Below are 57671 nucleotides of genomic sequence, written 5' to 3' on the forward strand. Positions count from 1 at the left end.
CTAGCTCGAAAAAGTTGGACGCGCCTATTAGGGCTGACGGACCGGCAACACAGTGGGCTACACCCAACTTCTTGTTCAACAGGTAGGCGAGGCCAGAGTTAAAAAGTACCTGAATGAGAATGGGTACAGCCAGGATGGCGATCACGACCGGCTGCTGCGTGATGGCCTCGCCCTGGAATGCGAACAGCAGAACGAGCGTTAGCAACAACGCAGAGATCGAATAGGGACCCAGGGCTGCAACTGCACGCTCGAGGCGTCTTGGACCCTTCGCCAGCAGCATCTTGCGTATGACTTGTGCCAGGATCACAGGGATGACGATGTAGAGCACAACGGACGTGATCAGCGTATCCCATGGCACCGTAATGGCGGACAGGCCAAGCAGGAGTGCCACCAGCGGCGCGAACGCCACGATCATGATGGAATCGTTCAGTGCAACCTGCGAAAGCGTGAAGTACGGGTCGCCCTTGCATAGCTGGCTCCAGACAAACACCATCGCCGTGCAGGGCGCGGCAGCCAGCAAGATCAGTCCAGCGATATAGCTGTCGAGCTGATCGGCCGGTAAGTAATCGACGAATACATGGCGGATGAACAGCCAGCCCAGGAGCGCCATTGAAAACGGTTTGACAGCCCAGTTGATGAATAGGGTGACGCCTATGCCGCGCCACTGGCTGCGCACTTGCGTCAATGCCCCGAAGTCGATCTTGATAAGCATCGGAATAATCATGATCCAGATCAGGATGCCGACCGGGATGTTGACCTGGGCCACCTCAAGCCGCGCCAAAGCCTGAAATGCAGCAGGGAATGCGCGTCCCAGCAGGATGCCGACGACAATGCAAAGGGCTACCCAGATGGTCAGATAGCGTTCAAAAAAGCCGATGGCCGGCGCAGCGCCGCCAGCTACTGCCGTGGTGTGAGTGGTGGTCATTTTGGTCTACAAAACGGAGCAGCCGCTACCGTGGTGAACCAGGCAGCGGCCAACTATCGAGGTTAGGCGGAGGTAACCGGCGTGTCGCCAATCTTTTTGATTTCTTGCTGTACTGCATGCTTTTCCAGCAAGTGCACCGGCAGGCTTACGAACGTGTTCATCCGGGCCAGGATTTGCTTGAAAATCTTCTCGAAGGCCACCCGCTTTTGGTCGTCGGTGCCCTCAATCGCAGCCGGGTCTTCGAATCCCCAGTGCGCGGTCGCTGGATGACCTGGCCAGTAGGGACAAGTCTCACCTGCAGCGTTGTCGCAGACAGTGATGATGAAATCCATGTGTGGCGCACCAGGTGCTGCGAACTCGTCCCAGCTTTTGCTGCGCAGGTTGTCGACCGGGTAGCCGGTTTTCTTGACCTGTTCGATAGCAAATGGATTGACCGTGCCGCCGGGCTTGCTACCGGCGCTGAATCCCTGGAAGCGGCCCTTGCTCATCGTGGTGACAAGTGCTTCAGCCATGATGGAGCGAGCCGAGTTGCCAGTGCAGAGGAACAGGACGTTATACGTTTTTTCAGTCATTTGAGGCTCTCCGTCAGGAGCAGGTTGGAGGAAGTAGAAGCGCTTACAGGCGTGCAAGGGTTCCCGCCACAACAGTTTTCAGTCAGAAACGCAATTAATCTGTTCATGGTTTCAAACCGGGCGGAATAGAAAATTTGGCGGCCTACGTGCCGTGGCTGAATCAACTCTGCGCGCACCAGGTCCTTCAGATGGAAGGAAAGCGCGGAGGGCTTGACCTCTAGCCCACTAGAAATTGCGCCGGCAGTAAGCCCCTCCGGGCCTGCCTGCACCAACATGCGGAAAACTTTAAGCCGATGCTCATGTGCAAGCGCATCAAGGGCGGTAACGATAGCGATATGGTCCATAAGCAGGACTATACAACATTTGCCGTTTAATTCAATAAATATTGAACATTGGCGTTAGACTACTATGATGGTTTGACGACAAGCTACCGGTACGTCACCAGATTTCCAGTGCAAAGAGCCATAAAAACGAGGTGTCCGGATGGAGCACAACAAGAAGAACTGGCACCTGATTGGGAGTTTAGGATTTACGCTGATAGCGTCATACGGCTCGTTGCTATATGCCTTTTCTCTTCTCGCTCCGGAGATCCACCGCACCCTCGGTTGGCGAATGGAATTGGTATTCGGCGCTTTTTCGTGGGGCCTGCTGATTGCTGGCCTATCCTCTACGCCGACCGGATTGCTGATTGACCGTTTCGGCGGCCGGTTTGTCATGGCGGCCGGTTCTCTGACCTGCGGAGTTGGGCTCATCGGGCTTAGCCAGGTGCAGGCCCTGTGGCAATACTATGCAGCCTGGACAGTCCTTGGCGTCGGCATGGCGCTCGTGTTTTACGAGGCAGCCTTCGCTACCATCAATCGCGCCTGGACAACGGATGCCCGTAGCGGTATTTCGACTGTGACATTGATTGCCGGCTTTGCCAGCACGGTGTTTTGGCCGCTTACTTTGAAGCTCAATACAATACTGGGATGGCGTGATACCTACTTGGTCTACGGTGTCCTGCAACTGGTAGTTTGCTTGCCCTTGCATTACCTGCTGTCTGCGCCGCCAGTGAGGGCGTCGCAGCCTTCACATCCGGCTACCTCCCGAAACTATAGCCTGCGCGAGGTAGTGCGAGAGCCGCGCTTTTGGAAGCTGGCCTGTGCCTTTGCAACGAACAGCTTCATTTTTTCTGGTCTTGCAGTGCATCTGATTCCGCTGTTGCAAAAGATGGGGCATTCGATTGCAACGGTCGTGTTTTTTGCCGCATTCATTGGCCCCATGCAGGTTGCCGGACGGGTTGGTGAAATGGTCTTTGCCAGGAGCGCGGCACCAGAAGTGGTTGGCAAACTGACTTTTGCAATGCTGCCTGCCGCTTTGGCCGTATTGCTGTTTCTAGGTATAGAACAATGGGTAGTGGCCGCATTTTGCGGCTTGTATGGGCTGAGCAATGGCATCTTGACCATCGTACGCGGCACAGTGCCGCAGAAGCTCTTTGGCCGGGAAAACTACGGCGCGATTGCTGGTGCGTTAGCGGGTCCGACGTTGATGGCTCAAGCCGCAGGTCCTCTGGTCATTGCGGCGCTGGTGGAAGCTGAGTTTTCGTCCAAGGCAGTGTTCACAACGCTGCTTACGATTTCTTTGGCTTCTGCAAGCTTTTATTTCGTTGCTATTCGCAGGCAGATAGCGATTGAAAGGCCGGAATAAAAATCTGTTCCAATGGCCTGTTTGCCTCCCATAGCCGACGTTCATGACGAAAATCTGCAGCGACTGCATTGGGTCGGACTGCGACATACTTAATCTGTCACGTTCTGTCAGATTAAGTTGGAACAACTACATTTATAGCTACATGCCAGCACTGGCACAAGTTGAGATTCCACTTTGTGCAAGGGCATTCATACAGGATCATGATTCATCCTATTGCAACACTCCCCTAGCTTATCGTACGGATGTTCCGACGCCTTTCCCCTAGCTGGCATACTGAAGCTTTACGCCTTTATGCCCCATGTCCATCGCCCTGATTCAAATGGCGAAAAGACCATCTCTTCATTTTTTATTAAAAATGCAAGACTATTTGATTCCAATTTGATAGTATCCCAGTAAACTTCTTGCAATCACAACCTGAAGAAAAATGACCAAGATTTCAGCCATAGCGTTTACTGCGGCAATACTTGCTACACCATCGTATGCGTCAGAATGGATAAACCTAAATCCAAATTCGACTCAATCCTTTTTTGTTGACCGTGAAAGTATAGTTAAATCAGGGAAAAACAAAAAGGTGTGGACAATATTCAATCTAGATACCAAGGAAACGGTTCCAGGACATCCATACTTCGGGTATCTTTCCACGAAAAGCCTCTGGTATATTACTTGCGATGAACGTATGTTTGCGACGACCTCTTTATCATTTTATCCCCAGCATAACGCGCAAGGTGACGTTCTTACTACTATCACCAGAGCGCTCCCTGAAACAACTTTTAAAGAGGTTGAACCGGATACTGCGGCGGAAGCAGTAATAAGATTCGTGTGTTCCTAATTTTTGATGCGGAGTGATCGATTAAAAATATTGCCTGCAAATGTTGATATGAGTCAAATAAGAACTATACTTTTCATTGTGTGTTTTTGGCCTTGCATAGTTAACGCTGGATACACTGGGCCGATGAGGTTTGTACAATTTTGGCCATGCAGTGGAAACGCGTCTTTTTGTGCAGTACGGGTATTAGCAGAAGGTGTTATAGGTCGTGATAGCGCCAGAGACCTGGAAAATTTTTTAATCAAAGAAAGATCGAAGGACCAGTTCTTTCCCTTAAAACCTACCATCTGTTTTGACAGTCCTGGAGGTGATCTGCGAGGCGCATTAGAACTCGGGAAAATTATCCGAAAGCTGGGATTTGATACCTGCTTAGCGCCCAACTTTAGTAGAGTCGGGGACCGCCTGATTGCAGAGGAAGTTTTTGTGAAAAATGCGATATGTGCTTCAGCATGCACATTTTCGATGTTGGGTGGAGTAAACAGATTAATTGAACCAGGATCGCGTCTTGGCGTGCATCAGTTTTATGGCGCAAACGGTAATGTAGGCGACGGTCTCGCACAGAAAACTATGGTTTTCTTAGCGGCTTATATAGAAGAGATGGGGGTGAAAAGATCTTTGCTCGATACCGCTGCTCTTGTTCCGTCATCTCAAATGTATTGGTTATCCCCTCAAGAATTAGTAGATCTTGGCATAGATAACATGGTGACATCTAAATCTAGCTGGAAGCTAGAAGCTCTGAACGATGGCTCAGTCGTAGCGCTAATTACCCAAATTAAGCCTGGAACAAGAGCTAAAGTTTCGCTGATATTAGCCAAAGCAAATAACTCTCCTTCACTTGCAATATTTATCTCGCATTTATATGAGAATGCGTCTGATATAGATGATGCTCTCACCGCCCTTAACGACAGTGATGTAGTGTTGCGTGTAGACGATAAAGTTATTTCCAAAACCGATGGCAAATGGGTCAAGACTAAAAGCGGCGGGTTGTTTATCTCATTACCACTTTCAAATTATGCATTGCAAAAGATAAATACTGGCCAATTGCTCTATTTATATACTAATGTCGGACATGCAGTGGAACAATACGATGCCTCTCTTGATTTTCCTTTAACTGGCATAAAACGTCTAATTCCTGCCGTCATTAAGTAATGGCTTTGAATAGAATTAGAACGCCGGCAATTCCGCCCGTGAAGAGCCACACATCGATCCTTGACTGTAAGTTAGAGAAATCTATGCAATATGGCTGCGCTGACCTGCCCGGTCATGTCTTTGTGGTTACGCTCATTACACCTGTACAGCTTGGCGTACATGATGAATTGGAAATATCAAAGTAAAACATGTCTTACCATGCTCATTACTTTCCACTTCAACACTACCACGATGAAGTTTCATTATTGCTTTTACAATTGACAGCCCTAACCCGCTCCCTCCGGCTTCCCTCGCCCGAGAAAATTCGGTTCGATAAAAACGATCAAAAAGTCGAGCACGATGCTCAGCCGGAATCTGTTCTCCGTGATTGCTTACGGAAAAACGTACCGCTGACTGGTCAGATGTGATCTCCAGGCCGATCACGCTACCTGGAGCGCCATACCGGATCGCGTTCGATACAAGATTTGTAATGGCTCGTTGTACCAAGGATGCATCGACGGTGACGGTGGCGTTCCCAGAAATTTGAAAGGACATGCCGCGTTCTTCCGCAGGTAGCTCCATGAAGTCCGCAATTTCTTTCGCCAAGGTGGCGAAGTTCATTGGCTTTGCTGCCAAGACAAAACTGGTACTGTCCGCATGAGCGAGGAAAAGCATATCGGTCACGAGGCGATTTAAACGCTCGATCTCCTCTACGTTTTCTTCTAACACTTGGAGTAGCTCTTCCTGGGTACGTTGTTGTGACAGCGCGACCTGCGTGCGCCCAAGGAGAATCCCAAGCGGTGTTCTCATCTCATGGGCAAGGTCCCCGGAGAACTGCGATAGCCGCCTTATACCATCATCAAGGCGATCAAGCATCCCGTTGAACGCTTTCCCCAACGGCAGCAATTCGGAAGGAAGATGTTCAGGATTGATTCGTGCAGAAATATTTTTGGTGGACACTGCAACTGCTGCGTCTCGAAAGCGGTTAAGGGGCTTCAAACCGATATGGACGATTGCTAACGCGCCTAAGGAAACCAGGGCAAGCACAAAAGGCCCAGCAGTAAGCGCCGTAAGTAGAAATTTTTTGAGAATTTCATCGTCGGCCCGACGATCAGCAGTCAAGACCATCACATAGCTGTCCCCGTTTTTGGTGTTTCCAGTTGCAGAGACGGAAAGCATCTTGGTCCCCGTCTCGCGAGAACGCCACTCCAAAAAGGCGTCAGGAGCCCAGATTGCAGTTTTAAGCTGGTGAAGGGACTCCTTTCCGACGTTGCTGAAGGCGACCAGCGTTTCACCCTTGTTCCCTCTTTCCACTACCACGTGCATGCCTTCATGCCGTCCGAGCACCTCAGCCAACTGGTAAGCAGCGCCGCTAATCGCCGCACTGCTTTCCTGCCGATCGACAACTTGTGATACCTCTTTGAGCGTGTCCTCAAGCGAATGTCTTCTTTGCTCATCAAGCGAACGGGACATCGTGTTGTAGGAGAAAGCTAACACTGCGACTGCCTGGAATAGTCCAAGCATACCCACCAGCAGCGCTAGCTTGAGGGCGAGGCTGCGTACCCTCATGTCCGTTCTTCGAGGACGTACCCGACTCCACGCACTGTATTGATGAGCTTTACCTCGAAAGGATCGTCCACTTTTGCACGCAGGCGTCTGATGGCAACGTCAACTACGTTTGTGTCTGAGTCAAAATTGATATTCCAAACCAGAGAAGCAATTTTGGTTCGTGATAAGACCTCGCCGCTATGGCGCATCAACAGTGCAAGCAGCGCGAATTCTTTAGCAGACAAGTCAATGGGTTTCCCCGATCGGACCGCACGGTGCCTCACCGGATCAACCTGCAAATCAGCCACTTGCAGGGTCGTGTCTGGTGCGATTTGCTTGGTCCGTTTTAGTAACGTTCGTACTCTTGCAAGCAGTTCAGGAAACTCAAATGGTTTTACCAGGTAATCGTCGGCACCAAGGTCAAACCCCTTCACTTTATCATTCGTATTTCCTTTGGCGGTAAGCATCAGTACGGGCGTGCTTTTTGTCGTTCTGAGGGCTGAAAGTACCGCAAATCCGTCAAACCCCGGCAGCATGACATCGAGGAGAATCAAGTCGTGATCGCCATTCATGGCGCTGTGCAAACCGTCCGCACCCGTCGCGGCAACCTCGACTTGGTATCCCTGCTCAGTTAGCCCTTGTCGAAGATAAGCGGCAGCGCGGGTTTCGTCTTCTACAACCAAGATCTTCATATTCTGTTCTCTACGTTAGTGGCAGCCTGCTGACATACGCTACCCTGGCCGCCTCAAGCGTTTTCCTTGGCGTGGTTAATGGAATATTTTGGAATCTCTACGACAAGGTCGTCTGCGCTAACAATAGCCTGACAAGACAGCCGAGACTGCGCTTGTAGCCCCCAAGCCATGTCGAGCATATCTTCTTCGTTTTCGTTTGGGGCATTCAGTGAATCGAATCCCTTCTTGATGATGACGTGGCAAGTAGTGCAAGCACCCACCTTGCCGCAAGCATGTTCAATGTCCACACCGTGATCGAGCAACGCGTCGCAGACAGACGCTGCGCTGTCGACCTGAAACGAAGCGCCGTCAGGTACATACTCTGGGTGTGGCAAGACGGTTACAGTAGGCATCCAGAATCCCTCATGAAATGGAGCAGCCAAAGTGACTGCTCCGACCTTTCAGGCAACGATGCTTGCAGTAACTGGGTAACCAGCTTCTGAAATCGCGGAAGTAACTGCTTCCAACGGGGCGGTTGTATCGATACGGACCTTCTTGGCTTTCAGGTCGACCTCAACTTTTGCTGCGCTATCCACTGTTTGCACCGAGCGTGTCACTCCCCGGACGCATCCGCCGCAGGTCATTCTCTCAACTTGCAATTCGTACATGGTAAAGCCTCCTTGTATGATCGAAGCATCACTTTAGACCTTCCAGCGGTTGGAAGGTCAAGACCTTTGCGCAAACAAAAGGAAAAAAGCTTTTCCCAAAAGTTCTTTTTCTTTTTAAATGTACAAGATGAAAACAGTGAAGTTAACTACGGGGTAAATTTTTTGCCGAAACCACGATCTGAGCAATCTTAGATGTAGGCTTTGGATTCTAATCTTGCATTCTTTTACTCTAAAATTGCAAGAATACCGCATTAAATTGCGGCTAATCCAAACAACGACGTTTAAGGAACAAGGGCAAATATGTTTAGTCTCAAAGTGGTTTTCTCTGTCCTACTGATCGCATCGGCTGCAGCCGTAAGCGGCTCCGCTTTCGCACATGCAGCCATCAAAGAATCATCGCCTCCGGCTAGGGCTACACTTGACACCCCTCCTAAAGAGGTTGTATTGGTATTTAATGAAAAACTAGAAGGCGCATTCAGTTCGATCAAGATACTTGACAAAGCCGGCAAGGAAGTCGTTACTTCGAAGGCACGGGTTGACGCGTCGGATCCGACCAAACTACATCTTGATGTTCCAACACTTGGATCTGGCATATATACGGTGCGTTGGACTGCAGTAGGACCGGATGGGCATCCGCGTAAGGGCGACTACACTTTTACGGTCAACTAAATGCCGCTTACGTCAGTGCTTCATTGGGCAGCGATCTCGTTACTGAACGGGAGCCTTGCGTGGCTCGTGGGAGCGCTTTTTGTTCGTATGTGGATCTCTGGGTCCGAAGGGACCTGGACAGACAGCGTTCTGCGCCGGCTCGATTTTAGCTTTTTTGTTGCGTGCATCATCTGTGGAGTTGGCAGCATTGCTAATCTTTGGATCGCTGCCGCTGCGATGGGTGACGTGCCGCTTTCCGATGCTTCGGAGGCCTTTCAGACAATGCTTACCTCGACCAGCTATGGTCGACTTGGGCTTTATGGGCTGGTCTTACTGACTGCCCTCGCATTGTTTTACGCTTTCTACAGCAACCCCAGGAATCGCCAAGCACAAACTTGGTTGATTGGGTTATTGCTCGGAGCATTCATGTTCACCCGAGCAGCCAGTAGCCATGCAGCCGAAGGTGGCGTTTTCCGCTTGGCGGTTGCCATTGACTGGCTTCACATCGCATTCATGGCATGCTGGGTCGGAATCGTGCTGGTTTCAGGATTCGTTGCCCTACCCCGTGCACAGCTTCGTCCTCTGCCTGATCGGCACGTTACGCAGCGTTTTTTGTTATCACTGTCGACAACTGCCACAGTTGCACTGATCGGCATTCTGGCCACCGGGGTTTATAACGCCTACCATGGACTTCGCAATTTGGAAGATCTTGTTTCGACCACATGGGGACAAGCTCTGACTATGAAGTTATGCCTGATTGCGGTTGCAGTTGCTCTTGGTGGTTACAACCGGTTTGCGGGTTTCCCCGCAGTCCTTGACGAAACGGATAAGGAGCAATTCCTAAAGGCCGGAATGGAGCGGTTAAAAACGGTGCTATACGTCGAGGCCGCCCTTCTCGTTGGGGCCGTAGTTGCCGCTGCTGTTCTCGCAAGCGAGGTAGCCCCTACAGTGTCGTAAATTAGCACCCCGCTGCCAAGTGACATTAGGTCTATTCCTCTTGCGGAGCGGCAGCAAAGCACACCGTACAAAGAAGGAGGCCTTTCGATCACCTCCTTTTTCTCTTAATCTCTGCATCGCTATAAACTTCCAATAGGATTTCCGCTATTATCCGCTGATGCTACCAATGCAAAAAGCGAAGCAATGCCTATATCGAGTACAAACAAACAGCATATTCAGTACCAAATTAGTCACCATGGTTGGGCACCCCTTGGCTCTTCGACGTAGATCAACCCAAGAATAAAACGGCAAAGATGCAGCACAACGCAATCAAGCTTTTGTCGAGTCACTTGCATCGCATCAAAGAGGACCACACAGGTAGGCTACTACTGGCCGGGAACAATGCGCTTACGTTATTTGACCCGTCACGAAAAAATACTTTCAAAACGTCCTTAATTGCTTGCATGGAGGCAATAACACAAGAACTGTCTGAATATTGTACACAGATCCTCGGCGAAGCTGTTTCCATAGTGGAACATCTTATGTTGCCACTGTCCGATGAAGCGAAAGCGCAAGTTTTGGAGTTGGCGAGTCATTTTTTAGACGACGCACTTTATTTAAAGCGTCTGGATATTCAAATCGAAGGGATGGTGCGTAAAGGCAATCGGTGCGGTATCAAAGTTGAAGAATGGGACATTCGCATCGACGTTGAACGTTCCTTATATCAAATCAATACAATGAATTTGATTCGCAGGCGACTGGTTCAGCTTTCAGATGACTTAGAACTTATGAGACTCCGATTTTGGCGTACATCTTCGGTGCCACTTTCAACTATAGGAGAAGTAAAAGTGCCCTTTTCTGAATTAATGAATGACACGATTGACATATTGAAATCTGACGGTACTGAAGTGGCAGGGCGTAAGGCAAGTGTACAGAAAAACAAGATATTTATGGAGGCCGATGGGTTATTAATTGAGCCTGGCGACTTGATCCTACGTCGAATGTCTAATGGAGCCAAAGAAACTTACCGAGTGATTGATCCTGGTTTCCATGAAGATTTTCACCAGATCAAGGCCCATTATCAGATGGACGTGCATAAGCTTGGCATGCCAGAAGCCAAAAGTGCAGTCCAGAATATTACATATAACGTTAGCGGCAATAACACTCGCATTAATCAAAACTCAATTGATAATTCCACCAATGTTGTCCATATCGACAATCGTGCCTTGCAACACATTGAAGCTCTAAGGCAAGAGTTAAAGCAAGTAGATTTACCGGAACCGGATAGAGCAGCAGCTTTTGAAATAGTTGATGAAGTTGAGGAAGCCTTTCGTAGTGGCAAACCAAAGAAAACAATCGTGTCAGCCCTACTTAGCTCATTACCAAATGTTGCCAATATTGCAACCATAGTATCGGCTATTGCAAGTTGTCTGTAGAACACAATAGCGCTAAAGGGGCAGTCACATAAATCTTCTATTAGCCACCAGAAATCTTAACCATGAAATTTCAACACCCAATCACGCCAGCCGACATAAGTGAGCCAATCCTGTCGCTCTGCCATGAGATTGTTCCGAACTCGACCCCAGAGTACGTTGACGTTCTGCCATTATTAGGCGCTCCCGCTAATGAATGTTTTGTGCTTGTGGAAGACCAGGCACGCAACGCAGGTGGCGAGTCAGTCATTGGCTGGGCTCTGTGGGAACTACCCGGCCTTTTCATAGAAGCTGAGTTTCATGCCGTGTGGCGAAATCCCGATGGTGAAATGGTCGATATATCGCCAAAAACAAGACAAACGCAACGCATCCTATTTCTTCCAGATCCGTCAGCCAGATATGACGGTCGCCAAGTCAACAACCTTCGACATGCGATTAGCCGGGATCCAGACGTTTCAGCTTATCTTCAGGCGTTCGATGACGAGTTTGAATTTTTGAACCGGGGCGAACGTGCGCTACAACATGGCGAACTCCGGCTAAATGACCGGGACGCTATAGAGTATGGAAATATAGAACGAAGGCTTGAAACACTACACATGCGCCTGTTACCACGATTTCCTTCTTTTGGTCCCTACACTGCCTGCTGGTGCGGTAGCGGTAAAAAATTAAAATGGTGTCACAAATCGGTTTGAGAAACAACGCGACTATATGTGTTAACCAATAACAGTGTCCAAACGGTTGGCAAGGCGCTTGAGTTAATTATTGCAAAAGAAGATGTTATTACATTTATTATCCCCGATACTATTCCCACGGCCTTCCAGCACAACGATTGTTTTAGGAGGAAAAGAAAATAGACCGTTCTTCCGTAGTATGAAGATTGTGAGTGGCGATGTGGGAGGGTTTAGACGGCACAAGTTCTGACCTCAAATTCCATGGCAAATCGTCAAAATTGATCTCAGCGATAACTGCAGAGAAATCTTTGGAGTAGCAGTCCTTTAACACTTTCATATTTGTTGAAGGAAAGCTGTCTTTGAATTCCTTATTATACCGTGGCTGGAAGTATCGGATTAGCGACGCTTCATACAACGCTACCCGTTCTTTTTCCGTTGTGCCAAATAACTTATCTATGCCTGCTCTGATCCGCTCATTGCCAGCTTTCTGGTTTTGTGCGAATGGATTCATTACAGTGACTAATCCTGTCGCAGGAAGTATCTCAAGCAGCAGAAGTGTCAAGGAACTTCCGTGTGAAATACCATTTAAAGCAATTTTCTGCAAAGTTTCGTGTTTCTTCAAACGATCAAGTGCGGATCTTTCTCCTGCGGAACCGAAAGCCTGACCGATATACAGTACATTGAAATGTACCGGGATCTTTCTCCTGACTGCCATAGCAATGTCCAAATCTTCAATGGCGAATTCTCGGCCTTCTGGACTCACAAAGCGGAATCTATCGTTCTCCTCCATTACGTTTGCGCCTTCAGGCAATTCGAAATTTAGCTCAACCATATCACTTCCGACGGTCACGTAAAACTTTGCAGAGCATCCATCTTGTTGCACATCCTTAAGTGCTATTGTTGGAGTTTCACCAATGACGTATATATGGCACTTCTTGGTGACTTCAGCGAATTCCTTTAGGCGTTCGGCGTCATAAATACCAACTGCCGGGAGGATAACAAAGCTATGTGCGTACATTAGCAACGCGTGCTCGACATCGAACAGCTTTTTCTTTGCATCAAGCATATTATTGGCATTTAGTGAATGACGAAGCGAGTGTATATCAATATGTTCAGTGAGTCGATCCACCGGGCAGTATTTAGAAAGTCCATCCAAACATTAGTGAGACCTTGCTATTGACGTCGCTATTCTATTTTCTTAAGACGTTGCATTGTAAAGGTTGCGTTTGTCGACTGCTCTGCTGCGATTTTAGACAACTTGGTCACTGATTTTCCTGGCCACTGCCTGCTAATTGGAATTGCTGGTTGCAGATTGGCTGAAGTTTTCGGATGTCTTGGCTATGCTTGCCGACAGCGTCGTGGATTACGGCTCAGCTACACATTTAAATATGCCTGAAGCTAGATTGAAAATAGTCCTTGACTTTGGAGTCCACTCCAAGGTTTACACTATGGTTTTAGCAGAGCAAGCGCGTATGTTGACCATTGGAAAACTTGCTGCCATCGCAGAAATTTCGACAGACTCTCTTCGGTATTACGAAAGAGAGGGATTGGTACGCCCTGCATCACTAACGCGAGCCGGCTATAGGCTATATGGAGAAGATTCAGCGCAACGTATTCAGTTCATCAAACATGCGCAAGCCTGCGGTTTTACGCTGGCCGAAATTCGTGAGCTGTTAGAACTACGTGAGCACACAACAGCCTGCTGTAGCGATGTGCGCCGACTAGCCGTTGAAAAAAAGCTTCAAATTGAGGCGCGCATCAAGGCGCTGAAAACCATGTCAAAAGCACTCGACATTATGATTAGCAACTGCGCTGGTGACGCTATCCCGGTGGGCGAGTGTGCCATTTTGGCCGCCCTCGAAGAAGCCAAAAGTGGAAAAAAACCATGATCGTTGAACTGTTTTTTACTGAGGGATGCCGCAAGTGCGCAGCGGCACGCGATGAGTTGAAAGCTGCCGCCGAACGCAGCGCACCGGGCGTCTCCTGGCGAGAAGTCAACGCCCTAAAGGAACTCGACTATGCTGTCGAGCTTGGGATTTTAACGTTGCCCGCATTGGCAATTGATAAAGAGGTCGTATTCGCTTCGTTGCCTACCCCGGCCCAACTGGCAAAAGCACTACAACAGCGGCTTGAGCACGAACCGTTTCATGGACATTGACTCGCTGCGTCAGAGTATTGAGCAAGCAGGATACGCTTCTGCCGGCATAGGCTTGCTGGCCGGATTAGCCTTCAGTATCAACCCGGTCGCCATCGCTGCAATTCCAGTGTCGCTTGCATATGTCACAAGAGCAAGGGAAAAACGGACTGCACTTCTTTTTGGCGGCATGTTCATTACTGGTTTGATCGTTACTCATATTGCCCTTGGCGTGATTGCCGGATATGGGGGACGCTGGGTAATAAATCTTCTTGGCCGCTACTGGGGCATAGTCTTGGGGCCGCTACTGATTTTCCTCGGACTGATCTGGGCTGGATGGGTACGCGTCCCCCTTCCCGCTGCGTCTTTCCGGGGAAAATCTGCAACAGGTCCTTGGGGAGCTTTCGTCTTGGGAATTCCCTTTGCAGTGGCAGTCTGCCCAGTGTGCACGCCTGTCCTGATTGTTATGCTTGGTATCGTCGCTGGTATTGGCTCTCCGCTGCTAGGTGCCATTCTTCTGCTCGGATTTGCAATTGGTCGCTCCATCCCAATCGCTTTAGGTGCCTGGGCCGTGCAACTGCTCGATAAATTTTTAATATTTTCTAAGTATCAACATGCGCTGGACGTTGCAGGTGGGCTGCTGTTAGTAGGGTCCGGGCTATACCTTTTAAATGCCGTGTTTTTTCTTGTGCCAGCTTTGGCGGCATAGCTTTATACCGTGAACCAACACTATGAAACGTACCGGTTATCCTGGTAAGACAGACACACGGACCTTGAACCAGGAGGTGTTAGAAGTATTCGACCATGCTTGCGATCAAGGTGATTTAGAGGTTGCGGAGCATTTGCTCCGAGCGCTTGAGATTTTTGCTCTCCGAAGCGGTGACGACGGCAATCTGGATGCCGTCTACATAGCACTGGCCCAGACCCTACTTGGAAAACACTGAGGCAAACAGATAATTTAAGGAACAGCATATGTTAGCGATGCAATACATATTTACCTATCCCGATGATTATGACATGACCACAATTCGAGCACGCGTTATGGAGCGAGGTGCTCAGTTTGACAAACTTGAAGGACTGTTTGAAAAAGCGTTTCTTATTTCGGAAAAGGGAAAAGGCGCAGTACAGCAGAACACTTACGCCCCTTTTTACATTTGGAACTATCCGCAGGCGATGACCGCATTTATCGCGAGTGATAAATTCTCAGCACTAACGCAGGCATTTGGGCGTCCGACGATCAAATCTTGGATACCCGTGTATTTTTCCACGGGTTTGGCTAAAACGGCCACTCCACTGCTTGCTACCAAGGAAACGGTAAGCGTGCCTGCAGATGCAGAATTTGCGGAAGTTCGTCGTATCGAGTATGCCCAGCACCGCCGGTGGACTGAACTTCCAAACCATCACTCTAGCTACATTGGACTTGATCCTGCAACATGGGAAATCATTCGGTTTGCACTATGGACGGCGCTACCAGATGCACTACCGGTGGATGCACAGATTTACCAAGTGTTGCATTTGTCTGCTCCGGCTCTCGATTTCTCGGCCTACAAGTCAATATGCTAGCTAATTGTGAAGTAGCGTCTGACTCTACTCCCTCTGCCGTCGACCAACTCAATAAAAGTTGTTTTTGTGGGGGCGTCGATCGTGATGCACTAATCCGAGAATTGAAAGATAATGCCTTCACGCCCGATGCATTGGAAAAGCTTCAGGAAGACCGGCCAGGCCTTTTTTCGGCCCACCCTGTTTTTGTAAATTCAAGCGATGTTAAAAAGATGACGGCCATCATCGGGGCTGTCGAGCATGTCGTCGGCGTGCCTGCATACCGCCAGCATGTACTCAGTGATGCGCCAGAAATTGCACACCATAAGGCGAAGGCCCAAGGTGTTTTCTTCGGCTACGACTTTCATCTGGCAGCGGATGGACCAAAACTTATCGAAATCAATACGAATGCGGGTGGAGCACTTTTAAATAGCGCTCTCATAAGAGCCCAGCGTGCATTGTGTACGCCAGTGCAAACGATGGTACCGCCGCTGCCTCAGCGCCGTTTTTCCGACCAAGCGTTCGTTGACATGTTCTTATGCGAGTGGGATCTCGCTTCTCGGAATTTTCCACTTCGAACGGTTGCCATCGTCGACAACAATCCAGTACAGCAGTATTTGTATCCTGAATTTCTGTTGTTTCAGGGTTTGCTGGAGAAGTATGGCATCAGCGTCGTAATTGCCGATTTAAAAGAACTAGAGTTCAAAAACGGAATAGTTGTCTGCCGAGGTAAACGGCTTGATCTCGTTTATAACCGCCTGACTGACTTTTACTTTGATGAGCCGGAGTGCACTGTCCTGCGCGACGCTTATTTTGCTGACGCCTTAGTGGTAACGCCGCACCCTCGTGCACATGCGCTGTACGCCAACAAACGCAATCTCGCAATTCTTTCCGACCCAGATTCTTTACGTTCGTTTGGTATCGCGGCTTCTTGGATCGATATTCTTGCAACGGGTATTCCGAAAACTGAAACTGTAACACCCGGTAATGCGAGCCGTCTCTGGCAGGCGCGTCGCAAACTATTTTTCAAACCGGTTTCAGGGTTCGCAGGCAAGGCCGTTTATCGCGGCGACAAACTTACCAAACGTGCTTGGAACGATATTTTGGCTGGCGATTACGTTGCTCAACATTTTGTTTCGCCGAGCGAGAGGCACATAAATTATGGCGACGCAAACGGTCCATTTAAAGTAGATATCCGCAATTATGTATATCAAGGACGCGTTCAGTTACTCGCTGCTCGCACGTATCAAGGCCAGACAACTAACTTCCGTACGTCGGGTGGGGGTTTTGCATCAGTGGTTTCAATACCGCAAAGCCAAAGCAAGGTAACAACGCCATGAATTTATGGGTAGAGTGCTAAACGAAATTGCTACCAACCTTCAGATGCCTACGAGCGTGGAAGACTCCCGAACTTCTTGGAGCGCCCTGACCAGTTCACCCACTGACCTGGTACATGTATACGCAGTCTCAGCCTGTGATACCAATCACAGCTCATAACGATCCAGAGGATAAGGAAAAGCTAGCCCAACTACGGTGTTCTTCGATTCGTTCAACCTTGGGATGGGTATGAGGCCAAAGGCCGACTCATACAGCTAAAATGGAAGGTTCTGATCGTCCCAGGACACTGGCGCGGCTGGATTGCCTGCCCGCTCCCTCCGATTACCGAAGCTGGCTGGTAAGAGTGACTTTTGTCATTTAGGCTAAGATTGTTCAGCCTGGTGAGGAACCAGAGAGTGAGAAAAATAAAGCTCTACCGCTTTTTCCAAGGAAAAATGATTGCCTTCGCCGATTCTAAAAAGAAAGTCTTCTTCCTGCTTGCTGAGTACAGGCACAGCACGCTGCGAACGACTCTGGCCATTCAAAGAACTGGGCTGCTTATTAATTTTCGAGAAGTAAAAGTAATTCATCGTTTCTGCTTTTAACTAAGAAATTATCATGGAAATCATTCAAGAACCATTTGTATGAAGCCCCAATACCGGGAAACCATTCCCAAGAGCAAACCTCGTTGAGCACTTCCTTTATAAGGCACATATGTACCTCCAAAAGTTACCATGCCCGCCTTGGGATTTAGCTACTGCTTTGCAAGCCCCTTTATAGTCAGCAAATGGCCATATCTAATTATGGCAGATAAGCAACCACTTTTCGGTAAAAACGATTTCCCCGGCGATTTATATAAAAATAACAGATGTTTCCCGTGCTCAGCCGAATTCTATTACGTTTCGTATCCGTTTGAATGGCACTAAATGGTTACTTTTGCGCCAACAACAACTCTAATAGTGGCGATGCTCGATAGCCAGGTCATCCAGAATTGGACAATCAGGTCGGTGGTCTCCCCGGCAATTGCTCGCCAGGTGCTCTAACTGGTCACGAATTGACTGGAGTTTCTGAATATCCTGATCAAGCTCCTCAATGTATTGCCGGGCCAGTTTTTTCACATCAGCGCTCTTACGACCTCGATCATCCCAGAGACCGAGCAAGGTCTTGATGCGCTCGATGGAGAAGCCGAGGTCTCTGGAGCGCTTGATGAAACGAAGTACCTGAATGTCCTTCTCTGTGTATTGGCGATACCCAGACGCTGTTCGGCTAGCTTCGGAAACAAGACCGATACTTTCGTAGTATCGGATCATTTTCGCGTTCATGCCAGAAACCTCAGCAGCCTGTCCAATGTTCATATCTTCCTCTCTGTATTCTCTGATGGCTTCCAGCGGCGCAAAAGCAGCGAATTTGATACAACACTCACACTGCTAAGGGCCATTGCCGCTCCAGCAACAATAGGGTTGAGATATCCCAGTGCTGCCAACGGTATGCCAACCACGTTGTAGATGAATGCCCATCCTAGATTCTGCTGAATTTTTCGATAGGTGCGTTTTGATATTTCGATCGCGTCCGCAACCAGAGTGGGGTCACCCCGCATAAGCGTAATCCCTGCCGTATGCATAGCCACGTCCGTTCCAGTCGACATAGCAATTCCGACATCAGCCGAAGCCAGCGCAGGGGCGTCGTTGATGCCGTCGCCAACCATCGCAACTGTTTTGCCTCCCTGTTTAAGCTCACCTACAACCTGTGCTTTATCAGCGGGAAGCACCTCAGATCTGAAATTTGTAATCCCAACCTGCGATGCAATGGCCTTGGCGCTACCTGCGTTGTCGCCGGTCAGCATGACCGATGAGACACCGATGTCATGTAGACGTTGAACAGCGGACTTTGCTGATGGTTTCAAAGTGTCACCAAACGCGATCAAGCCGGCCAATTCCAAGGACCCTGCCGATCTGACCGCCAGCCAAGAGACTGTGCGCCCTGCTTTTTCATGCTTTGCCGCGATGTCTTCCATCCCTCTCACCGTCAAGCCGATTTCGTCCAGCATTCTCTTATTACCGAGATAGATCGTTGCGCCATCGATGTTCGCTTGAACACCGCGCCCTGGGAGAGCTTTCGCGTCGGAGCCAGCTTTTAATACCACGCCTCGGCTAACAGCTTCGTTCTCGACGGCTTTTGCCAGCGGATGATCACTGTACTGCTGTACTGCTCTCGCCAATTCCAAAATGCGCTCTGTTGGCTGTGTAGCAGCTTCAATAGCCACCACAGCCGGCTTTCCTTCGGTGAGCGTGCCCGTCTTGTCAAATACAACGACGTTGATGGCATGTGCGCTTTCAAGCGCCTCAGCGTCCTTGATCAAAATGCCATATTTAGCGGCGACTCCCGTGCCTGCCATGATCGATGTCGGCGTAGCCAATCCAAGCGCACAAGGGCATGCGATGACCTGCACCGCAACAGCATTCAACAGTGCTTGCTGCCAATCGCCGGTTACCAAACCCCACCCTACCAGCGTGGCAAGAGATATAAGCAAGACCACCGGCACGAAAACAGCGCTCACAGCGTCCACCAGGCGCTGTATTGGCGCTTTGACCGCTTGGGCATCCTCGACCATCCGGATGATCTGCGAAAGCATTGTGGCGCTTCCTACAGCCGTTGCAGTCAGTATCAGAAGCCCATTTGCATTGACAGCACCACCGGTCACTGTGTCCCCTATTGTTTTCGCCACTGGCAGGCTCTCACCCGTCAGTAACGACTCATCAAGATGGCTGCTTCCTTCAGTGATAACGCCGTCCACCGGTACGCGCTCTCCAGGGCGTACTATCACAGTATCCCTGACGCGAACTTGTGCAATTTGCACTTCCACATCTTGACCATCCCGACGTACCACCGCCTTGGTAGGACGCAGCGACTCCAACGCTCGAAGTGCGGCTACTGTTTGATACTTCGCACGCGCCTCAAGCCACTTGCCGAGGAGGACAAGCGTGATAACGACTGCCGACGATTCAAAGTAGAGGTGACGCATCCCTCCCGTGCTGTGTGCAAACAATAAGTAAACGGACAAGCCATAAGCGGCGCTGGTACCAATAGCGACTAGCAGGTCCATATTCCCGGACCGCGCCATCAGCGCCTTCCAGCCAGCTTTATAAAATCTCGCTCCTAACCAGAACTGCACTGGAGTGGCCAGCACCCATTGAAGCCAACCTGGCAGTGCCCAGTCATAACCAAAGGGCATGCCAAGCATGGGTACAACGAGCGGAATGCTAAACAAGGCAGCAAGTGCAACTGGCCACCAGGTTGGTAGTATCGCCTTAGCTTCGCCGTCTTTCTGTGACACCCCTTCAATCGGTATGAAGGCGTCATATCCAGCCTTCTCGATTGCGCCAATTAAGACCTCAGGCGTAACACCAGCCGCTTTGATTTGCGCCTTTTCTGTGGCTAGGTTTACCGACGCGTCAATTACACCAGGCACCTTCTTGAGAGCCCTCTCAACCCTTGTCACGCACGATGCGCAAGTCATCCCCGAAATGGATAAAGAGATGTCATCAGTAGCTACGTCATAGCCAGCTTTCTCAACCGCCGACGACAACGTCTGGAAGTCAGTTCCGGATTCCGCACGTACAGTAGCCTTCTCCGTCGCAAGATTTACCGCTACGGCGTCGACACCCGGAACCGCTTTTAACGCTTTCTCAACGCGAGCCACGCAGGACGCGCATGTCATGCCTTCAATTTTGAAGCTTTGCTCTTTCAACTGGCTACTTGGTTTAACTGCAACATCCATAAAACCTCCAAAGTTTGTACCTTGAAGATAGACCTTCCAACGATTGGAATGTCAAGCAGTCTTACGACCAGAACCAAGAATTGTTCAATCTATGACTCTGCACTGGCTCATGCTTCGATATAAGCACTCGACAGTAGCTTCCTCTGCCCTGTTTTCCGCTGACAGGATCTTTTCCGGTATCGACCGGCACGTTGACACTGGCACACGTTACAGTCCGTCGAAGCATTCAACCTATGCAACATAGATTTTTAACTAGTAATCAGGTGAATGTCAGTAGCCACCTTTTTACTGCAAACCCAAAGCAGGTAATGCACGTGTTTGTACAGACATTGATGTCTCTTTGAAAAGGCCTTGATTTAGCATTGATTTAGCCTTGACTTACTTTGATAAACCTTGATGTCAGAAAGTTGATTTTCAAGACCCATTTCAAAATATTTCTTAAAATTATTTTAGTTAGATTTATCTTAAACTATTGGAAACATATGCAATGCATACCAGCACTCACGGGAAATGTTACATAAGGAAAGGTCGCTGCTTGTGCATCTCATGACAACCCGACGTAACCTTGTTGGCATCCTCCATGACGCAACTTCACCGATGAACTGTATCAGCTAACTTTCCTAAAACCGTTAGATTAAGAAGCCAAAACCTTGTTAATTTGCTCTACCCCGTTCGTTATTTTTTCATGAAGGTCGGCCCACCAGGCCTTCGTAAGTTGAGTATGTGGGCGATGGAATAACCGGTAAATGCCATAAAGCTGTGCTTTTTCTTGGTGCCTATACACAGGGACTAGATAATCAAAATCAGAATTTATTAATTTCCAATCTGGCAGAACTGCCTCAGCCGCTTGGTCTGCGAGACGCTTGATCTCTGCCTCGCTTTTTTCAGGACCATCCACCGGGAACAAAATTTCAGCATCTTTGCCGTTTGACTCGAACAGACAAGCTGACAGTTCTAGTAAACCAAGACTGCGGAGGGTATCCATCCTCGGAAAAAAGGCGTCAGCCGGATTCCCGCCTTCCTCGGCTACACCACTCAATACGTCAGCATCGTGAAGAAAATCCAATTCGCTTTTCCAGGCAGTGTAGTGTGCCGTCCGACTAAACCCCAAAAAAACAAATTCGCCATAAGAAGCATGTTTGGTCTTGTTAAATTCTAAATAAAATACAGACCGCGAGAGCCCACCATTGGCAGCAAGATGCTGCGAATAATAAAGCTCTACGTACAGGCGTAGCAGTTGAACATCTTGCGCTTCACGGATCGCTTTAACTGCTGACTTCTTCCGTTCACCTACTCGCTGATCCACCAACCCTTTCACTATGCTGTTTGGCAGCCAGATAACATCTTCTGACATCGTAAGCGTATAGTGGGGCCGTGAATTGTTTCCATCACTTTTAACAAGACCCGCATCTACAAGCATTGCAATTGCTACTGTGGCACGTTGGCTTTTTATTCCTCCATACGTCTCGACAGAGTTAGCAGACCAGTTGGTTTCACGATTACTTCCATCAGTCCCGCAAGCCAAGACCAAGAATGCCACGGCTGGGTTTAGCCCAAGTGCACAGGCTTCGCGCCACTCTTTAAGTCCAATCGAAAAGAACCCTTCAGTTTTTTTACTCATTTTTTTACTGTAAATTGACGAATATTTTTGCATGCTGAGATACTTATCCCCAGTCGAGGCAAGAATACTTTGTGTGCTTTTAGTTTTATCGTCGGCAGGGCTTCAGACGTATGATGCGTCTGAAGCTGATGCAAATATGATGCAACTGTGATGCAAAGTTGGAATGTTTATTCAATAGAATCAAATAGTTATTCAGAATGAATTTACATTTTTTTGTGTTTTTTTGTACATTGTAGGTTTGGGACTGCTTACCGATTTAGAGCGCAATAGTTCGACACATGATTCGAGGCGACACAAAAAAGTGCGGGGTAAGAAGATCTTTCGTTCCGAAGGATTTTTTCTAATCGCGTGTTTAGGCTTTCTCTATGAAAGCAGAAAAATGCCCTGCCTTCTGAAAGAATCTCAGTTTTATAATATTAAAAATTTAATAAACATATTAACGAGTGCGCCGCACAGGACGTCTGTGCCGGTAGTGCACCACCTTTTCTCCTACGCGGTTGCTCTGCCTAACTTGGGGTAGAGTAAAAAACAGAGCAGCGCTCGATCGGATGAGGCAACCTCTATTATCTTACACTGCCCACAACAACTTATAGCCAAGCCGGTTTGAGAATCAGGGCTGTAACGTTCCAGATGATCGCTTACCTCCGCGCAGTGTCGCCCAGTGGTTTTTACCAAGTCTAAAATCGCAGAACAGGGCTGATCAAAATCCTTATTGTTGTGGCAGCTTGTTGGAAACTAGCCAGAAATGATTGCTAAAACCCGCAAAATCCAAGGTGAGAACTTATGTGAACTGCTTTTTCATATTTTTATTGGTAATAACTTTGACTTCATCTGACAGCAGGTGTCAAATTTGATCGAAATTTCACCCTGCTTGATCTTGTGCGATCTGCCAGGAGCCGACTGTGAGCGCGAAAGCCGAACTTTACTTTTGCACTACCACTGACCGACGACTCCTACCGCATGGCAGAAACAATCGAGGCGGTCGACTCATGGACCGCAAATCCAACTCTGCTTGTGAGTTACAACGGGGGCCGTTTCTACCGTTTTCGACTTCGAGTGGATGTCAATAACGCCGTTGAAACGATGTACTACTGCCCTTGTACTAGAGAATGGATTATTGGGCAGTCCCCCTCCCGGTTTCCGGCTTCACACTGGTTCACTAATCCTGACAGCACTTCCCGCATCTTCAGCAGGTCCGCAATCTTGCCTTCGATGATAGCCAATTTATGCACGGCCAAATCGTGCGTCTTCTTGCAGCAGACCGCTTGGTCCAGTCGTAACAGGTTCTCGATTTCCTCCAACGTAAAGCCAAGCACTTGGGCGCGCTTGATGAACTGTAGCCGGCTCACATCTTCATCCGAATACCGCCGATGCCCACCAATGGGCTTTACTGGTTCGGGCAATAGCCCACGGCGTTGGTAATAGCGGATTGTCTCAACATTCACGTTGGCTTGTTTGGCTACCTGCCCAATTGTCAGCATTGCAATGTTCCCATCTGTGTTTTTATTCAAAAATCGCTTGATTCCGTACCTAAGTACGGGACATATACTATCCTCAACGTGCGCAATCGGAGTCCGGGATGGAAAATTTAAACTCAAAGGGACCGCTTCTAGCGGGAGTGTTGGCGGCAATTGGCGCGTCGGTCTGCTGTGTCGGGCCGCTGGTGTTGCTGGCGCTGGGCATTGGCGGGGCATGGGTCAGCAATCTGACTGCCCTGGAGCCGTATCGCCCTATCTTCATCGGTGTCGCGCTTCTGGCCTTTGGCTTGGCCTATCGCCGGCTGTACCAGGTCCGAGCGGCATGTGCGCCCGGTGCCGCGTGCGCTACGCCAGTCATAGCGCAGCGTCAGCGCATCATCTTCTGGGGCGTAGTTGTACTGGCGCTTTGCCTCCTGCTGGTGCCCACAGTCGCCCCATTGTTCTTGTAAAGGAAGCTCCATGCGCTTTATCACCAAACTTATCGCCGTAGGACTCTTACCCGTCACCAACGCCTTTGCGGCAACAGCCACCACAGCGCTTGAGTTGCAGAACATGACCTGCTCACTGTGCAGCGTTACGGTCAAGAAGGCGCTGGGCAATGTGCCGGGCGTCAAAGATGCCGAGGTTGATTACGGCACTAAGGTAGCAACTGTGACCTATGACACCGACAAGACCACCATTGCCGATCTGATCAAGGCAACGACCAATGCCGGGTTCCCCTCTGCTCCTCGGAAGTGACTGGTATGACAATCGCTACACTTGAATCAACACTGACCTGTCCCCACTGCGGCTTTGCCAAGCCGGAGATCATGCCAACGGATTCCTGCCAGTTCTACTACGAATGCAGCAACTGCAAGACCCTCTTGCGCCCGAAAGCCGGGGATTGCTGCGTGTATTGCTCCTATGGCTCGGTCAAGTGCCCGCCCATTCAGGAGCAGCGCGGTTGCTGCGGGTGACAAAGCCCAAAGCTGCCGGCGCGGGTACTCGATAAACCATCGAACGGAAAGGAAATGGAGCATACCCAAGCAATATGATCTTATCGCGATTAAAGCCGGGACAGCAGCCTTGGTGGCGTGCATGCGGGTTCATGCTGCCGTTGCGATCATATCCCTCTGTCTGATGGGTTTCCAAGCTTTTTTATCCTTCAAAGGTGAGTTATGCCGGTATGTTGCTTCACCACGCTGGCGTAGAAGATGAACTGCGGATAGAGATAAGACAGTAAGAAAAATTTCCTACGAGAAGAATTGATTTCACATTCTGAAAAACAGCCGACTACAAAGTCGGCTGTTTTAAGCGCTCAACAATAAATGTTCACATTATCGGAAAATGTGTTCTAGGCATTCCGATCAAAAGCTCATAAAACCCAACATTCACTTTGCATAGCATGCTGAAACTTTTTATTTTTCCCCAGGTTAATAACGTATAGATTTATATATTCCTTACCCTTCCAATATCGGTCGGCAACTGCCAATTCAATATATGAGCAACGCGTTTAATAATCCAAATAACTTGCTCATCTGTTCCCCATCCTGATTGAGCCAACTTGGCAAATTGGAATCGAAGGATCTCACCTTCGCTCAATAGCGGGGTACGGACCCACTTCTGATCAAAACATTCCTTTGACAAGTCAAAAGCCAAGTCCACACATATCTGCCATGTTTCAAAAAGGTCGATTGGTGAGCATGGAAAGTAGTTTCCTTCCGCAAAAACAGGGGGATTATCCGGGGCTTCAGGACGCGGGAAGTCATTCGGGACCGCCGAGTAAATAGTTTGACTATCCAGCTTCCACAGATTCATGATTCAACCCAAAGTAGAACAGTATGCATACTGTATAAACATACAGCCAAAGAATCAAGGGTTTCATTTTGTTAACTGCATGAGGCTCGGACCACACCAATTCTAATCTGCAACCGATGCATTGCCGCTAGTAACAAAATCTTTAGAACAATGTGGCCGTGTCACTATGGCTAATGGCAACCACCACTGTGTATACCAAGGTTTCTCGGAATTACTTCTTCCATGTCTGTTAGCTTTTTAAGAATTTTGCAGTCTTTACTTGCCTGATTCGTGTTGCAAAGGCTACGTAATTCTTTCAATTGCTTCTGAAGCGCTTTTAAGTCACCAATCCGTTCGGCTACATGAGTGATGTGCTTATCTAAAACTTGATTAACCTCGCCGCAATCGCTTTCAGGAGCATCTCGGAACGTCAGCAAAGAACGTATTTCGTCCAATGTCATATCAAGCGAACGACAATGGCGAATGAACAAAAGTCTTTCAACATGAACCTCGTTATAAAGCCGGTAGTTAGCCGAAGTTCTTGTTGCAGCAGGAAGTAACCCTTCTCTCTCATAAAAACGGACTGTTTCCACCAAGCAACCAGTGCGGGTGGCTAACTCACCAATTTTCATATTGATTTTCATAAATTTTCCTTTCAACTGATAAACGCTCTTGACCCTGTACCCACTACAGGGTCTCTAATAGACAATATACGCTTCTCAAGGAAAATTATGACTTCCAGACCAACCAATTCTTGCTGTTCTTGCTCGCCAACGGCGGCAGCAAACGAACCTGTTGATGCCTTACCGTCATCCCAGCAACTTGTCATGCGCATTGAGAAAATGGACTGCCCAACAGAGGAAGGTCTGATTCGTAAAAAGCTTGCAAGTATGCCTAGTATCGATCGCCTTGACTTCAACCTGATGCAGCGTCGGCTTACCGTGCATCACCGTTCTCCGGATCCGGAAGCGATCGTTGGCGCTGTGGCGTCTCTGGGTATGGATGCGATCGTTGAGAGCAAGGCGTCAGGTGCGGGAGAGATGCAGGCGGTATTTTCAATTCAAAACATGGATTGTCCAACTGAGGAAGCCCTCATCCGGAATAAGTTGTCTCCGATCAAGGGCATCACCAGTCTCGATTTCAACCTGATGCAACGGAAACTGACTGTCAACCACACGCTGGACCGCCCAGCAACCATTCAATCGGCATTGGAATCTATTGGGATGCAGGCTGTGCTTGAAACTGATGACTTGCCAGCAGATAAGGCTGCAACGCAGGAGCCTTTACCAATTATCTCGCGTAAAAAGTGGTGGATGGTTTCCGTCGGCGGCGTTGCGGCGCTAATAGCCGAGGTTATCGCATGGACTACAGGGAACGAAAATTCCTGGCCCGTGATTGCATTGGCGCTGTTTGCAATCGTAATCAGTGGCACCGAAACGTATAAAAAGGGCTGGGTTGCGTTGAGCAATCGCAGTCTCAATATCAATGCACTCATGACAATTGCCGTCACAGGCGCGATTCTCATTCAACAGTGGCCAGAAGCCGCGATGGTCATGGTGTTATTCACCATCGCTGAAATGATTGAAGCGCTGTCGCTCGACCGTGCACGCAACGCGATTCGCGGACTGATGGCTTTGACACCGGACGTCGCGAGCATCCTCCAGGCGGATGGATCGTGGCAGGAAATGCGAGCGTCGTCGGTAAAGGTAGGAATGACTGTGAGGATCGCTCCTGGAGAGCGTATCCCTCTTGACGGCCAGTTAACAAGTGGACAATCATCGGTCAATCAAGCGCCAATTACAGGCGAAAGCATGCCTGTTTTAAAATCCGTAGGCGACAAAGTATTTGCTGGCACAATCAATGAAACTGGCTCCTTCGATTATCGTGTTTCGGCTGCACAAACCGATTCCACCCTGTCGCGCATTATCCGTGCGGTAGAGGAAGCCCAAGGAAGCAAGGCACCGACGCAACGATTTGTCGATCGGTTCGCCTCCCTCTATACGCCGATTGTCTTTTTCGCGGCGTTGGCTGTTGCTGTCGTCCCTGCCCTGGCATTTGGCTTGCCTTGGATGGACTGGATCTACAAGGCGCTTGTATTGTTGGTTATCGCGTGTCCTTGTGCCTTGGTGATCGCAACACCAGTCACTGTCGTCAGTGGTCTTGCCGCCGCAGCAAAGGCAGGGATTTTGATCAAGGGGGGTGTATATCTGGAGCAGGGACATAAGCTCAAGGTCTTGGCGTTGGATAAAACTGGCACTATCACCTTGGGTCGGCCGACCGTAACAGACATTTTCCCTTTGTCCGCTGAATCAAATTCTGGGCTACGCTTGGCAGCAACACTGGCGTCTCGATCAGATCATCCCGTTTCTACGGCTGTAGTAACGTATTGGAAAGCAAATAATCGCCCCCCCGATCTTGCCGAGGTAACCGACTTCGAAGCCATCACTGGGCGGGGTGTCAAAGGCCGTATCGCCGACCAATGGTACTATCTGGGAAACCACCGGCTAGTCGAGGAACTCGGAATTTGCAATACAGAAACAGAGGCTGCTTTGCATAACTTCGAGGCAGACGGAAAAACGGCTGTCGTTATTTGTAATGAACATACGCCACTGGCCATCATCGCCGTCGCCGATACTGTTCGGGAGACCAGCCGACAAGCAATCGCTGAATTGCACGCTCTTGGTGTACGCACCCTGATGCTTACAGGAGACAATGCGCTTACAGCACGAGCAATTGCAGATAATGTTGGCATTGATGACGCACGCGGGAACCTGCTTCCTGAAGACAAGCTTGCCGTCGTCAGTGACGCAATAGAACAGCATGGAACGGTCGGCATGGTGGGTGATGGAATCAACGATGCTCCGGCGCTGGCGAAGGCAAGCATCGGTTTTGCAATGGGAGCGGCGGGTACCGACACTGCTCTGGAAACAGCAGACGTAGCGCTGATGGATGACGATTTAGGAAAAATTCCACACTTCATCCAGTTAAGCGCCAAGGCTGCCCGGATTCTTCGACAAAATATCGTCATTGCTCTGAGCATCAAAGCAGTGTTTCTTGCGTTGGCGCTTCTGGGCGCTGCCACCCTCTGGATGGCCGTATTTGCTGATATGGGTGCGAGCCTTATTGTCGTGTTTAACGGGCTGCGTCTTCTTCGAGGAAATGTTTCTGTCGCAGACGTTAATAAATTACCACGTAGGTCATCCGGCATCCCAGTTAAAACATAACAAGGCTAAGCCAATTCCTGTACTGCACTGTCGTTTCTGACAAGGCACTTAACGAAAATTCGCCTTTCTACTTCCCGTGAAGCACGAGCGGCTTGCTCTTCCCTTGACGTGCAGCCAGTGAGAAAAATAATGATCGAAATGGCTATAGGCGATGATCTCGTTAGAGTCTCCTGACGACGGCTATGCTGGATAATCAGGCAAAAAGTGATGGCAAGATTTCTGCTGCCACCACTTTTTGCTAACTGAACTCTATGCCTTCGTTAGATTATGATTTGTTGAGCGAAAGACCACTGGTGTCGCCTCATAAATCCCGCTCGCTTGCGTGTTGATCACAAGCCGTTGCGCATGCTTCGCACGCTTCTTGGCACCTTTTGCAGTGAGCATGCTTATCAGCATGTGCTGCGCAAGCTTGGGCACAAACACGGCAAAGATGAGCACATACCGCACAAAAGTCCCCGTGGTGTTCTGAGCCACGTGCGAGCGCTTTTAGCGTGGCTTCACACATATCGGCGCAATCCAAGTTAATGAGTGCACACTGTGCGTCACCGCCTTCCCGTATGTCCGCCGCCGCACATTCCTGACACGCGTGCAAAGCTTCCTCGCATGCTTCAATACATGCTTGTAGACCTACTTGTTTTTCAGTCGTAGCCATCATTATTCCTTTCAATAGGATTGATTAAATTGCAACTACATCGATTGCACTACTAATACGGCAGCAGGTCGATGCAGCCTGCCGCCCCATTTTTTTTGAATCGTGGAAACCGAGCGGATACACAGCAAATGGAGGCGGAATGTTCTCCATCTGCCCTCCACCGCTGTTGAACAGTGGGCTCATGATTTAGTGAGAATGGTGACTGTGCTCACCATGTGTGTCTGATGTTGGGCCAAAAGCATGGGTATTGCTATCTTGTTCGCAGGGAGTTTCTTCCAATTGAACCGTCGTGTGGTGCATCTTGAATTCGTCCGCGAGCATTTTTCGAATAGATGCTAAAAGCGTCGGCCAGTCGTGGGCAGCATCACTGAGCACGACATGAACAGTCAGGCTGGACTTTCCGCTTGTAATGGACCAGACATGAAGGTCGTGGATGCTGGCTACGCCAGGCAGAGTCAGGATAGCGGCCCTCACTTCAGCAACGTCAACATCCTCTGGGACACCTTCCAACAGCACATGCATGCTGGCCTTTAACAGGGTCCATGTGCGGGGCAAAACCCATAAGCCAATGCCGACTGCCACAGCAGAATCAACCCATGCCCACCCGGTATATCGAATGATTAATGCCCCAAGGATGACGCCGACAGATCCCAGCATATCGCTCCAGACTTCAAGGTAAGCGCCTTTGACATTGAGGCTGGAGTCTTTGCCTGCGCTAAGCAGGCGCATGCTGATCAAGTTGATTACAAGGCCGAGCGCCGCAATGATCAACATGACACCGGACTGAATTTCTGGCGGATTTTTGAGCCGCTGATAGGCCTCAAACAAGATGTACAGCGCAACAAGGAAAAGAAGGACTGCGTTGAACGCTGCCGCCAGAATCTCGAAGCGGTAATAGCCGAAAGTACGTTGGCTATCTGCATCTCTACGGCCAATGCGGATAGCTGTCAACGAAATTGCCAGTGCAGCAGTATCGGTAAACATGTGAGCGGCATCCGAGATGAGCGCAAGGCTGTTAGTCAATATTCCGCCAACAAGTTCAGCGATCAGAAAAGCCGTTGTCATAAACAACGCTATCCAAAGTGGCCGCTCGTTCTGCCCTGCTGATACCCCATGTGAATGTGAATGTCCTGCGCCCATCAGTTTCTCCTTATCGATAACGTCTAGACCTCTTCGCACAGCAAGGACAGTAAGTCGCTTTGAGAGGAATAATCCAATATGGTCTGGCAGTCGTAGGCCGCGCCAGCACGGCCTACGACTGCTCATGCCGTTTATTTCAGGCTAACTTCTTCTTCCAAAAAGGTACGGCCTCCTTACCTTCATTTGGCACTGATACCCCTTCAACCACATCCTCCGGATCACGACCGTGAGCCATCTGATAAAGCAAAGGCAGAACCAACAGCGTCAGAAACGTGGAGGAGAGAATGCCGCCAATAACTACCGTAGCGAGTGGGCGCTGTACTTCCGCACCGGTACCAGTGGCGAGTGCCATCGGCACAAATCCGAGTGATGCAACAAGCGCCGTCATCAATACCGGCCGCAAGCGTGTCAGTGCCCCTTCATGAACGGCCTCATTTACCGACTGACCCTGTTCCCGTAGGCCACGGATAAAGGAGATCATGACCAAGCCGTTGAGCACCGCAACACCCGACAATGCAATAAAGCCCACCGCCGCCGATATTGACAACGGTATGCCGCGCAACCAGAGCGCGACAATGCCGCCGGTCAGCGCAAAGGGAATGCCGGTAAAGACCAGTAAGCCATCCTTGATGTTATTAAACATCGCAAACAGCAGCACGAAGACCAGAAGCAGGGAAACTGGGACGACGATCTTCAATCGATTGGTTGCGGACTGAAGGTTCTCGTACTGCCCTCCCCACACCGTCCAGTATCCTGCCGGAACTTTGACCTGTTCGTTAATACGCTGTTCGGCTTCTGCCACAAAGGAGCCAAGATCTCTCCCTCGTACATTGGCGCTAACCACAATACGACGCTTGCCATTTTCACGACTAATCTGGTTTGGTCCAGGAGCCAGTTCCAGACTCGCGACTTCACCCAGAGGAATGTAATTGGTGCGTGTAGTAACGTCTGACGTCGATGGCAGCGGTAACGGCAGCCGCTTCAAAGCTTCCAGATCAGTACGCAAGTTTTCCGGCAGACGCACGACAATGTCGAACCGACGATCGCCCTGAAAGAGCGTTCCCGCTTCCCGACCACCAGTTGCCGTTGCGACGACTTCCTGCACGTCGTTGACGTTGAACCCATAGCGAGCCGTCTTTTCCCGGTCGATATTGATGGTCAGCATAGGCAGGCCAGTAGTTTGTTCAGTTTTAACTTCCGTCGCACCCGGCACTTTTTGCAGCACAGCCGAGATCTTTGCCGCCGTGTCGTTTAGTACATCAGTGTCATCACCAAATACCTTCACTGCAACGTCACTACGAACGCCCGAAATTAGTTCATTAAAGCGTAACTGAATTGGCTGGCTGAACTCATAATTGTTGCCGGGGATTTTCGCTACCTCGCCTTGTATTGCGCTTATGAGTTCACCATGCGTCTTCTTTGGCTCGGGCCACGTATCTTCGGGCTTAATCATAATGTAGCCGTCCGAAATATTCGGCGGCATCGGATCGGAGGCGACTTCAGCAGTGCCGGTGCGTGCGAAAACACGGTCAATTTCAGGAAATTTGGCCTTTAGCCTCCGCTCAATTTGTTGCTGCATGGCGACCGATTGCGTCAAGCTGGTTCCTGGAATACGCAATGCCTGGATCGCCAGATCGCCTTCATTCAAGCTAGGAACGAACTCACTACCAAGTCGTGTGCCGATCAAAACAGAAAGCACAATCATCACTACGGCAAAGGTCATGACGACCGGCTTGTTGACCATTGCACGTGTCAGCAATGAGTCATAACGACGCTTCGCAAAGAGCATCATCCTGTTCTCTTTTTCGGCGACTTTTTTACCGATAAAGAGAGCCACGGCTGCGGGTATGAAGGTGACTGACAAAATCATTGCACCGAGAAGTGCGATGACTACGGTGAATGCCATTGGATGAAACATCTTGCCCTCCACCCCCGTCAGCGCAAAGATCGGCAGGTAGACAATCATGATGATTAATTGGCCAAACAACAGAGGGCGGCGTGCCTCCTGTGAGGCAGCAAACACTTCATGAAAGCGCTCAGTAAGCGTTAGTGGCCGCTGATGATGGGCTTGGGCATGCGCAAGTCGTCTGACACAGTTTTCTACGATGACGACTGCACCATCGATAATAATTCCAAAGTCCAATGCGCCGAGGCTGAGCAGGTTGGCACTGACGTGATTTGCCACCATTCCGGTGAACGTGAATAGCATTGCGAGAGGAATCACGGCTGCTGTAATCAGAGCGGCTCGAATGTTGCCGAGGAAGAGAAACAAAACGACAATGACCAGCACCGCACCTTCAGCCAAATTCTTTTTAACCGTATGAATCGCTTTGTCAACCAGGACAGTCCGGTCATACACGGTTATGGCTTCAATACCTTCAGGTAGAGACCTATTAATCTCCGCCATTTTTTTGTCAACCGCTTGAGATACCTTACGGCTGTTCTCTCCGAGCAGCATAAAAACGGTCCCGAGCACAACCTCCCGACCATTCTCGGTTGCGGCACCGGTTCGCAACTCTCTACCAATATCCACGTCAGCAACATCCCGGATTCGTACCGGTACACCTTTGAAATTGCTAAGGACAATATTCCGGATGTCTTCCAGAGAGCGTACCTGCCCCGGTGCACGGATCAAATATTGCTCACCTCGACGCTCGATGTAACCGGCTCCGACGTTGCCATTGTTTTTGTCCAAAGCAGTGACGATGCTTTGTAAAGACAACCCAAAAGAGGCCAGCTTTTGTGGAGATGGAGCGACCAAAAATTCTTTGGAATAGCCACCGATCGAATTGATTTCGGTGACCCCCGATACATTACGTAATTGAGGCTTGATAATCCAATCCTGCACCTCCCGTAGGTCGGTTGGTGTATAAGGCAAACCGTCTGGTTTTTTTGCTCCTTCCTTTGCCTCGACCGTCCATAGGTAAATTTCACCTAGGCCAGTGGAGATAGGTCCCATTGACGGTGAGATACCTGCCGGTAGCCTGCTTCGTGCCTCCTGTAGCCGTTCGTTGACCAGTTGGCGGGCAAAGTAGGTGTCTGTGCCGTCTTTGAAAATGACCGTAATTTGCGACAAGCCATAACGGGACAGCGACCGGGTCTGCTCCAGATTTGGAAGACCGGACATGACTGTTTCAAGCGGATAGGTGACGCGCTGCTCGGTTTCTAGTGGCGAATAACCTGGAGCCGACGTATTTATCTGTACCTGAACGTTGGTGATGTCTGGCACAGCGTCAATGGGGAGCTTTTGGTAGCTATAGACACCGTAGCCGGCCATACCAAGGACGGCCAGGAGTACCAGCCAGCGGTGTTCAATTGCAAAACGTATGATGCGTTCAAACATAGTTTTCTCTTCTCCGCATCAGTGTGCGTGCTCGGCACTGCCCTTGCCGAGTTCTGCTTTGATAACGAAACTACCGGCTGCGGCATAAGGAGCACCGGGCTTTAGTCCCTTGACAATTTCAACCTGCTTGCCGTCACTACGGCCAATTGTCACTGGCTGGGCCACGAATCCACCCGGAACGCGCATGAATACGACAGGCTTGTCATTGATTGATTGAATAGCCTCTGCCAAGACGGCGACAGGAACGTCGCCTTGCTCAGCTACCAGTTCTACGTTTACATACAAACCAGGACGCCATGCCATTTGTGGGTTCTGAATTACAACTCGCGCATTTGCAGAACGTGTTTGTTCGCCGATCAAAGAACCGACATACGACACTTTTCCCGTCGCCTTGGATTCTGAAGACGCCGCAGTGACCAGAGCCGTAAGACCGACGCGAACCTTCTCGATATCTTTGGCAGGAACTACAACGTTTGCCCACACGGTTGAAAGGTCGGAGAGAACGAAAATGTTAGTGTCCTCTTTTACTGTTTCGCCAAGCGTGACGTGCTTTTCAACGATTGCGCCATCAAACGGTGCCCGCACCTCGTATCGGCTCAAAGGGCCGATCCCAGTGGTAGTGGCCCCCAGCGCGGCAAGTTTTTGTCGGGCATTTTGTGCAGCTATTTCCGCTTCACGCAATTGCTGCTGAGCTTCGAGATAGTCCTGTTGTGCAGAGATTTTTTCTTCCCAAAGCTTCTTTTCACGGGCATAGGTAGTGCGGGCGAATTCAAGCCTTTTCTGTGCAGCGAGCGATTCACTCCGCTGTTCGGATAAGGATGTGCTCGAAATAACAGCCAACACCGTCCCTTTCTTAACAATCTGTCCAAGACTTGCAGAGACAGCTTCCACTACACCGCTTACACGCGGCACAACATGTGCGGTACGGTCCTCGTTGAAGCCGATTTCTCCCGGCAGTTGGATCGCACTTTGAATACGGGCAGCACCAGCCTGCTGCAAAGTCACGCCACTTGCATTTATTTGCACATCTGTCAGTTCAACTTTCCCTTCTTCTTTCGAAAATGGGAAAACGAATGATTCACCGCCTGCTTGTGCAGTGATCTTGGCATCGAAAACGTGTGGTTCTGCAATGACCGTAGTGCTCTTGAGTGCCCCCTGTTCCGGTGCAAAAGCGATCTCCTGCGACTCTCCATCAGGACGACTGAGCGTGGCAGATATTTTTGCGGAGTTCGGCGGTAAAGGCTTGCCTTGCCTGCTTAGATAAATGACGAATCGTGCCTCGCCAGCATCTTCAACTAGGCTGATTTCGAGATCAAAATCACCCTTAGTGTACAACTGGCCGCCATGCAATCCTTTTTTTGCAACTTCTTGTTTATGTTCCGTGGCTGCACTGCCTTTCTCATCTTCATGGCTGCTTTCAGAATTCGCACCTACCTCCCCTTCAACAGGCTTGTTATTACCTGTAAAGACCACAAAGGCACCAAATGATGCGCCGACGATAATGATGGCAATAATTGCCATTAACTGTTTCTTGTTCATTGTTGCTCCTGATGCACGGTGCCCATGTTGGGTCTCTCAAATGGGATACCGACAATGCGGTCTATTTCAGCGGCGCTTCGATGAGTCTCAGCGAGCGCACGCAAATACTGGGATCGAGCTTGGAAGAACGTACGTTGTGCATCAAGCACATCCAGGAAATTGAACTTCCCGAGTTCATAGCCTTTCGTTGTCGCGTCATACGCACTTTGCGCACCAGGCAATATTTCTTGTCTCAGCAACCCAACTTCCAGGCGACTAGCATTCAACCTGTCATAGGCTTGGCCAAGTTCGCTATTCAAACGTACCTCGGTCGCTGTCAATTCATCCCGTGCTTTGTCGGTGCGGCGCATTGCCTCCAGCACATTGCCCTGGTTGCGATTAAACAGTGGCAGCGGGATCGACACCCCAACAATGGCCTGATTGCGTCCTAACTGCTCATCGCGCTTAACACCAAGACTGATCGTAAGATCTGGTACGCGGCGGGTAAGCTCTACCCGCGCTAACGCCTGCCGGCGATCGACTTCCATGCGTGCACGCCGAAGACTCGGAGCTTGGTGCAGCCCCTGTTTTAGTTCGTCGACGCCCGGAAGCGAAGGGAGCGTTTCAAATTGGTTCACCGCAAAGTCAAAGTAAGGATCTGCACTGCCCCACATAGCCCCTAAGCGCTTGCGCGATGCCTGCAATTCGCTAGCCGCCTGCGCTAGTTCGACTCGCACGCCGGACTCTGCTACCCGAGCCTTAGTTTCTTCAACGGGTGAGACCTTACCGGCGAGAACGCGCTTGGAGGCGATTTCGGTTGCACGTTTCGCAAGTTCAGTGGTCGCCTGAGCCAGACGAAATCTCTCCTGCGCTGTCACAACGTCATAGAAAGCCGAAACAACAGCAGCACGTACTTCCGCCTGCTTTCCTTGCAGTTCAAGCATGGCAGTGTCGTATCCACGCTGCGCAGCCGTTACACGTGCTGCGCGCTTTCCACCAAGCTCAAGGGGCTGGCTCAGTTGAAACGTAGTGGTTCTAGTTTCTTGCTTGGTGTCCTCAATAGAGGTTGCAACCTCCGGATTCGGGATGGTCTGCGCTTGCAGAATTGCGCCCTCCATGGCCTGGACCTCTCGGCGTGCAACAGCAATATCTGGATTAGCGCTATACGCCAAATCCAGCGCAGCTTCTAGAGAAAGCGCCTCCATTGGCTCAACTAGCCGAACCCTGGCGACATCTGACTTGGTGCTTTCTGCTTTAACAGCGTTCTCAGCATATGCCGAAGGTAAAACGAGTACCGCTAACACGAGCGGCAACAACAACTTTTGCATCGAATCTCCTTGTGCAACGAACAAAGGGATCCGGCAAGACGCTGAGTGTGTTAAATCAAATGAATGTGAAGATAGAACAAGCGACGTGCCGGATTACAAAGCGGCAGGTGCCCATTTGGGACGTTCGGGTCGATCAGGACGAACCGATGCAAGATGAGGGGTTACAGCGAATACTTCGTCAGTGTTTCCAACTTCAACAGCAAGTGAATAAGAAGGCACGGACACAATGCCCACGCCACCAAGGTGACAAACTGTACAGTCGTCGTCTGAGAGCAGCTTGGATCCTACAGTCTTGTCCGACTTGGAATCGCCCCCTGTAACTACATGCTTATGGACATGATGCCCAAAATGGGAGGCAACTGGGCTGCTTTCATGTTGACAATAGGTAGCCGCAGCCGCCCAGCTTAGCTGGAACGGCAGCACAACCATCATCAAAATAATCAGCAGACGTCGCATACGTTGTTAGTGTTCTTTAATTAATAACTCAGAGTTTCCATGCAGCAAAACGATGAACAGCTAATTATAAGCCAAGCGCTTTCATTGAGATTCCAGAAAAATACGGAAGTTCGTACTTTTTTACACAAATCTCGCAACTTCTTGCTCGGAAGTTAACATCTTTCGTAGGCGATTGTCTGGCGGCCTATACTTACAGGCCTCAAAATCTATTGCCGTCCTTTGCTTATCGCCTCCCTAGCATGGCAACGCGGCCGACAGCCAAAATCCCGAAATTTTTTTCGATCGCTATAAATACGCCTCATCGACTTCGATCATGCGTGGTACGCCAATCGGTCGGAAATTAGGTGATCTGTTTCACTTCTTTGTGTTGGCCTCTTACCAATGCTGACCGAGCCATTTTAATCCCATCCTGGTGATGCTGGCTCAGCATCGTCAGATACATCGAATCAAACGCATCACATTGGCTCGCACGTAGTTTGGCCATCTTGCTTTCCATACCCTTCATTGACTCTTTCATGCCAAGTATCTGCATATTGATAGCATCGCCTTACCCCCGTACCTTTGTTGTTTGAGCTTCTGCATGTGTGCAATATTTTTTTCTTGATCTTCATGCATCATCTTGGCGAGGCCCTTGATTTCACCGTGAGACGACTTGGACTCAGCCATTTGCGCAATCTCCATCCCGATGTGATGATGGGCAGACATCGTATCGAGGAATTGATGATCGAATGGAGCTTTACTGGCTCCAGGGCTAGTATGCATTCCAGCATGCCACTTCATACTGCCTTCAGAACCGGCATGCATCGGGCCATGCATGCCCTTTCATCCCTGCGCCGTAAGCATCACCATGCGAGTGCCGCTCTGGAAAGAATTAATAGAAGCGATTTCCTATTCATGTTGCTTACATCCAAAAGTGGACCTGTCAATTGAAGTTGCACTTACTGCATTTGTTTAAGAAATTAGTAGGTCAACTGGATTACGACATCGATCGGATCAAATCTATGCCACTACAACTTTCCTGAAAAACCTTTTAAATCTCATTGGAGGCATGTCTGCCGAAGCCTTAGGCGACAAATAGACACTGTACGACAAGCTATATATTTGGCCATATTAACTACTTGCCATAGCCATACACTTCACCAAAACCATAAAACAATAAAATTATCTATTTTTACATGGTATTGCGCCAACTGTTGTTTTATCTAGAATTCTCGACTTTTCGCCCATGCTGACAACATAGATAAATTCTTTATTTAAAATAACACTTAATTTATCAGTACGTTCGAGAAAAGTGCCTTGCAATTTCGTTCCATCAAACAACTGCACCTCCGTACGGCCTGGCCTACCATTGCGCATCTCGCACGTTTGTTTTATAAATAGCTCTCGACCAGCATTACTTGCAGAATTTACCCAAAAAATAAGAGGTAGCACGATAAGCACCCCGAAAATTAGGCCCGATAATATAAGATTGCCACTGAAACGAGCAGTAGATTCTTCAAGATGAATATGTTCTTTCAACCAAACGACTATTTTTATGAGCCATGCTGGAGCGGGATAATTCTTTTTTGGGCCAGCAGAAAGAAAAAACACATAAACACCGACTATGATGAACCAAATGCTCACATAGAACCAGCTATCTACAGTCCTAACGAACCCATCATAGGCGGTCTGCTGCACTGATATGGGTTCGATAGGACCATCCCATCCTGCCAGATGCCAAAAACCGCGATGAAACGACTCCCCGGCCATCCATGCACTAATGCCAATTAATGTAACTGCCAAGGTGATCCACTTGACCGGATCGGATGGTGATTTTTGAATAGCCGTAGAAGGAGAAGAAGGGTCCATAGGTTTCTCATTGACCAAAAGAAACCATTTTAGACTGTCAACGATAACTTGGAAGCCTTTGTGGCGGCAATCGCACTGTACGTTAGAAAATACCTGTTGTCGCAGAAGAAGCCGGTCGCAATCGAGCCAGCGTTGCACAGTGCATTCAACGCCGTTCTGCCCTTACGAAGTCAAGCGCATAATGATCACCGACTTTTATTTCAAAATAGCTAACCTAAACTATTACGAATGCACTATCTATTTGCCACTGTAATGCTGGTAATCCGAAAAATTTCCATCCACTTTGACGAGCAGAACATCAAATGGATCCTTGCGAGGTCCTTCCATTCCGGGACTCCCAAGCGGCATGGATGGAACTGCTAGGCCCTTGGCCTTTGGCCGTTCCGCTAAAAGACGTTTAATGTCGGCCGCAGGTACATGGCCCTCAATGCCGTACCCTTGTACCAAGCCCGTGTGGCATGACCCCAAGTCGTTCGGGATGCCGAATTTTTTGCGATATTCTCCGGTATCACCCACATTCCGCGCTTTAACGGCAAAGCCATTCGCCTTCAGATGGTCGATCCAAGCTTCACAGCAGCCACACCATTCGCTTTTATAGACTTCAACTACAGGCGGGGTAGCGGCAGCAGCAAGCAGAGGAACAGGTAAGACGCTCAACAACGCTGCTTGCAACAGAGTACGACGTTGCATGAATAAATCCTTTCATAACCATGATTATCAAAAATACGCTCTCTGTGCGGATGAGTGTAGCGCCTCTTCAAGGCAGCGAGTCTATACGGTACAAGCGAACTACGCACCTTCCTGGTCGATTGAGCAAATATCCAATATATCCACTCGCATGCAAGCAATTTTAACTGGGAATCCTTACTTCGCTAACTAAGAGCCACAATTGATAACTGGAGCAACAAACGGTACTTGCTCCCCTCTTCCATGCAAAAAGGGAAACTTACAAAGTTCCCCTTTTTGATACTAATGACGAAGCATGTATATTTAATTCTAAATATTAGCCGCCAAAATACACATCACCAGGCTGCAGCGCCGTATTAGCGCTCGACTTGCTCAACTCCGACTTGACTTGGGCACGTGAAGTAGAAACCGTGGCGCGATTTTTCGAGAAATCGATATATTCCTGCTGTCCGTGCAAATCTTTTGGGTTCGCCTGGCTCACTTCAGACCGGACTTCTGCACGTGTTTTCGCTGACTGAACACCAGTCATGTCCTGCCACTGATTCACTGCACGACCTGATTGAACATCAGTTATAGATGCAGCAAAGGCACCGGAACTGAAAACAGCCAAGGCTGCGGTAAGTACCATATTGCTAGAAAAAGTGGTCGATTTCATATTACTCTCCTGTTCAATGGTGGGTGTTTCGGATTCGAACCTGTTGTTCGCGAGTCCATGGCATGAAGTATAAAGACCCTGCGCGAACAACTACCTGACCATTTCATTACAATTTCGTAATCACCCAGATCATGCAAATTTATTGAAAATTGCGTCGTTTAGTTCCTTTCGGTTGGATCATCGTCGGCGGCAATCTTAGTTGCTTTCCAACTCCAACTTAGTAACTAAAAGGCCTTGAGGAGCAACTTGAGCAGCAAATTTGATTTTTTCGCCTTGTTTAACGCCTTCAAGTAGTGACCGGTCAGGCACGCTAAATACCATGGTCATCGCCGGCATGCCAAGACCTGTCAGCTTTTGATGCTTTATAACGATCTGAGACATGTCATTATCAACTTTCAGCACCTCGCCTTTAACCAATCCACTGGGTTGCTCTTTTGCGGACGTGGCGTCGTTTGCTGCAATGGCAACTTGAAGAGAAGCTTCTTCGCTGTGTGCACTACTGCTTACAAAGGGAATACCAACCATCGCTGTAAGGAAGGGCAAGAAAACTAGTAAGCGCCTCATACAATTTGTCTCCGTAACAAACCAGATGAAAGGAAAAAGTTTTTCAACGCGACCTCGACTATCTACAGTTCCCAGTTTGCAATATAGGAACACTTTCGACGCCAAAAAGGGGAACTCGTGAGATTCCCCTTTTTCCCTTGAATTACCGAAGATCGAGATCCTCGGTTAAGCTTGACTCTTAGCCGCCATAATAAATGTCGCTTGGCTGCAGAACCGCATTTGCGCTCGACTGGTTCAACTCAGATTTCACGTTAGCGCGAGAAGTACCGCTCGACGTTGCATTTTTAGAAAACTCGACGTATTCATGCTGCCCAGACGTTCCTAGTGTTTGCGCCTGGCTCAATTCGGATCGGACTTCTGCGCGGGTTTTCGTCGACTTGATGCCAGTCATGTCCTGCCATTGATTCACTCCGCGAGCGGACTGAACATTAGGTACATTTTCAGCTAAAGCTCCGGTACTAAAAACAGCCAGGGCTGCGGTAAGAATGACTACGCTGGACATTTTGATCGATTTCATCGATACGCTCCTATAAGATTGGTGGGTGTTTCGGATCCGAACCAGTCGTTCGCGAATCCATGACGTGGAGTATAAATACCCAGCGTAAACAAAACCCTGACCATTTCATTACAGTTTCGTAATTCGCTGCAACCATCCGATTTCAACCGAAGTAAAGCTCCTGCGCAGTACATAACAGTAAACATCGAACTCTATCTTTACTCGATGTCACCGAAATGCTTCAAATCTCACGATCGAGTGCGTCACCTGCATTAAAACTTCCGTCGAATGAGTAAGATAATTGCATAAATGCACTACAAGAAGGGGCAGCCTTGTGGGATTGCGTTTGGACCGACTCGGACGCACGATGGCTGAAAAGCGCCGGATGGAAACGACAGGCTGTACTCATTCGATCAAATGACAGCCATAAGTAGTAGCGTGAGAATCACCTGAACGACCGTGACCGAGACAAGCGCGAATACGACGTCGTTTCTCAGGCGTCGAAAGCAGCGGTCAATCGCTTCATTGTCTTGCGAATGTTTCACTTTTACCATTACATCTTTGCTACTATTGACTCGATCCCTATCGCAGATTACGAATTTGTAATCAAAATGTCTGGTTGATTCAACCAAATTTTCTGCATACTATAAAATAAAAATAGTTGTCATAATAGGTAAATAACTTTCCTAAAGTAAACTTTATAACTCATGCGTTTTTCTCGCCCATCACGCGTTGTTGCAGCATTGATTGCGCTGCTCAGCATGCTGTTTATGCAGCTTGCTTTGGCGGGATACGTCTGCCCGACGCTGGAACGGGTAACTACACATGAGACCATGGAAGCTGCGATGGACATGGGGACCGATACCATGACTCCCTGCCATGAGATGGATAAAAAGCAACCCAGCCTGTGTCACGCCAGCGAGCAAGCAGGCAAGCAGTCGCTCGACAAGCCCCATTCTCCACCCGTAGCGCTCTTTGTACCAATCACGCTTTTCGGCACGTTACACCCGGTCGCCCTACCGAACTTGTCGGCTGGCCAATGGCAGGATCCGTTTTCCTTAGTACGAAGTACCGCCCCGCCTCTCTCTATCCAAAACTGCTGTTTCCGCATTTAGCCCCTCAGATCGTATAGCTCGGCATCGTCACGGCTGTTGCGTGGACGGTGGTGTTCAATGCTTTCTGGGGGTTTAATGCATTACCCGTTTACCGCGTCATTCTCGACGCCCTTTATCATTTCTCGGTTACGCCGAGGAAGTTGTATATTTGCAATTTCTACCGCTTTGGCCTTGCCGACCAGCGGCTGGTCCCAGGAAGGACCGTTGACCCTTCTCGCTGCTCAGCAGCGGGCTGTCGAACTCTCGCGCCAGTTAGCCGCAAAAGACTACGCTGTTAGCTCCTCACGGGATATGGCTGTGGCGGCTGGTCAATTGCCTGACCCGATCCTGAGAGCCGGAATTGATAACCTTCCGGTCAACGGACCTGATCGGTTCAGCTTGACTAATGACTTTATGACCATGCGCCGAATAGGCGTCATGCAGGAGTTAACGCGTTCAGACAAGCGACAGGCTCGTTCCGAACGTTTTGAACGTGAAGCGGAAAAAGGACTTGCCGAAAAAACGTTTGCTGTTGCGTCTGTCCAGCGTGCGACAGCCCTCGCCTGGCTTGACCTTTACTACGCTCAGGCCGCCGCCGCTGCCATCACAGAGCAGAGGACGCAAGCCAAATTGGAAGTTCAGGCGGCTGAAGGCGCATATCGTGCCGGTCGTGGCAACCAGGCAGACATATTTGCAGCGCGCAGTGCTGTAGCGACCTTCGATAATCAAAGTAGCGAAGCACAACGACGCATTCTCAACGCCAAAACCATCCTCTCACGTTGGATCGGCAAAGCGGCGGATATGCCCTTGGCCGCAAAGCCCTCTACCAATGAAATTCGACTCGACCCGGCCACTTTAGATACGGTGCTGCTGCATCACCCTGAAATTGCGATCGTCGCAAAGCAAGTTGAAATTGCTGGTGCAGAGGCGAAATTGGCGGAAGCAAACAAGCGTGCCGACTGGTCAGTCGAGGTAGCGTACCAACAACGCGGTTCAGCCTATTCGAACATGGTTTCGGTGGGAGTATCTGTTCCTTTGCAATGGGATCAAAAGAACCGCCAGGAGCGTGAACTTTCCTCCAAGCTTGCCATGGTAGAGCAAGCCAAAGCTGAACGCGACGACATGGTGCGCGAGCACGTTGCGCAAACACGCGCAATGATCAATGAATGGGAAAACGGCAAGGAGCGGCAGCAACGGTACGAGAACGAACTCATACCCCTTGCCAACGATCGCACCGGTGCGGTAATCGCGGCATACCGGGGTGGCAAAGCGACCTTATCCGAGGTGTTGGCTGCTCGCCGCAATGTCATTGACATGCGCCTTCAAGGCCTGCAACTGGAAGCCGAGACGGCCCGGCTATGGGCACAACTCAATTATTTATTCCCAATCGATGCCGACGAATCCCATCGGTCTATGCCTATTGTTGAAGGCTCAAAATGAACGCTAAAAAGATTTTGCTTGTGGTGCTAATAACTGGAGCGCTCGGTGCAGGTGGATATGGCTTGTATGCATTCGGCATGCAACAGGGCATGAAGATGACTACGTCGGACGTGCCAGCGAAGACAGATCAGCAAGCAGCTAATGGAACATCAGAAGCTGGGAAAGTCGATCCAGCGAGCGGGAGGAAAGTCCTTTATTGGCATGACCCGATGGTGCCAGGTCAGAAGTTTGACAAGCCCGGAAAATCACCATTCATGGACATGCAATTGGTGCCGGTGTATGCAGACGAAGCCGGTGACAACGGCAAAATCACAATCAGTCCTCGTGTACAGCAAAACCTGGGAGTGCGAACCGCCGAAGTCACCAAGGGAAACGTAGCTGCTGTCGTTGAAGCTGTCGGAAGTGTCGCCTACAACGAACGCGATGTAGCCGTTATACAGGCACGAAGCAATGGATTTGTTGAACGCCTCTACGTAAGAGCCCCGCTTGACCCTGTTCGAAAAGGTCAGCCGCTTGTTCAAATATACGTCCCTGACTGGATCGCAGCCCAAGAAGAATACCTGACCGTAAAACACATGCAAGGGCCTGAAACGAAGGACTTGTTGGACGCCGCACGCCAGCGCATGCGCTTGGCAGGGATGAGCGATGAGCAAATCCGCTTGGTCGAGACGACAGCAAAGCTCCAGCCACGAATGACAATTATTGCGCCTATCGGCGGCGTGATTGCTGAATTGTCTGTCCGCGAAGGCATGACCATCATGTCTGGTGCTTCCCTATTCCGCATCAATGGCTTAAGTACGATATGGGTAAATGCGGACGTCCCAGAAAATCTTTCCGCCCAAGTACGTCCTGGCGCAGCGGTTGAAGCACGTACGCCATCTCTGCCAGGCACGACGCTCAAGGGAAAAGTTAGCGCTATTCTTCCCGAGGTAAATTCTGCGACGCGTACCTTAAAAGCTCGCGTGGAACTGGCAAATCCTGAGGGGCGTCTGGTTCCAGGAATGTTTGCCACCATTAACTTCACTCCCGCCACTAACCAAGAAGTTTTGACCATTCCCACGGAAGCAGTAATCCAGACGGGCAAACGTAGCGTTGTGATGGTCGCCCAAGGTAACGGCGGGTTTACTCCGGTCAATGTAGAGATTGGTACCGAGGCAAACGGGCAGACAGAAATTCGCAAAGGCCTTGAAGCGGGACAGAGAGTGGTCGTTTCAGGACAATTCCTGATTGACTCGGAAGCCAGCCTTAAAGGAACTGAAACTCGCATGGGCGAAGCCCCACAAGGCGGCACAAGTAATACCTCAAATAATCAAACACACGCGGGAAGGGGAAAGATAGAGAGCATTAGCAATGATGAAATCACAATCTCCCACGGCCCGATCCCAAGCCTGCAATGGGGCGAAATGACAATGGGTTTCAAAGCCCCGGCAAACGGCGTACCGAAAACTATCGCGGTCGGCGACACAGTGACGTTCGAAATCCGCCCGAGGAAAGATGGTGCCTATGAGATCGCCACGATTTCGCCGGCTGGTACTGCACCAAGCGCCGCAAAGAGCAATGCGGCGGGAGCCACCTCACAAAGCCAGGAAGCGCCTCGTAGTGCAGGAGGTGCAAAAAAATGATTGCCAAGCTAATTCGCTGGTCAATTATCAACCGTTTTTTGGTATTACTTGCCACGTTGATGGTGACTGCCTGGGGAATCTGGGCGCTATCGCGCACACCTGTTGATGCCCTTCCCGACCTCTCAGACGTTCAGGTCATTATCCGGACCACCTATCCGGGCCAAGCGCCTCAGATCGTTGAAAACCAGGTGACATATCCACTGACAACGACGATGCTTTCTGTGCCCGGTGCAAAAACGGTTAGAGGGTACTCCTTCTTTGGCGATTCCTTCGTCTATATCCTGTTCGAGGACAAAACAGACCCCTACTGGGCTCGATCACGTGTCCTTGAATACTTGAATCAGGTCCAATCACGTCTGCCGCCCCAGGCAAAAACGGCGCTGGGACCCGACGCGACTGGTGTTGGCTGGGTATATGAATACGCACTGATCGACCGCAGCGGAAAGATGGACCTATCCCAACTACGCACGTTGCAGGACTGGTTTCTCAAATACGAACTAAAAACAGTAGCAAACGTATCAGAGGTAGCCAGTATCGGCGGGATGGTCCGTCAGTACCAGATCGTTTTAGACCCGGACAAGCTGCGTGCTTACAATATCCCGCACGGCAAAGTAATTGAAGCCGTTCAAAAGGCAAATCAGGAATCAGGCGGCTCGGTACTGGAACTCGGTGAAGCCGAATACATGGTACGAGCATCCGGGTATCTAACGTCCCTCGATGATTTCAGGAAGATCCCCTTGACCACCACGGATGCCGGTGTATCGGTGCGACTGGGTGATGTCGCACGCATACAAGTCGGTCCAGAAATGCGTCGCGGCATTGCAGAACTCAACGGTGAGGGCGAGGTGGCGGGCGGCGTAATTGTTATGCGTTCAGGGAAAAATGCACTGGAAACGATTGAAGCGGTGAAGGCTAAGCTCGAAAATCTGAAATCCAGCTTGCCGCCAGGTGTCGAAATTATCCCAACTTACGACAGATCTAATCTTATCAACCGCGCCGTTACAAACCTCGAACATAAACTTATCGAAGAATTTATTGTGGTTGCGGTTGTATGCGCCATCTTCCTATTTCACATTCGATCTGCTTTGGTAGCCATCGTCTCACTTCCACTCGGGATACTGGCCGCGTACATCGTTATGTACTACCAAGGCGTCAACGCCAACATCATGTCGCTTGGCGGGATTGCCATCGCAATCGGTGCCATGGTCGACGCCGCAGTAGTCATGATCGAGAACGCCCATAAACATATCGAAGCATGGAACCATGCAAATCCAGGCAAGAAGCTTGATGGCGAGGAGCATTGGCAGGTCATCGGCGACTCTGCATCGGAAGTTGGCCCTGCCCTATTCTTTTCGCTGTTGATTATTGTCTTGTCTTTCATCCCGGTGTTTACGCTGGAAGCACAAGAAGGACGCCTTTTCTCGCCGTTGGCTTTTACAAAAACGTACGCCATGGCTGCCGCCGCTGGCCTTGCAGTGACACTAATCCCTGTATTGATGGGTTATTTGATTCGCGGTCGCATCCCAGATGAGCAAAAAAATCCGCTCAACCGTTTTCTGATTGCGCTTTACCGTCCTCTACTCGACGTGGCCCTGCGTTTCCCGAAGGTGACGCTTCTTGCTGCTGCTGTCTTGGCCGTAGTGACCATTTGGCCTCTTTCCCGCTTAGGTGGCGAGTTCATGCCAGCACTGGATGAAGGTGACGTACTTTACATGCCATCTGCGTTACCTGGTCTATCAGCCGGCAAAGTGTCGCAACTATTGCAGCAAACCGACCGGCTCATCAAAACAGTTCCGGAGGTTGCAACCGTGTTCGGTAAAGCAGGCCGGGCAGAAACCGCGACAGACCCAGCACCTTTGGAGATGTTCGAGACAACCATTCAATTCAAACCGCGTGACCAGTGGCGTGCCGGCATGACGACAGACAAGCTTATTGAAGAGCTTGACCGCACTGTCAAAGTTCCAGGTTTATCGAACATCTGGGTACCGCCGATCAGGAACCGAATTGATATGCTGGCCACTGGAATCAAGAGCCCTGTTGGCGTGAAAGTTGCCGGTACAAACCTGCAAGAAATTGATCGCGTCACTGGGAAAATCGAAAGTGTTATTAAAAAGGTCTCCGGGGTTTCTTCAGCGCTAGCAGAACGACTCAATGGAGGGCGCTATGTCGACGTCAACATTGATCGTGATGCAGCAGCCCGTTATGGACTAAACATCGCAGACGTACAAAGCATTGTCTCTTCCGCCATTGGCGGGGACAACATTGGAGAAACGATCGAGGGGTTGCAGCGGTTCCCGATCAATCTTCGTTATCCACGCGAGGTACGTGATTCCGTTGAAAAGTTGCGACAGTTACCAGTGTTGACGGAGCGTGGGGCACAGATTCGGCTCGGGGATGTAGCCAATATCAAAATCAATGACGGTCCGCCCATGCTCAAAAGCGAAAACGCTCGCCTGTCAGGATGGGTGTACGTCGACATTCGTGGTCGAGACTTAAGCTCGGCCGTGAAAGACATGCAGCAGGCGGTTGCCAAGGAAGTGAAATTACCACCTGGTTATTCAATCTCCTGGTCAGGACAATTCGAATACCTTGAGCGTGCAAGCGAAAAGTTAAAAGTAGTCGTGCCGGCAACTTTGCTTATCATTTTTGTGCTGCTGTACCTCACGTTCCACCGCTTGGACGAGGCAGCGCTGATCATGGGAACACTGCCCTTTGCTTTGGCAGGCGGTATTTGGCTGGAATGGATCCTCGGCCACAACCTCTCTATTGCAAGCGGCGTTGGCTTCATTGCTCTTGCCGGTGTGGCAGCCGAATTTGGCGTCATTATGCTGCTGTACCTAAAGCATGCTTGGGAAGCCCGCCTCATAGCAGGAAAAATCAGCGAAACGGATTTACTCAACGCGATCCGAGAAGGCGCTGTACTACGTGTGCGTCCCAAAGCGATGACAGTCGCGGTCATTATCGCCGGCTTGGTACCCATTATGGTCGGGTCCGGCACGGGCTCGGAGGTCATGCAGCGAATTGCCGCACCCATGGTGGGAGGGATGATCACAGCCCCCCTCTTGTCAATGTTCGTTGTGCCGGTCGTGTATCTGTTGCTGAGACGGCGCACGTTACGCCATGCCCGCGTTTTCTCTCATCAGCGCATAGACGCGATCTACGAGCCGACCCAATGATTAGGAGCAACTACAACACCTATTTACAGACCTCTGAATTGCCGGATCGTATCTTTACATCCCGTAAAGACCGGCAGGGCCGGCGGCGCGATTATAAATCAAGTATGGAACGCGCTTTTGGCTCAATACGAAGCGGAAAAGATGCAAACGGATATATGCCGCCATCTCTTCCAATATCTAGAAGCGTAACAAGGAGCAAATCATGAAAAAGCCACTTATAGTATTAATTGGAGTTGTTCTTTTTAACACGACGCTTCCTGTTTTAGCTGGTCCAAATTGGGCGCTGATCGAGGACGGACGCAAGGCTCAAGCTGCGCGGATGCACCAAGGATCTTCGAAAGAAGCGACGACTCAACAACAGGACAGCAAAAACGCGAAAATGCAAAAGATGATGAAAGAATGCCAAGCAATGATGAATAAAGGTTAAATAGAGCCAAAGGCTGCGTTATTGATGATTCGCCACGATGACGCAGCCAATTTCGCTAATTTCCGCAATAATTATTGATTAAATAACTTGATAAATTATCCAACCAAAAAGGAATCTTATGAAAATGTTCGCTATTACTTCTATTCTGATTGCCCTCTTCTCTTCAAATGTAGTGTTTGCTCAGGATAAGAAAATGAGCGATATGGACATGAAGAAATGTATGGATATGAAAGGCATGGATATGAAGGGCATGAAAGACATGGATATGAAATCATGCATGGAGATGATGAACCAGAGTGGTGAATCCAAAAGCATGTCCGATGCCGGCAATACCGATATGGTACATAAGGCCGCTGGCGTCGTAAAAAACGTTGAGCCTAAAAAAGGAATAGTAACTTTGGCACATGGACCGGTCGAGAGCCTTAAGTGGCCCGCCATGACCATGGGGTTCACTGTCCGCGACAAAGCTCTGCTTGATAAGATGTCAGTTGGTAAAAGCGTCAATGTCGAGTTTGTAAAAGAAGGTGCAAATTACGTAATTACGAAGGCATATTAAACAAGTCGCAGGGCGAGTTATATCTTGTAGAGTTTTTACAAGCGTCGTTTGGAGTTCAACGTTCTGACCTAGCCTTCGACCCCTCTATAGATGAAAAACGCTTTGCTTGTGAAGTCCGTCTACAAGCAAAGCGTCTGACATCCCTGTTCTACTGTCAGGCGGCTGCCATTCGACGACACTCGGCTGCGCAACGTTTACAGGCTGCTGCGCATTTCTGACAATGATCCATCTGATGCTTGGCGCATTCATTGCCACAGGCTTCACAGATGTCTGCACATTGCTGACAGATTGCTTTAGCATGTTCGCTCCCACGAGCCATATAACTGGCGGCGAGGCGGCAAATTTGGGCGCAATCGATATCTAGGGCGATGCAGCGTGCCATCATTTTGACATCTTGCTCTTGCAAGCAGGAAGTCGCACAGAAATCGCAGGCGTCTGCGCAAGCGTTACAGGCTTCGATACACGAGGCATATTGTTGATTTGGCATAGCTTCTCCATTTAATGGTAATCAGCACGACGTTCAAGAATTTTCCAAATACCACATTCCTATGGCTGATTGATTAGCCTTTGGGCGGGCCCAAGATTCGCCGTTGGCACAAAATCACAGATCGAGAATTTTTTGCACAACATCTCTCGCATGTCGTTAATCCCGTTAGTCTGAGAATGGACGATCCCGCTGCAATAGCGCTCTAGCTCGCCATGATCAATGTCTCGTTTCACTTGGCAGGCCAAGCTTGGAAAAAGCGCTCGATAATGGTGATTGCTGAAGGTTTGCAAAAAGGTGCGGTTAAATTCCGTGCCTGTGGGTGTCCGCTCCAATTGCTGAATTGCTTGACGTCCTTGCGGCTGCAATTGTGGTGTGTGGTTTACGCCGTACCATTCCCGCAAGAGCCGTTGTGCTTTTAGGATCTCTTCCCGTTGAGTGCGATTTGCTTGGCGCGACATAGACCTGATCTGATCATCCGTTGCCTTTGCCGGTGTTGGATTGGTATCCGGGGTTGGGGCGGTGCCTTCCTGGGCATTGTCAACGGGAGCGTCCCGTTGAAGATCAGTCCCCGCTGCCAGTTCAGTCATCCTTAACGCAGAGTAATGATGGTCAATAATAAATTCAAGATAAGCTTTCTCAAATTCCGCAGTCGCACCTCGACCTGGACCGCTGGCTTGTGCGGCAGGGACCGCTATTGCCAGTATCGCAGTGGCACCTAGGGCGAAGAGCACTTTACTAACAGGACGCATCGCGCCCCTTGTAACACAGGTTCTTGGATTCAAAGGCTTATTCAGGCTTTCCTCGAAAGATAATATGTCAACCACGGTTTTCTCCTTTCAGAAAATTGGCTACTGTCCATACCGATCCTCCCTGTAGATATCGACGGCGAGCGAGCCGCTCTATTAATCCCGTGCTAGTTAGATTCCCCTCTTGCTTCCCATTTCCAATCTGAGCAACCTTTCCCGCATGAAAGTCAATAAGCGTTTTCGAGAAATTCCTGATTTCTCAGCGATTGCCATTAATCGGAAATATTCTTGATCCTCTTTCCATTGCCCACATGGAGCTTCGATCTTATGCGCACAAACATCGCACTGATTTCAGCCTCCTTCCTGACGGCCGAAACGGCAATCTGAATGTAACCCACGAAATTCAGCGTGCCTGTCGTGTGGATACTCAGAACCTGTTTGCAGAATATCCTATAGATAAATCCTCTCATCGGCACTCAGAAAATATCGTGACTCTACGCATGCAATTTCGTACAACCGGAGCAAAGAGTAAGCCGGACTAAACTACGGGTATTAACAGCGCGAAGAAATTAGCAAATTAGATCGCCAAGCCGAATATATTTGTAAAATTTACAAGCATCATAGTATGCAAATTCCACAAGCAGCACCAACCGTTACCTACCATTCTTTATGTGATTTAACCAGCATTAACCGCCCTTGGAATTCGGCCAAATGTAAATCTTTTAATGGCGGGGTCCTGGTACTTGAAGGTTTCATGTGCTTTGCCACGCCCAAATAAAAATTAGCGTACAAGGCACATACCTTTCGAAAAACGATTGCTAATGCATCCTGATTTCCTGTATGCCTCTATTGTTATTTAAAGCCCAGATAGCTTGGAAGGCCTGCCTTGGATCGTCAATTCTCGCACCACTAATGCCGTAAGATTAGCTAATCCAATGGACTCTCCTACGCTTGATGAAGTATTTTCCTCCTATAAAAATCTTGAAAGAAACAAAGAAAAGTGTTGCACTTCATATTTTAAATCGCCGCCCTGGATAGGTGCATCATGATGCGACTACCGACACCTAGGGAAGCGGGCCGGGATCTACCCGCTCGCCTATAACACATTAACGAGTCGAACGCATACTAGGACGATGCCAAGATACAATCGACCGCTACGACGAATGGCCAAAACAGACAACGATTGCCAGCCTAAGCCTGATTCGTTACAAGATTCTGTCTTTTTCGAAACCAGATCGTGTTGCACTCTTCTTTATATCCAGCTTTCGATCCACAAAAACCTGCCTGCACACTGTCATGATGTGAAAGCAATCGGAATTCTGTAACTATCACGGCTTATTGCGGTTTAAAAAAGGCGTAATGAGATCCATAGGAAGGGGAAACACAACGGTAGTGTTTTTTTCAGCGCCAATAACCGTGAGTGTTTCCAAATAGCGTAACAGCATCGCTTGAGGCTCTTTGGCAAGCGTGTTAGCCGCTTGGTATAGTTTTTCGGACGCTTGCAACTCCCCTTCAGCATGAATGATTTTGGCGCGTTGTTCCCGCTCCGCTTCCGCTTGTCGAGCTATAGCCCGAACCATTGATTCGGTGAGGTCAACCTGCTTGATCTCGACGTTCGCGACTGTGACGCCCCATGAAGTCGCCTGAGCGTCTAGAGCAGCGCGAATATCGGCGTTCAGCTTTTCGCGATCTGCGAGCATTTCGTCCAACTGGTGTTTGCCCAATATCGAACGCAAGGTTGTCTGCGCTAGCTGACTTGTCGCGTTCTGGTAATCCACCACTTGAATGACAGCACGGGATGCATCCTCTACACGAAAATACACGACAGCATTTACTTTTACCGAAACGTTATCACGTGAAATTACATCCTGAGGTGGTACTTCCATTGCTATGGTACGAAGGTCAACTTTTACAGCCTGTTGCAAAAAAGGAATAATGATGACGAGCCCAGGCCCTTTTACACTTGTAAATCGGCCTAGCGTAAAAATGACTCCCCTCTCATATTCTCGATATACACGCATCGAAGTCAAGACAATAAAAATTACAAAAACGATCACCACCCCAAATGCGGATTCGAAAATCATTATTACTCCTTTTGATGTGTCTATTGAGTTGAATTCTTTTAGGCCACTGCAGATGTACCAGCACCTACCATCACGGTGCCACGAAATGGTGAACCAAGTATTTAATATTTTAAAATTCCGAGGATGTAATAAAAATTATCTGTATATTTAAATTCCACCAAAAATATTTCCAAAAAGATTTAAAATTTGCATCTATAGATGTTTCCTCCAATTACGGTGCAGTCTAAAATTTCAGTTTGGAATCAATGTAAACTTTTACAAGAATTTAAGAAACATTTTTTTGAACTAACCGTGGTGAATGGCACTTGCCATAACTACTGTACGGATGTACAGTAGTAGAAAAAACCCAATGAGAGACTACTATCAGGGCGTTTTTCTTCACGTCGCCACTATTTGACTTTATTGATCAGCGCTGTACCTGTACTTTGAAACAAGAATACTTTAATGAAAGTTAGTTTCAATAATACAATAGGATGAGAGCGTCATAAATTGATGGAGAAGAAGACACGTGGACGTTATTGGACAAGGCTATTGCGAAAACAACCAACTATGCGTCTGGGTGGAAACCCCAACGAAGGTTGGTAAGAAGCTATTGAAATACAGTTTCCCTGAAGTAAGAATAGCCAACCAAAGCTTTCTTGAAACAGCTTGGCTCCATTACTGCAGTACCAGCAGAAGGAGTGAGCAGGCATATTTACAAGCCGTAGCTGGGCTGCAATGCCTGCCTTCGATGTCGGAGCATCATACTGCGTTTGTCATTCGGATTTTAGGATCACTCCCGGATAAGCCCCCAACTCGGAACGAGATGCGGGAGTTTTTCTCTGTTATAGAGCAGGCAATCAAGATCTCGAAATCTCACATATCGGCGTTGAGGCCCTTAGTTCTAAATTCGAGGAAACTTTTTTGGGCTGGGATCGACGCGTGGTTTGATTCAAATATCCTCAGCTTTCGCTACCATGACATAAAGAATTTTCTGGACCCGCTGCCCCCCGATAAGCGCAGTAGTTCATTGACCCTATCGTCATTTGAAGATACATCCAGTCAGGCCCCTGGAGCGATCACAGATATTACGTTCAAGACGATCACGGAGGCGCGGGACAAGCAAGCAAAGCATCTTGATACACGACTTGCGGAGCTTCAGGAAAAATGCTTTCAAGCGTTGACTTATTGGGAAACGCGTAAAGCTGCGTTAACAACTCTTGCCGCCATTCTCACGTCTAAGCGGTACGCGGAAATTCAACAGGTGTTAGACCCTCATCGAAAAGGATGGTCAGAGATTGAGTCCGAACGTTCAGCACTGAATGCTATAGATAGCAGAGAGCTTGGAGCCTTTTATGTCACAGAGTTTCTTCAAGAGGAACTGCATGTGTACGTAAAAATGCAAAGTTTCATCTCTCAATATAAGACCGTTTATCCCCACGGGGATCGCGTTGCAAACTATTTCAGTGATGAATTGATCAAAGGGTTCAGCGGCAAGAAAAGTTTCCTGCCGGATCTATTGTGCTCACTTTCCTATTTTGGATCAGCCGAGTTGGTTGCAATTCAGGTATTAATTTTGTCAGAAACTGGTTTCAACCCGCAACCGCTTCAAGACTTGCATATTTCTCAGTGTGAACGAGAGAAAGGGCAAACCGCACGCTGGAGACTCATGCCTATTAAGAAGAAGACTGGAAAAAGTCAGGACCAGGCATTGGACTCTGCCGATGAAGGTTTGGAGGACGATGCCGACTACATCGTGAAGCATGCAAGTCAGCCAGGTCAAAGAGGTAAAAAAACAGCCTTTGACGCAATGGAGATGCTTATATCGAACTATGACCGGCTGCGCGGGCACTGGGCATGCGCGCCTCACAGTGAAGGCTACCTTTTTTGTTACCCCAACCGTTTGGAGGGATTCCGCGCTCAGCGACGTATCGGCACATGGGGGAAAGTATTTGATAAATTTAAGCTGGAATGGAATATCAATCCAAACTACACGTTTAAACACCTTCGAAGCCAAGTCGGATGCCAAGTCGTTGTACGAAGCAATGGAAATCTGTTCGAAGTAAGAAACAAGCTCGGTCAATCAGATATTGCGACCTCTGCCGGCTATGTGGCTCAAGTTCTGACAGGGCTTGACGAAGCGATCATTAATCAGTTTGAACGTCAGATAGCAGCGACCATCATGTTCGCCATCGGCGGCGATGACGCGTTATATACGCATCAACTTCAACGCGAAGATATAAACGTTAAGACTATCCCGATCGTTACGTTACAAAATCGGCCGGTCCGAGCAGACGAAATCAAACAAAAACTAACTGCGGTTGGTAATGGCGTTGGATGCATGAGCCCAACAGAAAGCCCGAATCATACGATCAAGTCCGGTGAGGTTTGTGATGGCGAACAATGCCATGACTGCAAACAGCAAAAAATCATCATCACGGAAGGCCGCATGAAGGAAAATATTTTAATGCTGCGGTACTTTCGAGATCACCTGGAAGAAATTTGCTCACGCAACTCTGAACATTGGATAAAACATGGCGTGAAGGCATTTGCGTTTCAAATTGCGCTTTCTCACGTTATACGCAACAACATACGGTATAAAAGTTTGTACGAAGAGATAGAGCGGCAAGTAACCAAAGAACAAGGCCCCCAATTCCAAACAGCGTAGAAGAAAGATAAAAATGAGTCACGCCCCAGATTATCAGCCAAGCACAGTAGCCGACAATTTACTTACCATCGGAAGCAGTCTTCCTCCACAAGAACGAATGCGTATCATCGACTTTACAAGTCCGTTTCACGACTTGGTAAAACATGCAAATTACGTATCGGATTTTAGCGAAGACGTTATCCGTTACAAATACAGTGCTGGCGGCGGGAAGGTTGAAGAAAAGCAAATTGAATTAAATAAATTTTGGATTGCATCGTCATCCATTTATCCAGAGGCCGAGCGCTTCACTGACCGAAGGGAACTCGTAAATACTGCGAAGGCATTGGTTAATATTGTTTTGAGCAAAAGCAGTGCCGCATCCTCTCCCGATGTTGCCTTAGCGTACCTTGAGATGCTGTGCGCTTGGATGCGCAAACAAGATATTTATCAGTTTCAGGATTTGACTAGGGATCATGTAAACCATTTCCTGCAAGACTGTGCCATAGGTATCGGTGTGGCAAGCGGTCTAAACAGCCGGCTGATGAAATTACTCGAAGATTATGAAAAAAATCTCTCACCACCTGACCGACAGACCGCACTGCTAAGCCACCTGATAGCCAGAAAAAAGCCTGCGAAGGCCGGAACCGGATTTGTTTTTAATTTAGACGCTCTGTCAAACGCCATCGGGATGAGAGCGACAAATTCACTGCCACGGCCTTTTATCGAAAAGTTCGCGGACCTTGTAAATATCTCTGTTGCGGACTTTCTGGTTACAGGATACGAAGTCAAGGCTGTTTCAGTAACAACATTGGAGCGTGTGGCAAACACAATTAACCAACTAAGTCAAATTCCTACAGGCTTCGATACGATTCGCTTCTTTGCATTTCCTGATACTACTGAAGAATTTTTCCTCAACTTTAAAGGGGCTCCGCGAGGACGCACCGAAAATCTCTCTCTTGATGATGCCGTCGAAATTATGGCTGCTGGCGCAACATGGATCATCGACTATGCAGAGGCCTTCTTCAAGCTAGGACACGCAGCCAAACGTCTACTCATTAAGCACCCGAATTCACTTTGGTACCACGTTCCTCGTAAAGTTGCCGATGAGGTTGCTCTTATAAGGGAAGAAACCGGGGTAGACCTTAATAAAATCACAGACATGAATATTAAAAATTTCGATGATGTGATCATGGCTTTTCATTTGTTATCGTCAGCGTGTGTTTGTGTGATTTACAGCAATACCGCTCGCAGAAAAATGGAAATTGCAAGTAACAAGTTTGGCCTTACCTATGGATGCTTAAAAAAATCAGAACTTGGTGTTTACTCAATGCGGGTATATATCGAGAAAACGATAAGAGATTACGTGACAACAGGCATTAACTTTTTGGCAGGCAAAGCTATTGAAGTGCTTCAAAGAATCCACGAAATCTATTCAGATTTAGATTCTGATGGGCAGGTTGCGGATGACCAGCCACTATTTTCTGCCAGACTCGGGTTTACAACAGGAGCCTTTGTTACCGGAAACTACACCGATCCGAAAATAGCAGACAGACATCTTCCAAAATGGATAGAATTAGTTATCGGAAATGATTTAATACAAGTGCGACCGCACATGTGGCGTAGGTTCTATGCTGTTCTTTATTTTTATCGATATGACTTCCCTCAGCTTTCAGCCTTGTCTAAACAATTTTTTCACTTCAGTGAAAGCAAAACCTTTACTTACATTACCGATAAAAACTTCGTAGAACACGCAAGTAGTATTTCGGAAAAAGTAAAGCTGCACGAAGTTAAAATTGATGGAAAAGAAGCTACGGCAATCGAAGAATTTGATGTTGAGTATATAAAGATTTTTGACAGTGTAGCGGAAGAATATATGCTGCGAAGCATTATGAAAGCTGCTGAGGGTAACACTTCTGGTGGCTTCGGTCGCTCTCTTATCAAACGTGTGGCTGACTATGTAAAGCAGTTCAACACCGACGCCGTGCTAACGGACGCACAAAGATTTATGCCGCTTGCCAAAAAATTAATTCGGGAAGGACACGTACCAAAGCCACTTGCACATGGCATCTGCTTCGCAAGGGAGAGTGCTCATTACGAGGCACACGAAGCGCACTGTGCGAAAGAAGGAAAAATCGATCGGAGCCAGG

The 57671-nt window shown here is 49.0% G+C and carries 55 protein-coding genes (2 of these 55 only partly in view); 24 read left to right on the top strand and 31 right to left on the bottom strand.

Translation table 11 applies throughout. The features are described from left to right. The 3 genes from arsB to ABC383_RS06160 form a co-directional block, all read right to left on the bottom strand. Positions 1-925, bottom strand: partial view of an ACR3 family arsenite efflux transporter gene (gene arsB, locus ABC383_RS06150; protein WP_413012482.1) — the 5' portion only. Its footprint begins 146 nt before the window's first position; 925 of the gene's 1071 nt are visible here — the first part of the coding sequence; the start codon lies at positions 923-925; the stop codon falls past the left edge of the window. Positions 926-987: 62 nt separating this feature from the next. Continuing rightward, complete coding sequence (locus ABC383_RS06155; protein WP_413012483.1) at positions 988-1497, bottom strand: arsenate reductase ArsC; 510 nt, start codon at positions 1495-1497, stop codon at positions 988-990. Then, positions 1494-1841, bottom strand: a complete 348-nt coding sequence (locus ABC383_RS06160; protein WP_413012484.1) for an ArsR/SmtB family transcription factor — start codon at positions 1839-1841, stop codon at positions 1494-1496. The genes ABC383_RS06155 and ABC383_RS06160 overlap by 4 nt, the downstream gene beginning before the upstream one ends. 139 nt (positions 1842-1980) lie before the next feature. Here ABC383_RS06160 and ABC383_RS06165 point away from each other — a divergent pair, with 139 nt between their 5' ends. The 3 genes from ABC383_RS06165 (at position 1981) to ABC383_RS06175 (ending at position 5158) form a co-directional block, all read left to right on the top strand. Then, entirely contained in the window at positions 1981-3183 is a 1203-nt protein-coding gene (locus tag ABC383_RS06165; protein ID WP_413012485.1) for an MFS transporter, read from the top strand. Between the two features lie 424 nt (positions 3184-3607). Further along, the gene (locus tag ABC383_RS06170) at positions 3608-4012 is read left to right on the top strand and encodes a surface-adhesin E family protein (RefSeq protein WP_413012486.1); all 405 of its coding nucleotides are present in this window, start codon (positions 3608-3610) and stop codon (positions 4010-4012) included. Positions 4013-4135: 123 nt separating this feature from the next. Beyond that, entirely contained in the window at positions 4136-5158 is a 1023-nt protein-coding gene (locus ABC383_RS06175; protein ID WP_413012487.1) for a COG3904 family protein, read from the top strand. Between the two features lie 135 nt (positions 5159-5293). On the opposite strand, the gene ABC383_RS06180 is transcribed toward ABC383_RS06175, so the two are convergent. The 4 genes from ABC383_RS06180 to ABC383_RS06195 are packed head-to-tail and all read right to left on the bottom strand — an operon-like array spanning position 5294 to position 8024. After that, a complete protein-coding gene (locus tag ABC383_RS06180; RefSeq protein ID WP_413012488.1) occupies positions 5294-6706 on the bottom strand; it encodes a heavy metal sensor histidine kinase in 1413 nt (470 codons plus the stop codon). Beyond that, on the bottom strand, positions 6703-7377 hold the full coding sequence (locus ABC383_RS06185) for a heavy metal response regulator transcription factor (RefSeq protein WP_413012489.1): 675 nt from the start codon (positions 7375-7377) through the stop codon (positions 6703-6705). Before ABC383_RS06185 ends, ABC383_RS06180 begins: the two co-directional genes overlap by 4 nt. Positions 7378-7430: 53 nt before the next feature. Beyond that, the gene (gene fdx, locus ABC383_RS06190) at positions 7431-7769 is read right to left on the bottom strand and encodes an ISC system 2Fe-2S type ferredoxin (protein WP_413012490.1); all 339 of its coding nucleotides are present in this window, start codon (positions 7767-7769) and stop codon (positions 7431-7433) included. 48 nt (positions 7770-7817) lie between these two features. Further along, on the bottom strand, positions 7818-8024 hold the full coding sequence (locus tag ABC383_RS06195) for a heavy-metal-associated domain-containing protein (protein ID WP_413012491.1): 207 nt from the start codon (positions 8022-8024) through the stop codon (positions 7818-7820). 300 nt (positions 8025-8324) lie between these two features. Here ABC383_RS06195 and ABC383_RS06200 point away from each other — a divergent pair, with 300 nt between their 5' ends. The 4 genes from ABC383_RS06200 (at position 8325) to ABC383_RS06215 (ending at position 11733) form a co-directional block, all read left to right on the top strand. After that, positions 8325-8693, top strand: a complete 369-nt coding sequence (locus tag ABC383_RS06200; protein WP_413012492.1) for a copper resistance CopC family protein — start codon at positions 8325-8327, stop codon at positions 8691-8693. Positions 8694-8759: 66 nt separating this feature from the next. Continuing rightward, on the top strand, positions 8760-9629 hold the full coding sequence (locus ABC383_RS06205; RefSeq protein ID WP_413012493.1) for a copper resistance D family protein: 870 nt from the start codon (positions 8760-8762) through the stop codon (positions 9627-9629). A gap of 329 nt (positions 9630-9958) precedes the next feature. Continuing rightward, a complete protein-coding gene (locus ABC383_RS06210) occupies positions 9959-11044 on the top strand; it encodes a hypothetical protein (protein ID WP_413012494.1) in 1086 nt (361 codons plus the stop codon). Between the two features lie 62 nt (positions 11045-11106). Next, positions 11107-11733, top strand: a complete 627-nt coding sequence (locus ABC383_RS06215) for a hypothetical protein (protein WP_413012495.1) — start codon at positions 11107-11109, stop codon at positions 11731-11733. Between the two features lie 142 nt (positions 11734-11875). Here ABC383_RS06215 and ABC383_RS06220 read toward each other — a convergent pair whose 3' ends face one another. Then, the gene (locus ABC383_RS06220) at positions 11876-12778 is read right to left on the bottom strand and encodes a hypothetical protein (protein WP_413012496.1); all 903 of its coding nucleotides are present in this window, start codon (positions 12776-12778) and stop codon (positions 11876-11878) included. Between the two features lie 226 nt (positions 12779-13004). Between ABC383_RS06220 and ABC383_RS06225 the strand changes: the two genes are divergently transcribed. The 5 genes from ABC383_RS06225 (at position 13005) to ABC383_RS06245 (ending at position 16725) form a co-directional block, all read left to right on the top strand. Next, positions 13005-13601: a heavy metal-responsive transcriptional regulator gene (locus tag ABC383_RS06225; RefSeq protein ID WP_413012497.1), complete on the top strand. Its 597-nt coding sequence runs from the start codon at positions 13005-13007 to the stop codon at positions 13599-13601. Continuing rightward, a complete protein-coding gene (locus ABC383_RS06230; RefSeq protein WP_413012498.1) occupies positions 13598-13870 on the top strand; it encodes a glutaredoxin family protein in 273 nt (90 codons plus the stop codon). The genes ABC383_RS06225 and ABC383_RS06230 overlap by 4 nt, the downstream gene beginning before the upstream one ends. Next, positions 13860-14555: a cytochrome c biogenesis CcdA family protein gene (locus tag ABC383_RS06235; protein WP_413012499.1), complete on the top strand. Its 696-nt coding sequence runs from the start codon at positions 13860-13862 to the stop codon at positions 14553-14555. Before ABC383_RS06230 ends, ABC383_RS06235 begins: the two co-directional genes overlap by 11 nt. A 263-nt stretch (positions 14556-14818) precedes the next feature. Then, the gene (locus tag ABC383_RS06240; protein ID WP_413012500.1) at positions 14819-15409 is read left to right on the top strand and encodes a DUF4865 family protein; all 591 of its coding nucleotides are present in this window, start codon (positions 14819-14821) and stop codon (positions 15407-15409) included. A 101-nt stretch (positions 15410-15510) separates the two neighbouring features. Continuing rightward, entirely contained in the window at positions 15511-16725 is a 1215-nt protein-coding gene (locus ABC383_RS06245; RefSeq protein WP_413012501.1) for an ATP-grasp domain-containing protein, read from the top strand. Between the two features lie 360 nt (positions 16726-17085). On the opposite strand, the gene ABC383_RS06250 is transcribed toward ABC383_RS06245, so the two are convergent. The 5 genes from ABC383_RS06250 to merR form a co-directional block, all read right to left on the bottom strand. Next, positions 17086-17292: a hypothetical protein gene (locus ABC383_RS06250; protein ID WP_413012502.1), complete on the bottom strand. Its 207-nt coding sequence runs from the start codon at positions 17290-17292 to the stop codon at positions 17086-17088. Positions 17293-17655: 363 nt separating this feature from the next. Then, entirely contained in the window at positions 17656-18057 is a 402-nt protein-coding gene (gene cueR, locus ABC383_RS06255) for a Cu(I)-responsive transcriptional regulator (RefSeq protein WP_413012503.1), read from the bottom strand. Then, complete coding sequence (locus ABC383_RS06260; RefSeq protein WP_413012504.1) at positions 18054-20480, bottom strand: heavy metal translocating P-type ATPase; 2427 nt, start codon at positions 20478-20480, stop codon at positions 18054-18056. The genes cueR and ABC383_RS06260 overlap by 4 nt, the downstream gene beginning before the upstream one ends. A gap of 634 nt (positions 20481-21114) precedes the next feature. Beyond that, on the bottom strand, positions 21115-22134 hold the full coding sequence (locus ABC383_RS06265; protein WP_413012505.1) for a hypothetical protein: 1020 nt from the start codon (positions 22132-22134) through the stop codon (positions 21115-21117). A gap of 1055 nt (positions 22135-23189) precedes the next feature. Beyond that, positions 23190-23582 (bottom strand): mercury resistance transcriptional regulator MerR, encoded by a 393-nt coding sequence (gene merR / locus ABC383_RS06270; RefSeq protein WP_413016255.1) that lies wholly within the window; start codon positions 23580-23582, stop codon positions 23190-23192. 98 nt (positions 23583-23680) lie between these two features. Here merR and ABC383_RS06275 point away from each other — a divergent pair, with 98 nt between their 5' ends. The 3 genes from ABC383_RS06275 to ABC383_RS06285 are packed head-to-tail and all read left to right on the top strand — an operon-like array spanning position 23681 to position 24535. After that, positions 23681-24028 carry a mercuric transporter MerT family protein gene (locus tag ABC383_RS06275; protein ID WP_413012506.1) on the top strand — a complete coding sequence of 116 codons (348 nt, stop codon included), beginning with the start codon at positions 23681-23683 and terminating at the stop codon, positions 24026-24028. A gap of 10 nt (positions 24029-24038) precedes the next feature. Beyond that, entirely contained in the window at positions 24039-24317 is a 279-nt protein-coding gene (locus tag ABC383_RS06280; protein ID WP_413012507.1) for a heavy-metal-associated domain-containing protein, read from the top strand. A gap of 5 nt (positions 24318-24322) precedes the next feature. Continuing rightward, positions 24323-24535, top strand: coding sequence for a GDCCVxC domain-containing (seleno)protein (locus ABC383_RS06285; RefSeq protein WP_413012508.1), 213 nt, complete (start codon positions 24323-24325; stop codon positions 24533-24535). Between the two features lie 472 nt (positions 24536-25007). Here ABC383_RS06285 and ABC383_RS06290 read toward each other — a convergent pair whose 3' ends face one another. Beyond that, positions 25008-25376, bottom strand: coding sequence for a hypothetical protein (locus ABC383_RS06290; RefSeq protein ID WP_413012509.1), 369 nt, complete (start codon positions 25374-25376; stop codon positions 25008-25010). Between the two features lie 170 nt (positions 25377-25546). After that, positions 25547-25999, bottom strand: coding sequence for a Cd(II)/Pb(II)-responsive transcriptional regulator (cadR, locus tag ABC383_RS06295; RefSeq protein WP_413012510.1), 453 nt, complete (start codon positions 25997-25999; stop codon positions 25547-25549). 87 nt (positions 26000-26086) lie between these two features. On the opposite strand from cadR, the gene ABC383_RS06300 reads away from it, so the two are divergent. Next, a complete protein-coding gene (locus ABC383_RS06300) occupies positions 26087-28579 on the top strand; it encodes a heavy metal translocating P-type ATPase (protein WP_413012511.1) in 2493 nt (830 codons plus the stop codon). A 301-nt stretch (positions 28580-28880) separates the two neighbouring features. On the opposite strand, the gene ABC383_RS28230 is transcribed toward ABC383_RS06300, so the two are convergent. The 13 genes from ABC383_RS28230 to ABC383_RS06365 form a co-directional block, all read right to left on the bottom strand. After that, complete coding sequence (locus ABC383_RS28230) at positions 28881-29234, bottom strand: four-helix bundle copper-binding protein (RefSeq protein WP_487247471.1); 354 nt, start codon at positions 29232-29234, stop codon at positions 28881-28883. Positions 29235-29417: 183 nt separating this feature from the next. Further along, complete coding sequence (locus ABC383_RS06310) at positions 29418-30371, bottom strand: cation diffusion facilitator family transporter (RefSeq protein ID WP_413012513.1); 954 nt, start codon at positions 30369-30371, stop codon at positions 29418-29420. 136 nt (positions 30372-30507) lie between these two features. Continuing rightward, positions 30508-33714 carry a CusA/CzcA family heavy metal efflux RND transporter gene (locus ABC383_RS06315; RefSeq protein WP_413012514.1) on the bottom strand — a complete coding sequence of 1069 codons (3207 nt, stop codon included), beginning with the start codon at positions 33712-33714 and terminating at the stop codon, positions 30508-30510. An 18-nt stretch (positions 33715-33732) separates the two neighbouring features. Beyond that, entirely contained in the window at positions 33733-35253 is a 1521-nt protein-coding gene (locus ABC383_RS06320; RefSeq protein ID WP_413012515.1) for an efflux RND transporter periplasmic adaptor subunit, read from the bottom strand. Beyond that, entirely contained in the window at positions 35250-36560 is a 1311-nt protein-coding gene (locus ABC383_RS06325; protein WP_413012516.1) for a TolC family protein, read from the bottom strand. The genes ABC383_RS06320 and ABC383_RS06325 overlap by 4 nt, the downstream gene beginning before the upstream one ends. A 93-nt stretch (positions 36561-36653) precedes the next feature. Further along, positions 36654-37016, bottom strand: coding sequence for a cation efflux protein, CzcI family (czcI, locus tag ABC383_RS06330; protein WP_413012517.1), 363 nt, complete (start codon positions 37014-37016; stop codon positions 36654-36656). A 340-nt stretch (positions 37017-37356) separates the two neighbouring features. Further along, complete coding sequence (locus ABC383_RS06335) at positions 37357-37533, bottom strand: DUF305 domain-containing protein (RefSeq protein WP_413012518.1); 177 nt, start codon at positions 37531-37533, stop codon at positions 37357-37359. Continuing rightward, positions 37530-37832 carry a DUF305 domain-containing protein gene (locus ABC383_RS06340; RefSeq protein WP_413012519.1) on the bottom strand — a complete coding sequence of 101 codons (303 nt, stop codon included), beginning with the start codon at positions 37830-37832 and terminating at the stop codon, positions 37530-37532. The genes ABC383_RS06335 and ABC383_RS06340 overlap by 4 nt, the downstream gene beginning before the upstream one ends. Before the next feature lie 345 nt (positions 37833-38177). Then, positions 38178-38864: a hypothetical protein gene (locus ABC383_RS06345; RefSeq protein WP_413012520.1), complete on the bottom strand. Its 687-nt coding sequence runs from the start codon at positions 38862-38864 to the stop codon at positions 38178-38180. Positions 38865-39101: 237 nt separating this feature from the next. Beyond that, positions 39102-39554, bottom strand: a complete 453-nt coding sequence (locus ABC383_RS06350) for a DUF411 domain-containing protein (protein WP_413012521.1) — start codon at positions 39552-39554, stop codon at positions 39102-39104. 313 nt (positions 39555-39867) lie between these two features. Further along, positions 39868-40206 (bottom strand): DUF4148 domain-containing protein, encoded by a 339-nt coding sequence (locus ABC383_RS06355; RefSeq protein ID WP_413012522.1) that lies wholly within the window; start codon positions 40204-40206, stop codon positions 39868-39870. A 195-nt stretch (positions 40207-40401) separates the two neighbouring features. Further along, positions 40402-40770, bottom strand: coding sequence for a copper-binding protein (locus ABC383_RS06360; RefSeq protein ID WP_413012523.1), 369 nt, complete (start codon positions 40768-40770; stop codon positions 40402-40404). 178 nt (positions 40771-40948) lie between these two features. Next, positions 40949-41287: a DUF4148 domain-containing protein gene (locus tag ABC383_RS06365; protein ID WP_413012524.1), complete on the bottom strand. Its 339-nt coding sequence runs from the start codon at positions 41285-41287 to the stop codon at positions 40949-40951. Positions 41288-41973: 686 nt separating this feature from the next. On the opposite strand from ABC383_RS06365, the gene ABC383_RS06370 reads away from it, so the two are divergent. The 6 genes from ABC383_RS06370 to ABC383_RS06395 all read left to right on the top strand — a co-directional run bounded on the left by ABC383_RS06370 (position 41974) and on the right by ABC383_RS06395 (position 49581). Then, positions 41974-42381, top strand: a complete 408-nt coding sequence (locus ABC383_RS06370) for a hypothetical protein (RefSeq protein ID WP_413012525.1) — start codon at positions 41974-41976, stop codon at positions 42379-42381. 204 nt (positions 42382-42585) lie between these two features. Then, positions 42586-43800 (top strand): TolC family protein, encoded by a 1215-nt coding sequence (locus ABC383_RS06375; RefSeq protein WP_413012526.1) that lies wholly within the window; start codon positions 42586-42588, stop codon positions 43798-43800. Next, on the top strand, positions 43797-45422 hold the full coding sequence (locus ABC383_RS06380; RefSeq protein ID WP_413012527.1) for an efflux RND transporter periplasmic adaptor subunit: 1626 nt from the start codon (positions 43797-43799) through the stop codon (positions 45420-45422). Before ABC383_RS06375 ends, ABC383_RS06380 begins: the two co-directional genes overlap by 4 nt. Then, positions 45419-48598, top strand: a complete 3180-nt coding sequence (locus ABC383_RS06385) for an efflux RND transporter permease subunit (protein ID WP_413012528.1) — start codon at positions 45419-45421, stop codon at positions 48596-48598. Before ABC383_RS06380 ends, ABC383_RS06385 begins: the two co-directional genes overlap by 4 nt. A 202-nt stretch (positions 48599-48800) precedes the next feature. Next, positions 48801-49025, top strand: coding sequence for a hypothetical protein (locus ABC383_RS06390; protein ID WP_413012529.1), 225 nt, complete (start codon positions 48801-48803; stop codon positions 49023-49025). A gap of 124 nt (positions 49026-49149) precedes the next feature. Next, on the top strand, positions 49150-49581 hold the full coding sequence (locus tag ABC383_RS06395; RefSeq protein WP_413012530.1) for a copper-binding protein: 432 nt from the start codon (positions 49150-49152) through the stop codon (positions 49579-49581). A 154-nt stretch (positions 49582-49735) separates the two neighbouring features. Here ABC383_RS06395 and ABC383_RS06400 read toward each other — a convergent pair whose 3' ends face one another. The 3 genes from ABC383_RS06400 to ABC383_RS06410 form a co-directional block, all read right to left on the bottom strand. Continuing rightward, positions 49736-50068, bottom strand: a complete 333-nt coding sequence (locus ABC383_RS06400) for a four-helix bundle copper-binding protein (protein WP_413012531.1) — start codon at positions 50066-50068, stop codon at positions 49736-49738. 59 nt (positions 50069-50127) lie between these two features. Further along, positions 50128-50892, bottom strand: a complete 765-nt coding sequence (locus tag ABC383_RS06405) for a DUF305 domain-containing protein (protein WP_413012532.1) — start codon at positions 50890-50892, stop codon at positions 50128-50130. A 1250-nt stretch (positions 50893-52142) separates the two neighbouring features. Then, positions 52143-52898, bottom strand: coding sequence for a slipin family protein (locus tag ABC383_RS06410; protein ID WP_413012533.1), 756 nt, complete (start codon positions 52896-52898; stop codon positions 52143-52145). 508 nt (positions 52899-53406) lie between these two features. On the opposite strand from ABC383_RS06410, the gene ABC383_RS06415 reads away from it, so the two are divergent. Then, positions 53407-55545 (top strand): hypothetical protein, encoded by a 2139-nt coding sequence (locus ABC383_RS06415; protein WP_413012534.1) that lies wholly within the window; start codon positions 53407-53409, stop codon positions 55543-55545. A gap of 97 nt (positions 55546-55642) precedes the next feature. Then, on the top strand, positions 55643-57671 hold the 5' portion of the coding sequence (locus tag ABC383_RS06420) for a hypothetical protein (RefSeq protein WP_413012535.1). 239 nt of this gene lie beyond the right edge of the window; 2029 of the gene's 2268 nt are visible here — the first part of the coding sequence; the start codon lies at positions 55643-55645; its stop codon lies off the right edge, out of view.

The organism is Noviherbaspirillum phoenicis (genome assembly GCF_047237965.1).
Classification (GTDB): domain Bacteria; phylum Pseudomonadota; class Gammaproteobacteria; order Burkholderiales; family Burkholderiaceae_D; genus Noviherbaspirillum_A.

Bases quoted from the DNA above. Each gene is read 5' to 3' on its own strand.
- ABC383_RS06155 (WP_413012483.1), bottom strand. From the start codon at position 1,497: ATGACTGAAAAAACGTATAACGTCCTGTTCCTCTGCACTGGCAACTCG.
- ABC383_RS06160 (WP_413012484.1), bottom strand. From the start codon at position 1,841: ATGGACCATATCGCTATCGTTACCGCCCTTGATGCGCTTGCACATGAG.
- ABC383_RS06165 (WP_413012485.1), top strand. From the start codon at position 1,981: ATGGAGCACAACAAGAAGAACTGGCACCTGATTGGGAGTTTAGGATTT.
- ABC383_RS06170 (WP_413012486.1), top strand. From the start codon at position 3,608: ATGACCAAGATTTCAGCCATAGCGTTTACTGCGGCAATACTTGCTACA.
- ABC383_RS06175 (WP_413012487.1), top strand. From the start codon at position 4,136: ATGAGGTTTGTACAATTTTGGCCATGCAGTGGAAACGCGTCTTTTTGT.
- ABC383_RS06180 (WP_413012488.1), bottom strand. From the start codon at position 6,706: ATGAGGGTACGCAGCCTCGCCCTCAAGCTAGCGCTGCTGGTGGGTATG.
- ABC383_RS06185 (WP_413012489.1), bottom strand. From the start codon at position 7,377: ATGAAGATCTTGGTTGTAGAAGACGAAACCCGCGCTGCCGCTTATCTT.
- fdx (WP_413012490.1), bottom strand. From the start codon at position 7,769: ATGCCTACTGTAACCGTCTTGCCACACCCAGAGTATGTACCTGACGGC.
- ABC383_RS06195 (WP_413012491.1), bottom strand. From the start codon at position 8,024: ATGTACGAATTGCAAGTTGAGAGAATGACCTGCGGCGGATGCGTCCGG.
- ABC383_RS06200 (WP_413012492.1), top strand. From the start codon at position 8,325: ATGTTTAGTCTCAAAGTGGTTTTCTCTGTCCTACTGATCGCATCGGCT.
- ABC383_RS06215 (WP_413012495.1), top strand. From the start codon at position 11,107: ATGAAATTTCAACACCCAATCACGCCAGCCGACATAAGTGAGCCAATC.
- ABC383_RS06220 (WP_413012496.1), bottom strand. From the start codon at position 12,778: ATGCTTGATGCAAAGAAAAAGCTGTTCGATGTCGAGCACGCGTTGCTA.
- ABC383_RS06230 (WP_413012498.1), top strand. From the start codon at position 13,598: ATGATCGTTGAACTGTTTTTTACTGAGGGATGCCGCAAGTGCGCAGCG.
- ABC383_RS06235 (WP_413012499.1), top strand. From the start codon at position 13,860: ATGGACATTGACTCGCTGCGTCAGAGTATTGAGCAAGCAGGATACGCT.
- ABC383_RS06240 (WP_413012500.1), top strand. From the start codon at position 14,819: ATGTTAGCGATGCAATACATATTTACCTATCCCGATGATTATGACATG.
- ABC383_RS06250 (WP_413012502.1), bottom strand. From the start codon at position 17,292: ATGAATTACTTTTACTTCTCGAAAATTAATAAGCAGCCCAGTTCTTTG.
- cueR (WP_413012503.1), bottom strand. From the start codon at position 18,057: ATGAACATTGGACAGGCTGCTGAGGTTTCTGGCATGAACGCGAAAATG.
- ABC383_RS06260 (WP_413012504.1), bottom strand. From the start codon at position 20,480: ATGGATGTTGCAGTTAAACCAAGTAGCCAGTTGAAAGAGCAAAGCTTC.
- ABC383_RS06265 (WP_413012505.1), bottom strand. From the start codon at position 22,134: ATGCAAAAATATTCGTCAATTTACAGTAAAAAAATGAGTAAAAAAACT.
- merR (WP_413016255.1), bottom strand. From the start codon at position 23,582: ATGCTGACAATTGGGCAGGTAGCCAAACAAGCCAACGTGAATGTTGAG.
- ABC383_RS06275 (WP_413012506.1), top strand. From the start codon at position 23,681: ATGGAAAATTTAAACTCAAAGGGACCGCTTCTAGCGGGAGTGTTGGCG.
- ABC383_RS06280 (WP_413012507.1), top strand. From the start codon at position 24,039: ATGCGCTTTATCACCAAACTTATCGCCGTAGGACTCTTACCCGTCACC.
- ABC383_RS06285 (WP_413012508.1), top strand. From the start codon at position 24,323: ATGACAATCGCTACACTTGAATCAACACTGACCTGTCCCCACTGCGGC.
- ABC383_RS06290 (WP_413012509.1), bottom strand. From the start codon at position 25,376: ATGAATCTGTGGAAGCTGGATAGTCAAACTATTTACTCGGCGGTCCCG.
- cadR (WP_413012510.1), bottom strand. From the start codon at position 25,999: ATGAAAATCAATATGAAAATTGGTGAGTTAGCCACCCGCACTGGTTGC.
- ABC383_RS06300 (WP_413012511.1), top strand. From the start codon at position 26,087: ATGACTTCCAGACCAACCAATTCTTGCTGTTCTTGCTCGCCAACGGCG.
- ABC383_RS28230 (WP_487247471.1), bottom strand. From the start codon at position 29,234: ATGATGGCTACGACTGAAAAACAAGTAGGTCTACAAGCATGTATTGAA.
- ABC383_RS06310 (WP_413012513.1), bottom strand. From the start codon at position 30,371: ATGGGCGCAGGACATTCACATTCACATGGGGTATCAGCAGGGCAGAAC.
- ABC383_RS06315 (WP_413012514.1), bottom strand. From the start codon at position 33,714: ATGTTTGAACGCATCATACGTTTTGCAATTGAACACCGCTGGCTGGTA.
- ABC383_RS06320 (WP_413012515.1), bottom strand. From the start codon at position 35,253: ATGAACAAGAAACAGTTAATGGCAATTATTGCCATCATTATCGTCGGC.
- ABC383_RS06325 (WP_413012516.1), bottom strand. From the start codon at position 36,560: ATGCAAAAGTTGTTGTTGCCGCTCGTGTTAGCGGTACTCGTTTTACCT.
- czcI (WP_413012517.1), bottom strand. From the start codon at position 37,016: ATGCGACGTCTGCTGATTATTTTGATGATGGTTGTGCTGCCGTTCCAG.
- ABC383_RS06335 (WP_413012518.1), bottom strand. From the start codon at position 37,533: ATGAAAGAGTCAATGAAGGGTATGGAAAGCAAGATGGCCAAACTACGT.
- ABC383_RS06340 (WP_413012519.1), bottom strand. From the start codon at position 37,832: ATGCATGGCCCGATGCATGCCGGTTCTGAAGGCAGTATGAAGTGGCAT.
- ABC383_RS06345 (WP_413012520.1), bottom strand. From the start codon at position 38,864: ATGGACCCTTCTTCTCCTTCTACGGCTATTCAAAAATCACCATCCGAT.
- ABC383_RS06350 (WP_413012521.1), bottom strand. From the start codon at position 39,554: ATGCAACGTCGTACTCTGTTGCAAGCAGCGTTGTTGAGCGTCTTACCT.
- ABC383_RS06355 (WP_413012522.1), bottom strand. From the start codon at position 40,206: ATGAAATCGACCACTTTTTCTAGCAATATGGTACTTACCGCAGCCTTG.
- ABC383_RS06360 (WP_413012523.1), bottom strand. From the start codon at position 40,770: ATGAGGCGCTTACTAGTTTTCTTGCCCTTCCTTACAGCGATGGTTGGT.
- ABC383_RS06365 (WP_413012524.1), bottom strand. From the start codon at position 41,287: ATGAAATCGATCAAAATGTCCAGCGTAGTCATTCTTACCGCAGCCCTG.
- ABC383_RS06370 (WP_413012525.1), top strand. From the start codon at position 41,974: ATGCGTTTTTCTCGCCCATCACGCGTTGTTGCAGCATTGATTGCGCTG.
- ABC383_RS06380 (WP_413012527.1), top strand. From the start codon at position 43,797: ATGAACGCTAAAAAGATTTTGCTTGTGGTGCTAATAACTGGAGCGCTC.
- ABC383_RS06385 (WP_413012528.1), top strand. From the start codon at position 45,419: ATGATTGCCAAGCTAATTCGCTGGTCAATTATCAACCGTTTTTTGGTA.
- ABC383_RS06390 (WP_413012529.1), top strand. From the start codon at position 48,801: ATGAAAAAGCCACTTATAGTATTAATTGGAGTTGTTCTTTTTAACACG.
- ABC383_RS06395 (WP_413012530.1), top strand. From the start codon at position 49,150: ATGTTCGCTATTACTTCTATTCTGATTGCCCTCTTCTCTTCAAATGTA.
- ABC383_RS06400 (WP_413012531.1), bottom strand. From the start codon at position 50,068: ATGCCAAATCAACAATATGCCTCGTGTATCGAAGCCTGTAACGCTTGC.
- ABC383_RS06410 (WP_413012533.1), bottom strand. From the start codon at position 52,898: ATGATTTTCGAATCCGCATTTGGGGTGGTGATCGTTTTTGTAATTTTT.